The 55161-nt window shown below is 39.2% G+C and carries 63 protein-coding genes (2 of these 63 running past the window's edge); 31 read left to right on the top strand and 32 right to left on the bottom strand.

Features of this window, described 5'->3' with window-relative positions; genetic code table 11:
• The 6 genes in view from proB to rsfS are tightly spaced (at most 42 nt apart) and all read left to right on the top strand, a layout consistent with a single transcriptional unit that may run on beyond the window.
• Positions 1 to 486, top strand: partial view of a glutamate 5-kinase gene (proB, locus tag CH362_RS10985; RefSeq protein WP_208859582.1) — the 3' portion only. 381 nt of this gene lie to the left of the window's left edge; the window shows 486 of its 867 coding nt (coding positions 382-867); its start codon lies beyond the left edge, outside the window; the stop codon is at positions 484 to 486.
• Positions 483 to 1745 (top strand): glutamate-5-semialdehyde dehydrogenase, encoded by a 1263-nt coding sequence (locus tag CH362_RS10980; protein ID WP_100710398.1) that lies wholly within the window; start codon positions 483 to 485, stop codon positions 1743 to 1745. Before proB ends, CH362_RS10980 begins: the two co-directional genes overlap by 4 nt.
• Positions 1746 to 1762: 17 nt before the next feature.
• Entirely contained in the window at positions 1763 to 2371 is a 609-nt protein-coding gene (locus tag CH362_RS10975) for a nicotinate-nicotinamide nucleotide adenylyltransferase (RefSeq protein WP_100710397.1), read from the top strand.
• Between the two features lie 20 nt (positions 2372 to 2391).
• Positions 2392 to 2985: a bis(5'-nucleosyl)-tetraphosphatase (symmetrical) YqeK gene (yqeK, locus tag CH362_RS10970; RefSeq protein WP_100710396.1), complete on the top strand. Its 594-nt coding sequence runs from the start codon at positions 2392 to 2394 to the stop codon at positions 2983 to 2985.
• A gap of 42 nt (positions 2986 to 3027) precedes the next feature.
• Entirely contained in the window at positions 3028 to 4176 is a 1149-nt protein-coding gene (locus CH362_RS10965; RefSeq protein WP_100710395.1) for an LCP family protein, read from the top strand.
• A gap of 2 nt (positions 4177 to 4178) precedes the next feature.
• Positions 4179 to 4556, top strand: coding sequence for a ribosome silencing factor (gene rsfS, locus CH362_RS10960; RefSeq protein WP_100710394.1), 378 nt, complete (start codon positions 4179 to 4181; stop codon positions 4554 to 4556).
• On the opposite strand, the gene CH362_RS10955 is transcribed toward rsfS, so the two are convergent.
• Positions 4553 to 6640: a thioredoxin domain-containing protein gene (locus CH362_RS10955; RefSeq protein ID WP_100710393.1), complete on the bottom strand. Its 2088-nt coding sequence runs from the start codon at positions 6638 to 6640 to the stop codon at positions 4553 to 4555. The two genes, rsfS and CH362_RS10955, sit on opposite strands and share 4 nt — an antisense overlap.
• Before the next feature lie 95 nt (positions 6641 to 6735).
• Here CH362_RS10955 and CH362_RS10950 point away from each other — a divergent pair, with 95 nt between their 5' ends.
• Positions 6736 to 8379, top strand: a complete 1644-nt coding sequence (locus tag CH362_RS10950) for a TolC family protein (RefSeq protein ID WP_100710392.1) — start codon at positions 6736 to 6738, stop codon at positions 8377 to 8379.
• Positions 8380 to 8388: 9 nt separating this feature from the next.
• On the opposite strand, the gene CH362_RS10945 is transcribed toward CH362_RS10950, so the two are convergent.
• Positions 8389 to 9327 carry a cytochrome-c peroxidase gene (locus CH362_RS10945; protein WP_100710391.1) on the bottom strand — a complete coding sequence of 313 codons (939 nt, stop codon included), beginning with the start codon at positions 9325 to 9327 and terminating at the stop codon, positions 8389 to 8391.
• 153 nt (positions 9328 to 9480) lie between these two features.
• Between CH362_RS10945 and CH362_RS10940 the strand changes: the two genes are divergently transcribed.
• The 4 genes from CH362_RS10940 (at position 9481) to CH362_RS10925 (ending at position 13369) form a co-directional block, all read left to right on the top strand.
• A complete protein-coding gene (locus CH362_RS10940; RefSeq protein WP_100710390.1) occupies positions 9481 to 10668 on the top strand; it encodes an NAD(P)/FAD-dependent oxidoreductase in 1188 nt (395 codons plus the stop codon).
• Positions 10665 to 11660, top strand: coding sequence for an RNA polymerase sigma factor SigJ (gene sigJ, locus CH362_RS10935; protein WP_100710389.1), 996 nt, complete (start codon positions 10665 to 10667; stop codon positions 11658 to 11660). The genes CH362_RS10940 and sigJ overlap by 4 nt, the downstream gene beginning before the upstream one ends.
• A 199-nt stretch (positions 11661 to 11859) precedes the next feature.
• Complete coding sequence (locus CH362_RS10930; RefSeq protein WP_100710388.1) at positions 11860 to 12696, top strand: alpha/beta fold hydrolase; 837 nt, start codon at positions 11860 to 11862, stop codon at positions 12694 to 12696.
• 82 nt (positions 12697 to 12778) lie between these two features.
• Complete coding sequence (locus tag CH362_RS10925) at positions 12779 to 13369, top strand: Crp/Fnr family transcriptional regulator (RefSeq protein ID WP_100710387.1); 591 nt, start codon at positions 12779 to 12781, stop codon at positions 13367 to 13369.
• A 53-nt stretch (positions 13370 to 13422) separates the two neighbouring features.
• Here CH362_RS10925 and CH362_RS10920 read toward each other — a convergent pair whose 3' ends face one another.
• The 3 genes from CH362_RS10920 to CH362_RS10910 form a co-directional block, all read right to left on the bottom strand.
• Positions 13423 to 14586 carry an acyl-CoA dehydrogenase family protein gene (locus CH362_RS10920; protein ID WP_100710386.1) on the bottom strand — a complete coding sequence of 388 codons (1164 nt, stop codon included), beginning with the start codon at positions 14584 to 14586 and terminating at the stop codon, positions 13423 to 13425.
• A 202-nt stretch (positions 14587 to 14788) separates the two neighbouring features.
• Positions 14789 to 16315: an FAD-dependent monooxygenase gene (locus tag CH362_RS10915; protein WP_100710385.1), complete on the bottom strand. Its 1527-nt coding sequence runs from the start codon at positions 16313 to 16315 to the stop codon at positions 14789 to 14791.
• On the bottom strand, positions 16312 to 16866 hold the full coding sequence (locus tag CH362_RS10910) for a TetR/AcrR family transcriptional regulator (RefSeq protein WP_100710384.1): 555 nt from the start codon (positions 16864 to 16866) through the stop codon (positions 16312 to 16314). The genes CH362_RS10915 and CH362_RS10910 overlap by 4 nt, the downstream gene beginning before the upstream one ends.
• A 317-nt stretch (positions 16867 to 17183) precedes the next feature.
• Here CH362_RS10910 and CH362_RS10905 point away from each other — a divergent pair, with 317 nt between their 5' ends.
• Together CH362_RS10905 and CH362_RS10900 are read left to right on the top strand one after the other, a co-directional pair.
• On the top strand, positions 17184 to 17579 hold the full coding sequence (locus CH362_RS10905; protein WP_100710383.1) for a DUF1761 family protein: 396 nt from the start codon (positions 17184 to 17186) through the stop codon (positions 17577 to 17579).
• The gene (locus CH362_RS10900; RefSeq protein WP_100710382.1) at positions 17576 to 17983 is read left to right on the top strand and encodes a hypothetical protein; all 408 of its coding nucleotides are present in this window, start codon (positions 17576 to 17578) and stop codon (positions 17981 to 17983) included. The genes CH362_RS10905 and CH362_RS10900 overlap by 4 nt, the downstream gene beginning before the upstream one ends.
• 4 nt (positions 17984 to 17987) lie before the next feature.
• On the opposite strand, the gene CH362_RS10895 is transcribed toward CH362_RS10900, so the two are convergent.
• From CH362_RS10895 to CH362_RS10880, 4 genes are all read right to left on the bottom strand, one after another.
• On the bottom strand, positions 17988 to 18929 hold the full coding sequence (locus tag CH362_RS10895; protein WP_100710381.1) for an MBL fold metallo-hydrolase: 942 nt from the start codon (positions 18927 to 18929) through the stop codon (positions 17988 to 17990).
• A gap of 63 nt (positions 18930 to 18992) precedes the next feature.
• Positions 18993 to 20165 (bottom strand): CaiB/BaiF CoA transferase family protein, encoded by a 1173-nt coding sequence (locus CH362_RS10890; RefSeq protein WP_100710380.1) that lies wholly within the window; start codon positions 20163 to 20165, stop codon positions 18993 to 18995.
• A gap of 87 nt (positions 20166 to 20252) precedes the next feature.
• A complete protein-coding gene (locus CH362_RS10885; protein ID WP_100710379.1) occupies positions 20253 to 21116 on the bottom strand; it encodes a polysaccharide deacetylase family protein in 864 nt (287 codons plus the stop codon).
• 198 nt (positions 21117 to 21314) lie between these two features.
• A complete protein-coding gene (locus CH362_RS10880; protein WP_100710378.1) occupies positions 21315 to 21692 on the bottom strand; it encodes an SMR family transporter in 378 nt (125 codons plus the stop codon).
• Positions 21693 to 21836: 144 nt separating this feature from the next.
• Between CH362_RS10880 and CH362_RS10875 the strand changes: the two genes are divergently transcribed.
• Positions 21837 to 22664 carry an alpha/beta fold hydrolase gene (locus CH362_RS10875; RefSeq protein ID WP_100710377.1) on the top strand — a complete coding sequence of 276 codons (828 nt, stop codon included), beginning with the start codon at positions 21837 to 21839 and terminating at the stop codon, positions 22662 to 22664.
• Between the two features lie 15 nt (positions 22665 to 22679).
• Positions 22680 to 23462 carry a helix-turn-helix domain-containing protein gene (locus CH362_RS10870; protein WP_100710376.1) on the top strand — a complete coding sequence of 261 codons (783 nt, stop codon included), beginning with the start codon at positions 22680 to 22682 and terminating at the stop codon, positions 23460 to 23462.
• Positions 23463 to 23534: 72 nt separating this feature from the next.
• Here CH362_RS10870 and CH362_RS10865 read toward each other — a convergent pair whose 3' ends face one another.
• The gene (locus CH362_RS10865; protein WP_100710375.1) at positions 23535 to 24071 is read right to left on the bottom strand and encodes an Mpo1 family 2-hydroxy fatty acid dioxygenase; all 537 of its coding nucleotides are present in this window, start codon (positions 24069 to 24071) and stop codon (positions 23535 to 23537) included.
• 153 nt (positions 24072 to 24224) lie between these two features.
• On the opposite strand from CH362_RS10865, the gene CH362_RS10860 reads away from it, so the two are divergent.
• Genes CH362_RS10860 through CH362_RS10835 form a run of 6 tightly spaced genes read left to right on the top strand, consistent with a single transcriptional unit; the run spans position 24225 to position 28802 of the window.
• Positions 24225 to 24404: a tautomerase family protein gene (locus tag CH362_RS10860; protein ID WP_100710374.1), complete on the top strand. Its 180-nt coding sequence runs from the start codon at positions 24225 to 24227 to the stop codon at positions 24402 to 24404.
• A gap of 2 nt (positions 24405 to 24406) precedes the next feature.
• The gene (locus tag CH362_RS10855) at positions 24407 to 25231 is read left to right on the top strand and encodes a YdcF family protein (RefSeq protein ID WP_100710373.1); all 825 of its coding nucleotides are present in this window, start codon (positions 24407 to 24409) and stop codon (positions 25229 to 25231) included.
• 7 nt (positions 25232 to 25238) lie between these two features.
• On the top strand, positions 25239 to 25637 hold the full coding sequence (locus tag CH362_RS10850; RefSeq protein ID WP_086446084.1) for a cytochrome c maturation protein CcmE domain-containing protein: 399 nt from the start codon (positions 25239 to 25241) through the stop codon (positions 25635 to 25637).
• Positions 25634 to 27817, top strand: a complete 2184-nt coding sequence (locus CH362_RS10845) for a heme lyase CcmF/NrfE family subunit (RefSeq protein ID WP_100710372.1) — start codon at positions 25634 to 25636, stop codon at positions 27815 to 27817. The genes CH362_RS10850 and CH362_RS10845 overlap by 4 nt, the downstream gene beginning before the upstream one ends.
• Positions 27814 to 28398: a cytochrome c-type biogenesis protein CcmH gene (locus CH362_RS10840; protein ID WP_100710371.1), complete on the top strand. Its 585-nt coding sequence runs from the start codon at positions 27814 to 27816 to the stop codon at positions 28396 to 28398. Before CH362_RS10845 ends, CH362_RS10840 begins: the two co-directional genes overlap by 4 nt.
• On the top strand, positions 28398 to 28802 hold the full coding sequence (locus CH362_RS10835; protein WP_100710370.1) for a zinc ribbon domain-containing protein: 405 nt from the start codon (positions 28398 to 28400) through the stop codon (positions 28800 to 28802). The genes CH362_RS10840 and CH362_RS10835 overlap by 1 nt, the downstream gene beginning before the upstream one ends.
• 8 nt (positions 28803 to 28810) lie before the next feature.
• On the opposite strand, the gene hisE is transcribed toward CH362_RS10835, so the two are convergent.
• Complete coding sequence (hisE, locus tag CH362_RS10830) at positions 28811 to 29089, bottom strand: phosphoribosyl-ATP diphosphatase (RefSeq protein ID WP_008593771.1); 279 nt, start codon at positions 29087 to 29089, stop codon at positions 28811 to 28813.
• Between the two features lie 120 nt (positions 29090 to 29209).
• Here hisE and CH362_RS10825 point away from each other — a divergent pair, with 120 nt between their 5' ends.
• Positions 29210 to 30031, top strand: coding sequence for a tetratricopeptide repeat protein (locus CH362_RS10825; RefSeq protein WP_100710369.1), 822 nt, complete (start codon positions 29210 to 29212; stop codon positions 30029 to 30031).
• Here the strand turns inward: CH362_RS10825 and CH362_RS10820 are convergent, their stop codons facing one another.
• Genes CH362_RS10820 through CH362_RS10800 form a run of 5 tightly spaced genes read right to left on the bottom strand, consistent with a single transcriptional unit; the run spans position 30032 to position 34291 of the window.
• On the bottom strand, positions 30032 to 31342 hold the full coding sequence (locus CH362_RS10820) for a UDP-glucose dehydrogenase family protein (protein WP_100710368.1): 1311 nt from the start codon (positions 31340 to 31342) through the stop codon (positions 30032 to 30034). It abuts the gene before it with no gap.
• 42 nt (positions 31343 to 31384) lie between these two features.
• Positions 31385 to 32587: an ABC transporter ATP-binding protein gene (locus tag CH362_RS10815; RefSeq protein ID WP_100710367.1), complete on the bottom strand. Its 1203-nt coding sequence runs from the start codon at positions 32585 to 32587 to the stop codon at positions 31385 to 31387.
• Complete coding sequence (locus CH362_RS10810; protein ID WP_100710366.1) at positions 32584 to 33354, bottom strand: ABC transporter permease; 771 nt, start codon at positions 33352 to 33354, stop codon at positions 32584 to 32586. The genes CH362_RS10815 and CH362_RS10810 overlap by 4 nt, the downstream gene beginning before the upstream one ends.
• A gap of 38 nt (positions 33355 to 33392) precedes the next feature.
• Complete coding sequence (locus CH362_RS10805) at positions 33393 to 34064, bottom strand: JAB domain-containing protein (protein WP_100710365.1); 672 nt, start codon at positions 34062 to 34064, stop codon at positions 33393 to 33395.
• Between the two features lie 2 nt (positions 34065 to 34066).
• Positions 34067 to 34291, bottom strand: a complete 225-nt coding sequence (locus CH362_RS10800; protein WP_086446075.1) for an LIC12298 family protein — start codon at positions 34289 to 34291, stop codon at positions 34067 to 34069.
• A gap of 287 nt (positions 34292 to 34578) precedes the next feature.
• Between CH362_RS10800 and CH362_RS10795 the strand changes: the two genes are divergently transcribed.
• Both CH362_RS10795 and CH362_RS10790 read left to right on the top strand, forming a co-directional pair.
• Entirely contained in the window at positions 34579 to 35445 is an 867-nt protein-coding gene (locus CH362_RS10795; protein WP_100710364.1) for a hypothetical protein, read from the top strand.
• Positions 35446 to 36744 carry a hypothetical protein gene (locus CH362_RS10790; RefSeq protein WP_100710363.1) on the top strand — a complete coding sequence of 433 codons (1299 nt, stop codon included), beginning with the start codon at positions 35446 to 35448 and terminating at the stop codon, positions 36742 to 36744.
• A gap of 47 nt (positions 36745 to 36791) precedes the next feature.
• Here the strand turns inward: CH362_RS10790 and CH362_RS10785 are convergent, their stop codons facing one another.
• The 11 genes from CH362_RS10785 to CH362_RS10735 form a co-directional block, all read right to left on the bottom strand.
• Positions 36792 to 37148, bottom strand: coding sequence for a DUF5615 family PIN-like protein (locus tag CH362_RS10785; protein WP_100710362.1), 357 nt, complete (start codon positions 37146 to 37148; stop codon positions 36792 to 36794).
• Positions 37145 to 37402 (bottom strand): DUF433 domain-containing protein, encoded by a 258-nt coding sequence (locus CH362_RS10780; protein WP_100710361.1) that lies wholly within the window; start codon positions 37400 to 37402, stop codon positions 37145 to 37147. The genes CH362_RS10785 and CH362_RS10780 overlap by 4 nt, the downstream gene beginning before the upstream one ends.
• Before the next feature lie 118 nt (positions 37403 to 37520).
• Positions 37521 to 38279: a CDP-diacylglycerol--serine O-phosphatidyltransferase gene (pssA, locus tag CH362_RS10775; protein ID WP_100710360.1), complete on the bottom strand. Its 759-nt coding sequence runs from the start codon at positions 38277 to 38279 to the stop codon at positions 37521 to 37523.
• A complete protein-coding gene (tsaD, locus tag CH362_RS10770; RefSeq protein ID WP_100710359.1) occupies positions 38276 to 39292 on the bottom strand; it encodes a tRNA (adenosine(37)-N6)-threonylcarbamoyltransferase complex transferase subunit TsaD in 1017 nt (338 codons plus the stop codon). Before tsaD ends, pssA begins: the two co-directional genes overlap by 4 nt.
• Positions 39293 to 39294: 2 nt before the next feature.
• Complete coding sequence (locus tag CH362_RS10765) at positions 39295 to 40662, bottom strand: S41 family peptidase (RefSeq protein ID WP_100710358.1); 1368 nt, start codon at positions 40660 to 40662, stop codon at positions 39295 to 39297.
• A complete protein-coding gene (locus tag CH362_RS10760; protein ID WP_100710357.1) occupies positions 40652 to 40954 on the bottom strand; it encodes an LA_1448 family UV-C exposure upregulated protein in 303 nt (100 codons plus the stop codon). The genes CH362_RS10765 and CH362_RS10760 overlap by 11 nt, the downstream gene beginning before the upstream one ends.
• Before the next feature lie 59 nt (positions 40955 to 41013).
• Complete coding sequence (gene lexA / locus CH362_RS10755; protein WP_100710608.1) at positions 41014 to 41622, bottom strand: transcriptional repressor LexA; 609 nt, start codon at positions 41620 to 41622, stop codon at positions 41014 to 41016.
• 64 nt (positions 41623 to 41686) lie between these two features.
• Positions 41687 to 42868, bottom strand: coding sequence for an efflux RND transporter periplasmic adaptor subunit (locus tag CH362_RS10750; protein ID WP_100710356.1), 1182 nt, complete (start codon positions 42866 to 42868; stop codon positions 41687 to 41689).
• Positions 42865 to 44334 carry a TolC family protein gene (locus CH362_RS10745; RefSeq protein ID WP_100710355.1) on the bottom strand — a complete coding sequence of 490 codons (1470 nt, stop codon included), beginning with the start codon at positions 44332 to 44334 and terminating at the stop codon, positions 42865 to 42867. Before CH362_RS10745 ends, CH362_RS10750 begins: the two co-directional genes overlap by 4 nt.
• Before the next feature lie 74 nt (positions 44335 to 44408).
• Positions 44409 to 45005, bottom strand: coding sequence for a hypothetical protein (locus tag CH362_RS10740; protein ID WP_100710354.1), 597 nt, complete (start codon positions 45003 to 45005; stop codon positions 44409 to 44411).
• 33 nt (positions 45006 to 45038) lie between these two features.
• A complete protein-coding gene (locus CH362_RS10735) occupies positions 45039 to 46601 on the bottom strand; it encodes a tetratricopeptide repeat protein (RefSeq protein ID WP_100710353.1) in 1563 nt (520 codons plus the stop codon).
• Between the two features lie 310 nt (positions 46602 to 46911).
• Between CH362_RS10735 and CH362_RS19400 the strand changes: the two genes are divergently transcribed.
• Genes CH362_RS19400 through CH362_RS10710 form a run of 5 tightly spaced genes read left to right on the top strand, consistent with a single transcriptional unit; the run spans position 46912 to position 50071 of the window.
• A complete protein-coding gene (locus CH362_RS19400) occupies positions 46912 to 47196 on the top strand; it encodes a hypothetical protein (RefSeq protein WP_244280555.1) in 285 nt (94 codons plus the stop codon).
• On the top strand, positions 47193 to 47858 hold the full coding sequence (locus CH362_RS10725) for an ABC transporter ATP-binding protein (protein WP_100710352.1): 666 nt from the start codon (positions 47193 to 47195) through the stop codon (positions 47856 to 47858). Before CH362_RS19400 ends, CH362_RS10725 begins: the two co-directional genes overlap by 4 nt.
• A complete protein-coding gene (locus CH362_RS10720) occupies positions 47855 to 48760 on the top strand; it encodes an ROK family protein (RefSeq protein ID WP_100710351.1) in 906 nt (301 codons plus the stop codon). Before CH362_RS10725 ends, CH362_RS10720 begins: the two co-directional genes overlap by 4 nt.
• Complete coding sequence (locus CH362_RS10715; protein ID WP_100710350.1) at positions 48757 to 49104, top strand: histidine triad nucleotide-binding protein; 348 nt, start codon at positions 48757 to 48759, stop codon at positions 49102 to 49104. The genes CH362_RS10720 and CH362_RS10715 overlap by 4 nt, the downstream gene beginning before the upstream one ends.
• Before the next feature lie 19 nt (positions 49105 to 49123).
• Entirely contained in the window at positions 49124 to 50071 is a 948-nt protein-coding gene (locus CH362_RS10710) for a lysylphosphatidylglycerol synthase transmembrane domain-containing protein (RefSeq protein WP_100710349.1), read from the top strand.
• A gap of 7 nt (positions 50072 to 50078) precedes the next feature.
• Here the strand turns inward: CH362_RS10710 and CH362_RS10705 are convergent, their stop codons facing one another.
• Both CH362_RS10705 and CH362_RS10700 read right to left on the bottom strand, forming a co-directional pair.
• Positions 50079 to 50597 carry an OsmC family protein gene (locus CH362_RS10705; RefSeq protein WP_100710348.1) on the bottom strand — a complete coding sequence of 173 codons (519 nt, stop codon included), beginning with the start codon at positions 50595 to 50597 and terminating at the stop codon, positions 50079 to 50081.
• Positions 50598 to 50670: 73 nt separating this feature from the next.
• The gene (locus CH362_RS10700) at positions 50671 to 51051 is read right to left on the bottom strand and encodes an LA_2478/LA_2722/LA_4182 family protein (protein WP_244280554.1); all 381 of its coding nucleotides are present in this window, start codon (positions 51049 to 51051) and stop codon (positions 50671 to 50673) included.
• 263 nt (positions 51052 to 51314) lie between these two features.
• Between CH362_RS10700 and CH362_RS10695 the strand changes: the two genes are divergently transcribed.
• On the top strand, positions 51315 to 52601 hold the full coding sequence (locus CH362_RS10695) for a beta-ketoacyl-[acyl-carrier-protein] synthase family protein (protein ID WP_100710346.1): 1287 nt from the start codon (positions 51315 to 51317) through the stop codon (positions 52599 to 52601).
• Positions 52602 to 52608: 7 nt separating this feature from the next.
• Positions 52609 to 53148, top strand: coding sequence for a SiaB family protein kinase (locus CH362_RS10690; protein WP_100710345.1), 540 nt, complete (start codon positions 52609 to 52611; stop codon positions 53146 to 53148).
• 8 nt (positions 53149 to 53156) lie between these two features.
• On the opposite strand, the gene CH362_RS10685 is transcribed toward CH362_RS10690, so the two are convergent.
• The 3 genes from CH362_RS10685 to CH362_RS10675 form a co-directional block, all read right to left on the bottom strand.
• On the bottom strand, positions 53157 to 53921 hold the full coding sequence (locus CH362_RS10685) for a PP2C family protein-serine/threonine phosphatase (protein WP_100710344.1): 765 nt from the start codon (positions 53919 to 53921) through the stop codon (positions 53157 to 53159).
• Positions 53922 to 54017: 96 nt separating this feature from the next.
• The gene (locus CH362_RS10680; protein WP_100710343.1) at positions 54018 to 54779 is read right to left on the bottom strand and encodes an SDR family NAD(P)-dependent oxidoreductase; all 762 of its coding nucleotides are present in this window, start codon (positions 54777 to 54779) and stop codon (positions 54018 to 54020) included.
• Positions 54776 to 55161, bottom strand: the end of a protein-coding gene (locus CH362_RS10675) for a four helix bundle protein (RefSeq protein ID WP_100710342.1). Its footprint extends 493 nt past the window's final position; only the last 386 of its 879 coding nucleotides appear in the window; its start codon lies off the right edge, out of view; its stop codon occupies positions 54776 to 54778. The genes CH362_RS10680 and CH362_RS10675 overlap by 4 nt, the downstream gene beginning before the upstream one ends.

Here is a 55161-nt window from a genome sequence, read left to right as displayed (position 1 = left end):
TTTAAAAATCTGAAAAATACTTTCCGACAACTTTTAGATTGGGGCATTCTACCAATCGTAAACGAAAACGATTCAGTCGCCACGGAAGAAGTAAAATTCGGAGATAACGACGTTCTTTCTGCTATCGTAAGTCTAATCGTAGAAGCAGATCTTCTGATCATACTCACAGGTGTAGAAGGTTTTCTAAAAGATGGAAAACTTCTCCCTTTCTTGGAAGAAGTAGGAAAATCCGAACTTTCCCAAGCAGGAGGCCCAAGTGGCCCGGGCACCGGAGGAATGTATACAAAACTCAAGGCAGCTTCTATCTCAAGTGAGGCGGGAATTCCTTGCGGGATCATAGACGGGAATCTTAAAAATTGCGTGCGTGAGTTTATAGAAACGAATACACTCGGGACATTGGTTGTCTCTAACGGTAAGAAGAAAAACTTTACGGAGGAGGAAATTAAATCCATTCTCCGAGCCAAACGTAACGGAGGTCAGGAATGATCCAAAGATCCGCAGAATCTATCTATGTAGACGAACTTTGTAAATCTGCAAAAGATGCTTACAGACAAATTCGATCCATCCCTACTTCCCAAAAGAATAAGGTTTTGGAAAAGCTCGCTGCTGCACTAGTTTCCAGAAAATCCGAAATTTTAAAAGAGAACGCAAAAGATCTAGAAGCGGGAAAATCAAAAGGATTATCTTCCGCACTTTTGGACAGATTGACTCTGGATGAAAAAAGGATCCAAAGTTTATCTAACGCAGTTTTAGAAATTAAGGCTCTTCCTGATCCAGTAGGAGAAACCGTAAGAGGAACTACTCTTCCAAACGGAGTTCGCTTAAATACAAAAAGAGTTCCATTAGGTGTGGTCATGGTGATCTACGAATCCAGACCAAATGTTACTATTGATGTGGGAGCTTTATCTTTCAAATCAGGGAACGCATGTATCTTGAGAGGCGGTTCGGAAGCGATCCATTCCAATACAATACTTGCTAAAATTTTCCAAGATTGTTTAAAAGAAGAAGGTCTGCCTCCAAATGCAGTTACCTTCGTAGATAGAACGGAAAGAGAGTATATGATCCCTTTCCTAAAACAAACTTCTTATATTGATATAGTAGTTCCAAGAGGCGGAGAAGGTTTGATCCGCTTTGTTTCTGAAAATTCTCTTATCCCTGTGGTAAAACATGATAAGGGAGTGGTGAATCTTTATATAGATAAATCAGCAGATCCTAAAAAAGTTTTACCTATCGCGATAAATTCCAAGGTTCAAAGACCTGGAGTTTGTAATGCTGCAGAAAACTTAATTATACATTCCGAATATCCTTATATTAAAGAATTATTAGAAGGACTTGCATCTAAAGGTGTACAACTTCTTTTAGATCCAAGATCTCTTGCAATTTTTCCTCAAGGCCAACCTGTTAAAGAAGAAGATTACTTAGAAGAATTTTTAGATCTAAGATTTTCCGTCAAAACTGTGGATAAAATAGAAGAAGCGATCGAATTCATAGAGGCGACTAGCTCTGGTCATACGGAAGCAATTGTAACTGAGGATGTAAGTGCTGCGAACTTTTTTAGTCGTTCCTTGGATTCCGCAGCAATCTTTGTGAATATCTCTACTCGTTTTCATGATGGAGGAGAATTCGGACTCGGAGCAGAAGTTGGAATTTCAACAGGTAAATTGCATGTAAGAGGTCCGATGGGTCTTGTACATCTTACAACTACAACAACATACGCGGAAGGAGAAGGACAGGTCCGAGGATAAGGGACCTTCTACCTTTAATGAACTCTTCCGGTTTGGTCGGAGTTTTTGGCGGGAGTTTTGATCCTCCTCATCTAGGCCATGTAGAAGTGGTCAAAAGTTTTTGGGAGAATTTTCAAAATGCCCAAGAACTTCTGATTATTCCGAATCATATATCTCCCTGGAAACAGAATAAAAAAACTTCTCCTGAACTAATCTTAGATCTTGTTCAGGCTCAATTCCAAAATTTTCCAAATACAAAGGTTTGGGACTGGGAAATCAAAAGGGAAACTCCCAGTTATACTGAAGCAACTATTTTAGAACTTCTGAATATAAAGCCGGATGCAGTGCTTACACTTCTAATCGGAGAAGATAATTATTCAGAATTCCATAAATGGAAAAACTGGGAAAATATTTTAGATAAGTTACATTCTCTTTTGGTGTTCAGAAGATTTTCAGAATCTATTCCCCCGAATGAAAACCTGCAAAAATTCCAAAATAAGATCGTATTTTTACAAAATCGGATCATAGAAGCTGCTTCTGTTGATTTAAGAGAAGAACTTCCTAAATGTATTTTGGATAATAGGAAACCGATTGCATTATCGAATGAAGTGTGGGATATCATACTTAAGAATAGATCTTACACTTAAACGACCAATCATACTTACAGATGCTTCCGACCACTACCCCTGAACAGATAAAATATTTTAAAGATATTGTTCCAAATGAGATCACTAAGACCCGTTGGGAGCATAGCCTTAGGGTGGCCGAGATCGCAGAAGAACTCGCAAACATCCATTCTCCGAATGAAACCAAGGAAGCTTATTTAGCCGGTGTGGTCCATGATATCACCAAACAAAAGACCAAAGAATTTCATTTGGAACTTTTTGCAAAATTAGGAGACTCTGAATCTTCTAAACTTCCAGAAGCTGCTTGGCATTCCAGATCTGCTGCTTATTATCTGGAGTCAGAATATGGTTTAAAAACAAGATCTGTTTTAGATGCAGTTAAACACCATACATTAGGTGGAGACGATCTGAATCTTTTGGATTATATATTGTATGCTGCCGACTTTTTAGGTTCTGAGTTTGCAGAAAGACAAAAGGAATATTCAGAATGGAGAAATAAGGCCAGGGAGAATCTATACTCTGCCGTTTTGAATAAGGCAGTCCATACCATGCAGGACCTTTTGGATCATAAAAGAGAAATCCATAAAAGGACCATCTCCATGTATCATTTCGCCTTGGGAAAATTATCCAATTGACAGGGTTATTTTTTCTTTCTGAATGGAATCCGAGGCTTTGACTTGAGTCCTAACAAACCGATTCGACCTTTTAATCTTATTCCATTATGGATCGCTGCAGGCTTTCTATTTTTGGCGTTATTATTTTTCCTATTTCGTAATTTTAGAAGAACAGGCCTGGACGAAAAGATCAGTTCAGGTAAACCGATCCATATACTTTTCCATGCTGTAGGAAACGACGATGTATATGAATTCGGATTTTTAGCCACCATCTTCCCTTCTCAAGAAAGAGTCGGCTTATTCTTCTTTCATCCGATCACTACATTCGAAGATCCGGAAGATAGTTTAGAACAAATAAAATCCAAGGCCACTTCTGCGGTAAAAGATGCAGTCCAGGATATCTTAGGTTCCAAGCCGAATTATACGGTAAAGATCAATGCTTCTTCTTTTATTAAGATAGTAGATATCTTGGGTGGCGTGAATTTATACACGGATAATCGTACTAACAGGATCTCTCCTTCTTACGTGAGAGAACCTGGTTTGTATTCTTATTCAGGAGAAGACGCGTATGATTACGTTTCTTATATGGATAAAAAAGAAACCTTAGATTATCTGGATCGTATCAGTAGACAAGAAAGTGCAGTTTTGTCTGTTTACGAAACTTTGTATGAAAACAAAGAATTATTGAATTCATTTTGGTCAGAGATGGTTTTCAGTTTAGTAGATTCTGATTTTTCCAAAGAAGATTTTTACACCCTTTTAAAATTTGCTACTTCTCATAGACTTGCATTCGGGATTACTGAACTTCCCGGAGAGCCTGCATTAGATCCTAAAACTAGACGTTTATTCTTAACTGCGGATCCCGCCAGAGCATCAGTAGCCATTCGAAAATTTCATAAAGATGTATCTGCTGAAATTTTCACAGATGGAGAATATGCGAGAACAGAAGTACTGAACGGAACTGATGTTGCTGGTCTTGCAAAAGATGTAAGAACTACTTTGGCAGACAAAAGGATCAAAGTCCTTTCCGTTGATAACGCCTGGACCAAAGATATCAAAAAAACGATCATATTAGATCGTTCCGGGAATACTGCAGTGGCGGATAAAATTTCCTCCATATTAGAAAAAACAAAAGTATATCATGTATTAAGAAAGGATCTAGGGCTCGATTCTACAGTTCTCCTTGGATCCGATATAGAGCCTAAAAAATAAATATGAGTCCTTCTCCTAAAAACACCCCGGAAAACACAATGGAAATCCTGAAAACTATCCACAAGATCATGCAGGATAAAAAATGCGAAGAGATTGCGGTTTTAAACCTGGAATCAGTGCATTCATACTTAAGTTTCTTTTTGATCTGTACTGTGAACTCTGCTGTACAAGCGAATGCAGTAGCAAGAGAGATCAAAAAAGCATTAAAAGGTTTTAAACTACCTCATAAAGAGACTGATAAAACAGGAACATCCTCTTCTTCAGGTTGGACCTTATTGGACTACGGCGAATTTATAGTCCATATCATGACTCCTGAAAAAAGAGAATATTATAATCTAGACAGGCTTTGGAGAGATGCAGAGAGAATAGAACTCTCTTAATCTTCTATTAATTTTTCCCTTAAGCTAGACCAGTCTGATACTGGAAGTTCGCAGTGAAATCCTACGCAGACGTAAGCTTTCACTCCTCCTCCAGAATTTCTGTTCTTTAGAAGTAAGAATTTTTCTCCATTCTCTTCTGCTTCCTTATCATTAGCCCATACAAGCACTGTTTCGGGTAAAAATAAAGAGCCAACTCCCTTCCAGATAGGTAATAATTCTTCCTGGGAAGAATATACTACTGCAAGTTCTCTTCCTGGAGATTTTCTGAGCCATAATGCAGATAGCATGTATGGATAATTCATTGGGTATGTTTCCATTTCCGGTTTGAAATAGGAGAAGATTGAATCCGCATATTGCAGATATTTTTCCGAATCCACTACACCTAATTTTGAAAGTAAAACAAATGCTGTAGCAAAGGAACTATTTGCAGAAGGCTCCACTCCATCATACCCATCTACTGTTCTTCTGAGTAATGTCTCTCCATCAATTCCTGAATCAAAAAATACACCGGAAGGACTTCTGAAAAGTCGGATTGCTTCTCCAGTGTATCGGATCGCATTCTCTAAATATCTGAATCCTTTTCCAGCTTGGAATAAATACAAGGAAGCCAAAACAAACTCAGCATAATCAGTGCTATATGCTAAAAATCTAGCTTCTCCTTCTCTAAATCTTCTGAGTAATCGGCCATCTTCTCGGATCAGATTATTTTCTAAAAACTTATATGTTTCTTCGGCTTCTCGTAGCAGATCCCCATCTCCAAATGCCATTGCAGCTTTTGTTAGAGCCTTGATGTACAAACAGTTCCAAGAGAATAAGATTTTATCATCCCTAAGAGGCCTGATCCTACTCGAACGTTTTTCTAAAAGTTTCTTTCTGTTCCTGGAAACAATCTCTTCTAATTCGGAAGGTTCCAAACCATGTAGCCTGGAGAAATTCATTCTAAAAGATTCGTGTAGAATATTTCTTTCTTCGAAATTTCCTTTTTCGGTTATATTCCAAAATTCATCTAAGAGAGAAGAGTCTTGTCCACAAACTTCTCTTATTTCTTCTTTTGTCCAAAGATAGAATAAGCCCTCTTCTCCTTCCGAATCTGCGTCTTCTGCACTTGCGATCCCGCCACCTTGTAATCTCATGTCTCTATGAAGATATTCAATTACATCGTAGGCATAGGCTTTGTATTTTTCTTCCCCAACTGCCTGGTAACATTCTACTAATGCTTCCAAGAAGAGTGAGTTATCGTACAACATCTTCTCGAAATGTGGGACCAACCAATGATGGTCAGTGGAATATCTACAAAGTCCCCCACCGATCTGGTCATAGATCCCACCCTTTTTCATTGCAGTAAGAGTCTCTTCTACCATTTCGAGAGCTTTTGGTTCTCCTGTAGATTTATGATAACGTAATAAAAAGCTGAGTCCCATGCTGGGAGGAAATTTATTTACGGAATTGGATTTGAAACCTGCATAGTCTGGATCGTACAATCGATCGTATAATAAAAAACCATTCTCGAATACTTCCGGTCCAGGAGATGGGAGCCCAGATGTATCAGCAAGCGCTCTCGTTTCCTCAGATTCTTTTAAATGTTTGGTTAGATCTTCGGAAGCCTCGAGTAATTCTTCTTTTTTATCCTTCCATAAACCGGTTAAAATTCCCAAAACGTCTGTGAAACTTTTTCGGCCATATTTAGGAGCTGGAGGAAAATAAGTCCCACCTGTAATCGGTTTACCTTCAGGTGTTAAAAACATATTCAAAGGCCAGCCTCCCTGCTGTCCCATGGCATGTAACGCATCCATATAGATCCGATCCACGTCTGGTCTTTCTTCCCGGTCCACCTTAATGGAAACGTAATCTCTATTTAAAACCTCTGCAGTGGTTTCATTCTCAAACGATTCCTTCTCCATTACATGGCACCAATGACAAGTAGCGTAACCGATGGATAAGAAGATTATTTTATTCTCGGATTTTGCCTTTGCAAACGCCTCTTCGGACCAAGGAAACCAGTCTACAGGATTAGTAGAATGTTGGAGTAGATAAGGACTTTTTTCAGACGCGAGTCGGTTCAATTTTTTATCTGGAGTTTTCATCGATTTTAAGCTGTCTAGACTTTTACTTTAGATTTTTCGATTTGGCAAATTCTTCCGAACCAAAAACCATGCTCCGTAGGAAGACCAACGACATTATGCTTAGGCCTGCAAATATTCCTTCGTTAAGGAAATTTTATCTGCGACTCTTGCTTGTCGGAGCTTTTGGTTTTTCAACCTCCCACTTCGCCCAAGAGTTAGACCCTTCCCTTCAAAATAGGCCTAGAGTTCTTAAACTTACTTTGAAAGAAGCGGTCAATTATGTCCTAGCGAATAATATCACAGTTAGAAACGCTGGGATGGAATTCGTGAAAGCGGATACTGCCGAGTTAAAAAATCTATCTCAATATGCATGGACGCTGGTCGGCGGTTTTTCGAAAACAAAAACTAATCTTCCTCTGAATAATAATAACGTTCTCTCCGGAACAAAGATCTCAAACGATCGGGTAAACGTAGGGATCCAAAAAAACTTCCAGACTCTGACCTATTTTAGCTTAGAACTTAGCCATACTCGATTTGACGCGGACGCATTCGAGACTCAGGCAGCTGCTGCAAGGCTAGGTGCGGTGGGTTCTTATTTAGCTGCTCCTCCTCAATACACAGATGCATTGACTGTAACTCTTGGTCAGGAACTTTTAAAGTATTCCTTCGGCCAGACGGAGAAGGAAAAACAAAAAGTATTACAACAAAACGCAGTCATTCGTAGAGATGAGCTAGTTAATATTCTCGCTCAACTTGTAGTGAAAACTCTGGTAGATTATTGGAGTTTAAGCGTTTATGATTCTCAGGTAGAAACTTTCGATAGATTAGAAAAGAATACTAAGAATATCAGGGATTTGACTGTTAGGAAACGTAATCTTGGTCTCTCCGAGGGATTTGAGGTCAACCAATGGAATAGTGCTCTCACTCAAACTGAAAATAGTTTAGAAAGAGCAAAACTTTCAAGATCAGAAGCAGAAAGAAATTTGATCCGGGTTTTAAATGTGGATCCAAGTTCTAAAATTTCTGGGATCACTGATCTTCAAGAAAAAGTTCCAAACGATATTAACCCTACTAAAGATTATCAATATGCATTAGATCATAGGATCGATCTGAAAAATTTGATCCGCCAAAGACAGATCGCAGAATTAGAACTGAAGATCAAAAATGCAGAAGACATGCCTTCTTTAAAAATTACAGGAAGTTATTCTACAAGAGGACAAACATTCTTAAATCCTCAAACGAACTATGTAAATCCTGATACTGGGATGATGTCTTTTAAGTATCCTGAAAAAACTTTAAACTTCGCTTTATCTTACCCTCTATTCGATACTGGGATCCAAACCGATATCAGAGATGCAAAACTTAAACTGGATATCTTGTCGAAACAAGAAACAGAATTAAGAACTCTGATCAAAGAAGAATTGGATAATAGATATTATGCAATCGTTGCAGGACAGGATCTTTTAGAAACCGCTAATACTCGTAAGGAAGAAGCGGAGAAGTTTTACAAAGGTGTCCAAGCACGTTTCAATCAGGGAAGATTTACTGCAGTATTAGTTAAGTCTGCTCTGGATGGTTTAATCCAAGCTGAGTTACAAGTGGCTCAAGCAAGGATCAATTTTAACGTGGATATCATTCGCTACGAACTAGCAAGAAATTCCGTTTTCGAAAAGTTCGGAGTGAATGTGGATGAGATCGTAGACACGATCATCAAAAATGAAGTAGCTCGAGCGCAACAAGCTACTCCTTCTAATAATTAATACAATCTATTAAGCTTTTGGAATAGAAGGGATTTCCAATTGGATTGGCTCCCCTTCTAATGCTTTTAAGAACTCAATTAAATCCTTTTTATCCTGATCTGAAAGTTCAGCAGGTCTTAACATTGGATCATGGACTGCCTTGGAATGACCACCTTCTGCGAAATGGTTCACAGTATCTTCAATCGATCCAAAAATCCCATTATGCATGAATGTTTTCTTTTTGGTAACATCTCTTAATGTAGGAGTTCTCACCTTATCTTTGATACCTGCGAGACCAGTTGTATGTAATTCAGAATCGGAGAAGTTAGGGCCTTGGTGACATTGGATACATTTTGCCTTGTTCTGGAAAACATCCCAACCACGGATCTGTGCCGGAGTGAGTGCAGTCTCTTCTCCCATCACAAATTTATCGAAGCTTGAATTTTTACTTACGATAGTTCTTTGGAAGGTAGAAAGTGCTAAAACTATTCTTTCTCCTGAAATCTCAGGATCTCCGTAAGCCCTTTCAAAAAGTTCCTTATACCCTTGGATAGAAGAAATCCTTTGGATAAGCTTTGTTTCGTTTTGGAATAATAATTTTGAATGAACTTTATCTTTTACAAGATCTTCTAACTCTTTTGCTTCCGGATCCTTAAATACATCCTTATACAATGCGACATTGGTAAGAGAAGGAGCAGGATTATGGATTTTAGTACGAGGAAAACCTTCGGAAGGAGAAGCTGTATTATGGCAGCTTGCGCAACTTACATCTTGGTTAAAAGAAAGTCTGGAATCGAAATAAAGAGTCTTACCCAGCTCTACTTTTTCTTGATTGAATGGGTTATTACTAGGATGAATTACACTTTTAACAACGAATCTTTCCAATTCAGGGATTGGCTTTTTTTCCTTACATACAATCAATCCTAAGATCGAAATCAAGAATAAGATCAGGAAAAAAATACGCTTCATAGTTCCTTATCCAGGATGCTCAAAAGAATGCCTCTGTCAATCTCCTAATCAAAACCATTCCAAAGTCACCTGAGACCTCTTCTCAAAGAAAATTACAAACAATGTCACAAGCAATCCTCCAGATGCGTCTTGCTTATAGAACCGGAGGCAACTATGTCAAAGAAGAAGGTATTAATCGTTGGTGGAGGTTACGCAGGAATCGCAGCGGCAAACAGATTAGCACGCAAAAATTCCGAGGTAGAAATTACCTTAATCACTGCAGAACCGATCTTTAGAGAAAAGATCAGAAACCACCAAGTAATTGCAGGAACCAAAGGAAAAGATTTCCAGATCCGAAATTTATTAAATTCGAAGGTAAATCTGATCATCCAAAGAGTCGAAAAAATTTTTCCAAAAGAGAACAAAATACTCTTAAATGATGGGAGCATCTTTGAATACGATTACCTAGGTTACACTGCGGGAATGAGAGCGGGAGATCCAAGCACCAAAGGGTTAAATTATTTCTCGGTGGCAAGTTTCCAAGATTCGGAACGATTGAGAAAAGAATTAATCAATCATTCTGATGCAAAAATTACTGTATTAGGTGGTGGACTTTCAGGGATAGAAGTAGCAACTGAACTCGCAGAAAATTATCCTTTTGCAAAAATAACACTTTTGGATTCGGATAAGATCGGGAAAAATTTCTCTTCAAATGCAGTTCTCTACATGAAAGAAGTCCTGAAAAACCTAAAAGTAAATCTGATAGAAGGGGAAAGAGGAGAATATCTATTAGAAGATAAGATCAAAACTTCTAGTGGAACCCAAGTCCTTCACGATTATTGCGTAATCTCTGCAGGACTCGTCGCCTCTGATCTGGGAAAAAATTCAGGACTGGAATCAAATAAGATAGGTCAGGTGTATTTGAATGAGTACATGCAGGTTCCTGAATATTCCAATATAATCGGAGCAGGAGACGCAGTAAAAATCCCTGGTGAAGAATATTCTTACTTAAGAATGGCCTGCGCTACAGCTCTTCCGATGGGAATTTATATGGGGGAAAGGATCTCTAACCTAATTGGAAGTAAATCTGCAATAGGACAAAAACCTTTCGAACTGGCATATGTGGGACGTTGTGTAAGTTTAGGAAGAAAAGAAGGACTATTCCAATTCTTAAACTATGATGATAGTCCCAAGGAAAAATTTTGGACTGGAAGAGTGGGAGCCTTCGTGAAAGAACTTATCTGTAAATTCACAGTCTTCTCATTTAAGGCTGAAAAATATTTCGATTTTTATGCGATCCCTCAACCTAAAGAAAAAACTTCAGTCAAACAAAATGACAGATTAGCGACGGCAGAAAAATGAATCCCCAAGAAAGACTAGATCAATTTATAGAAAACAAAGGTTTGGTCTTTGGGATCGCCTATAAGATGACAGGGAGTGTGGTAGAAGCCGAGGATATAGTGCAGGAGACTTTTCTGAGATGGGAAAAATCCAAAGAAGAAAAGATCAGATCTCCAAAAGCATTCTTATCCGCGGTTGCAGCCAGACTCTCCCTGGACTCTTTAAGAAAAGCAAAAAGAAAAAGAGAAACTTATATAGGTCCTTGGTTACCGGAGCCATTGGCTCCGGAACCTATGGAAGAACAACCTGATCCAGAAACATTAGATTTGGCATTTTTACATCTATTAGAAAAACTGAATCCAATTGAAAGAGCAGTATTCTTACTCAGAGAAAGTTTTGAAATGAGCTATGACTCTATTTCCCAGGTTGTAGGAAAAAATCAGGAGAATTGTAGGCAGATCCTAAAACGAGCCAAAGAATCACTCAAATCAGATCGTAAAAAGTATGATGCTCCTTCCGAAAAAAGGAAAAAGATCTTCCGTGATTTTTTACTCGCTTCTTCCAAAGGAAAACCGGAATTGCTCGTTCCTTTCTTAAAAGAGGAGATAGTTCTTTGGTCTGATGGTGGAGGAAAAGTAAATGCCGCCAGGATCCCGATCATTGGTCAAGAAAGGGCTTCTCATTTCTTCATCCGAACAGGAAGTAATAAACTCAAACACACCTTGGATTTTTATTTTGGAATGGTAAATGGTGCAGAAACATTGATCGGCTATTATAATGATCAACCTGCTTATCTGCAAAGTTTCCTTATAGATGAAGATGGAATTTCTAAAATTTACTCAGTCCTCAATCCGGATAAATTGAAATCGATGGAGAACAAACATAAACTGATTGAAGAAGGACTGATCTTTCCTTTGGAGAACTTTTTATTATTCCCTCATACCTATCGTAAGAAGGTCGCAAAATGGTTAAACCCAGTGGCGAAATTAGTAAAATGGGCAATCGTAAGATAGTCACTTTGCTCCTGAAGCCGCCTCGCTTTCGCGGCGACTATGAAAAACAATTAACATAGGATAATCTACTTATCCGCAGTTCTTCTTCTCCTTTCTTGACTTCGCCTCGTCTTTAAGAGAAGATCCAAGCATGAAACGAATACTAACAACAAGCCTATTATTTGGTTTGTTACTCATTCATTGCAGCGGAGGAGAGAAGATGGAAACAGTTTTAGAAAACAGAACTATATCGCCAAAATTACCAAGCGGATATTATACTTCTAAGTTAGGAAAGATAGCTTATTGGATAGAAGGAAAAGGAAAGCCGATTTTCCTACTCCATTCTGCCGGCCATGATCATAATGATTTTGAATCCATTCTTCCAAGTTTATCAGAAAAATATAAAGTCATTTCTCTGGATTGGCCAGGCCATGGATTATCTGAAAATCCGCAACCTGCGACCTCAGCTTCTGCAGTTGAATATGCAGAAATATTACCGGATCTTGTTGCGCAACTTGCTCCAGAAGGCGGGATCTTTATCGGAAACTCACTTGGGGGATTCGCTTCCATGAATCTCGCCCTGAAAAAGCCGAATCTTGTAAAAGGTCTCGTGATCGTAGACTCAGGCGGCTTAAATAATCCGGACTGGATCACTAAAAGTTTTGCAGGATTAAAATCTAAGGTTTGGTTTACTGGACTCGTTTGGAATTTTTTCCCGAATCATTATATAAAGATCAGAAACAAATACACAGAATCCATTCTGACAAGGATCAAAGAAAGAGAAGATGTAGAAGGCGCAAAGGAAGTGAACGCTTCTATTTGGAAAAGTTTCTTGGATGAAAGACATGATCTAAGAGAAAAAGTCTCTCAGATCCAGGCGCCCACATTGATCGTATGGGGAGAATATGATCCTGTTATAGATCCAAAACTCGCGCTTAGACTTCACGAAAAAGTCAAAGGCTCTAAACTGGCATATCTGAAGACAGGGCATGTACCTTTCGCAGAAAATCCTCGTGAGTTTCTAAAGGTTACCCTTCCCTTTTTGGATTCTATCTAAATGTTTTTGGATTTCTCCAATAATTAGATTTGTAAAATTTCCGTTTGCGGACTTTCTTTAGAAATCCGTTAACGGGAATTGTATGGATCAAAAAGATCATCCTTGGGATAAAATTTACCAAACCGTGAACCAGGTCTCCCCCATCCCAAAAGAAGTCTGGAAAAAATCAGAACAACTATATACGATCCGCAAATTAGAATACGGAGATTTTCTAATTAAACAAGGAGCCAAGCCCACAGAATTTGCATTCGTATTCTCAGGAGTTTTGAGAGAATATTATCTCACTGACCAAGGAAATGAGTACATCAAAAGTTTCAATTTTCCGGGAGACTTTACAGGATCTTATTTCGATCTACTTACAGAACAACCTTCTACCTGTAATATCAGAGCTATCACTGATTGTGAACTTGCGGTCGCAAAGTTTTCAGAATTCAGAAAACTATTCTCACAAGACATCGCATGGGAAAGATTGGGCAGGATTTTTGCCGAAAACTTATTCTTAAAAAAAGCAAGAAGAGAATATGAACTCTTGGCTTTAAGCGCAGAAGAAAGATACGATCTGCTTTTAAAATCCAGACCCGATATAGAAGAACTTATTCCTCAATATCATATCGCTTCTTATCTGGGCATCACACCAGTATCTTTAAGCAGGATCAGAGCTAAGAGAAAATAAAAAAGGCGCCGGAAACCGACGCCTTCTTAAAGCTTTGCAATATTAGAAAATTCTTATTTTGCGGAAGCTGCTTCACGGATCACATAAGCTGCGATCTCGTTTTTCTGAATTTGAGTAGTTCCTTCGAAGATACAAAGGATTTTCGCGTCTCTCATCAGTTTTTCAACAGGATACTCTTTAGTGTAACCGTATCCGCCGAAAATTTGAACCGCGTCAGTAGCTGCTTTCATTGCAGTTTCTGAACAATAAGCTTTCGCGATTGCGGAATATTTCGGAAGACGAGGATCCTCAGCATCAGACATACGAGCAGAAAGATAACAAATCTGACGTGCAGTTTCTACTCCGATAGACATATCCGCAAGCATGTGCTGAACAGCTTGGAAGCTGGAAATTTTAGAACCGAACTGCTCTCTTTGACGAGCGTATTTAGATGCGTGATCTAAAGCAGCTTGAGCAACACCCACTCCCATAGCAGCAACGTATGGACGAGATGCGTTCAGAGTTTGAAGAGCATAGATGAATCCAAGGTTTTCTTTTCCGATCATTGTAGCTTCTTCAACTGCACAATCTTCGAAAATGATCTGACGAGTGTCAGATGCACGAATACCAAGTTTATCTTCTTTTTTACCAACGATCAAACCTGGGGTATCACGTTTTACGTAGAAGCAAGAAACTCCACGAGTTCCACGGCCTTTATCAGTATAAGCAAAAACTGTATAAGCTCCTGCGCTACCACCACCGGTGATCCACTGTTTAGTTCCGTTGATGACCCATTTGTCACCTTTTTTAACTGCAGTAGTGCTCATACCAGGAACGTCTGAACCTGCACCAGGCTCGGAAAGACAGAAAGAAACTCCGTATTCTCCGTCAATAACTGGTTGGAGCCATTTTTTCTTTTGTTCGTGGCTTGCACCTTTCATGATCGGAAGGATACCAAGACCGGTATATCCGAAACAAAGGCTGATACCGAGACATCCTCTGGAAAGTTCTTCGGTAACTAAGCACTGCTCTACGGAACCAAGACCCCATCCACCGTATTCTTCGGGGATAGTGAGTCCGTTGACTCCTAGCTCAGTTCTCATTCTATTGATAAGTTCTTCTGGATGTTTGTTTTCTTCGTCCCAGTGGATAGCAACTTCATGCGTGATTTCTTTCTTAACGAAAGCACGAATCGTGTCTCTAATCTCGATCTGTTGCTCAGTCAGTTCCTGATACATTCTTTTCCCTTCTTACGAGAGTTTCTAGTCCTAATTTTTCGCCGGGGTCGATTCAATCAAGAAAAACATGGCTGATTAAACGTTCATTTTAGCCCTAATGGGACAGAATTCTTGGAAATCTCGTTATTTTCCTAGATTTTGGCGATAGGAATGCATATAAAAAACAGAACGTTCGTTCTGTTAATGTTTTCTACTTCTAATTTCAAGAAATAAATTGAGTAAACCATTTAGAAGCAGATTGTCTAAAAGATTGTTCGTCAGGTTCGTTATCGGAAGCCCAGGCGATAATTCCATCTGGACGGATCAGCGCTGCACTCAAGGCCAACTGCTCTTTCGCCCGACCGGAAACATATTTTATCCTATCTCCATACTCATTTGCCAAGGTTTTAAGAGAAGTTTTTGATTCAAAATCGAGAAGTATTCCTTGGCCATCCAGCATATATTCACCGATCCTTCTACCATCCTCAAGCTCAAAGTTCGGAACACTATAACCCACTAGAGGATGAGAATCACCCAAATCATAATGTGTGAAAATTCCCCAAACTCTTGCAGCCATATAAGTAGCAGCGTCACGAGTTTCCATAAGATCTCGCATAATTGAGTTCAAAGCCTGAGCCTGTGGATTTGGCTTCATGATCATAACCTGAGCTCGTGACCAATCTAAAACCTGCGCACCAATCGGATGTCTTTCCCTAAAATAAGTGTCCAATAAATCTTCTGGCGCCTTATTATGAATGGTTGCAGCAAGTTTCCACCCAAGATTCATAGCATCCCCCAAACCAAGGTTAAGTCCTTGCCCTCCTAAAGGAGAATGAATATGAGCTGCATCTCCCGCTAAAAGTACCCTTCCATTTCGATAGCTTGTGGCCTGTCTTGCTCTGTCAGTCCAAGTAGTTGCGAAATGAAGTGCGCTGATAGTCACATCCGTGTTTGAGATACGGCGTAGGACATCCTGCACATGTTCCAAGGTAATTGGTTTTTCCGAACTATGAAATTCTCCAGAATCAAAATCCTGAAGCACGATAAAGCCTGGCTGTGATTGTAAATACATCCCTCTTTCAGTTATATTTCTTCCTGTACTCAGCTTCTCCGGATCGACTATATCAACTTTGGTAGAATAGCCAGTAAACTCAGGATCAGTACCTGCAAATTCAAAACCTCCGGATTTACGAACAACACTTCGAGCTCCATCGCAACCTACAAGCCATTGGCCTTGGAAAGATTGATTGCCAGATTGAACAGTCACTCCTTCATTCGTTTGATGAAAAGAAGTCAATGGAAGACCTCTCTTTATCTCTACACCAAGCGCTTCTGCACGGCGAGTCAGTATAGTTTCCATCTCTTGCATTTCAGAGATCAAATTTGTTTCAGTAGAACTTTCTAACCGATGTTTCCATTTTGAAGTATCAATATTACCTTCATGAAATGGAATACCTGCAAAATGCCCTACCTGACGACGCGGCCCTTGTTGAATAGTATTTGCATGAGGATTTTTAAGACGTTTATGTATTTCAAGTTCTTCTAATAATCCTCTCCGATAAAGAGCCTCAATACTAGGAGTAGAAAGTCCGCGTACTCCAAAAGGGAGTTGTTTGAATGGAGACTGAGGACTCTCTGCTTTTTCCAATATAAGAACTTTGCATTTTGCTAATGCAAGTTCACAGGCCAAAAAAAGTCCGACAGGACCCGCTCCGGAAATAATAACATCGTGTGGTTGGTCTTGTTTCATTTATTCCACCCATTCTTCAAAACTTTAAACGTGAGATTTAATACATCCTTTGGCGAAGGTGAATTACACGCAAAACTCACACCTTCTAAGATCAACTTAGCAATACATTCAGCTTCCATCTTATTCACACCGGAATCATTTTGGATTTCTTTAGCCAAAGAATTTTCATAACGAGCCCATAACCCACGAAGATAAGAAGTAAGTTCAGGAGAAGATCTGATAAGTTTCCCAAATCCGGAGAAGGTCTTTTTATCTGGTGGATTGAATAACTTGCTCGAGAAAAAATACTGATAAAGAGCATCCAGAATGGATTGGCCCTTCTTTCGTTCTTTAATCGCCTTTAAAATATCCGCATCTATCTCATCCTCAAGATCGAAAATGAGAGACTCTTTGGTCGGAAAATAATTGAAAAGTGTAGTAACAGCAACTTCTGCTTTTTCGGCGATTTCAATAATAGTCACCGTATCGTAGCCTTTTTCTATAAATAGATCACGAGCAATATCTGAAATAAGCTTCCGAGTTTTAGCCTTCTTTGCCTCACGTAATCCCATTCGAATTTGCTCCTCTGACCGAGATCTATATTGATTGTGGCCAGGGAGAAAACAATATCAAGTATAAAATTGTAGTTACTACAATTTTATACTAACTACATAATTCAAAAACAGCAAAGAAGGCGCCCTTTAAGGGATATTGGGCAAACGTTCGGACCGAGCGCTCATTGCTGTCGCAGTGGGATTTTGTTGTAAAAGGGTGCCCCACCCTACTTTGGGTGGGGGCCGGTATGGAATTTGGATTCCAAAATTTGTTTACATTAGAAAGCAAAGTTGGATAAATATTTGCCTCAATTGTTTTAATCAGGAGAAACCTCATGATACAAAGTGTAGTAGCACCAATCGTTTCAGGAATAGCTGGATTTATTTGTGCATTTCTTTTTAGCGGCCCACTTTACTTCGGCCTTTCAAAATTTCTGAATCTTCCTACACAAGAGGAGAAGAAAAATCTTGGGGTCCGAATATTTTTGAACTTCTGCGTTTTTCTGGCCACAGCATTTTCTATCTCATTGATTTTACAATATATGAGCTTACAAAACAAAGCTCATGGCCAATCCATTGCTTTCATTCTATGGTTCGGATTTATATTTACATCCAGTTCTATAGATGTAATTTGGAAAGGTAAACATCTGAAGTTATGGATTTTCGAATCTATATCTTCACTAATTACGATACAAGTTTTAATGTTTGTACTATTACTATTTTATAAATGAAACAAGCTCGATTTTTTCTTACACTCGATTCTTCCGGCGCGTTAATCGTAGGAATATTCGTCCTACTTTTCTATTCCCTTCTTTCAAACCTAACTGGCTGGAGCGAAAGTTTCACTCGAATAGAAGGTTTTGCGAATTTGATATACGGTTCCTATTCCGGAATTCTTCTATTACAGTTTAGAAAAGGAATTCTGAATCGTGTGTTTGTTCTCATATTGATTATAGCAAATTCACTTTGGGGTTTGCAATGTTTTACCCAAGCATGGAGACTACAGGAAGAAGCCACCTATATCGGAACCGCAGCTCTATTGCTTGAAGGTATTTACCTACTAGCATTAGCTTATTTAGAAGCGCGTTTCGTTTTGCCTCAGTGCACTCCAACTCATCTCGAGTATCGCAAGTAAGAATCTATTTAGCAGGTGTAGGAATACTTTGGTGACCTGGATGGATAATAATTTTTGGAAACTTAGTCGCTACACTCTGCAACAAATCGAGACTCATTTTATTCCTTTCCAAATCCTTGGTATAAACTCCTGGAGTAACGTTATTAAGCCAACCCCAGCTAGTATGACAAGTATCCCCTGTAACTAGTTGGACTCCATTAGTAGATTTTATCAAAAATGCAATGCTACCTTCTGTGTGCCCCGGAACGGAAACTATATAAAAAGATTGATCGCCAAAGAAATCTAAAAATTTAATTGGAGCACTGTCTTTTCCCAAGAAGTTTAATTCGGAAAGGATAGTATCATGCCCGAGTAACGAATCCGTACTTCCTTGTACAAAAAGATGCAGAAAACGAGAATCTCCCGGTTCGTTCTGTCCAGTATACACCGTGGTTCCTACTGGAAAATCTCGAGTGCCCAAAATATGATCTAAATGCAAATGAGTAATGAAGATACCTTCTACTTTTTTTGACTCTTTTTGCAGCCATTCCTTACTCGTAGTATGGATCTTCATCTCGCCTAGATTCATCTGAGAAGCGACTATGCTTGAAACGGGCCATTCTTTTTTATCTTTGCGAAATATATCTCCAAGTCCGGTATCTATTACATATCTGCCGAACTTAGGATGATCTATTACATAAAAATAAATTTGGATCGATTCCTTACCAGATTGTAATCCCGCAGCAACGGCCTTTTGATCCTTTAAATTGATCAAACCCTCACGGTCTGCCAACCAATCCGCAGCGATAATTTTTTTAAGAACGATCGGCCCTTTGTCAGAAGAATTTATATCTCGGATATCTACCGGAGTTCCTTTATTTACCAGAACGGAGCGATTGGAAGTAACTGCGCAAGCGGATAGTATCCCGAAAGAGATAAATAAAAAAATGATTCTTTTGATTTTCACGAGAGATAGACCTTATATAATTAAGATAGTTCGAAAAGAATTTTAAAGTCCACTGTCTTTTGATTAAATTACTTTATCTTTTTTCAATTCTTCGATCTCAGATTCAGAATAACCTAAGGATTTTAAGATCTCCTGATTATGCTCTCCATGATCAGGTGGATCTGTTCTATAGGTCACCTTGCTTTCTGAAAAAGGAAAAGGAGAACCGAATTGTATATAATCCCCGTATTGTTTATGGGTACGATCCAGGATCATCCCCTTCTCCTTTAATACTGGATCTTTAGAAACCTCATCCAGAGTTTTAACAGGGGTAAGACATGAATCAGGATTTTGGAATATAGGCTCAAGGTCAGCAAGGGTTTTAGAGGAGAAGTATTCAGTCAGGATCTTTTTCCATTCTCCAAAATGTGTCTCTGCAATCGGAACTTTTTCCAAATGTGAGTCTAGCCCGGATTGTCTTAAGAATGTTTTGAAAAACATTTCTTCCAAGGCTCCTAATGCAACCCAACGTCCTTCTTTGGTTTTGTAAGTAGAATAATTAGGAAGCTTTCCAGATAATAATTCATTTCCACCTTCCGGATTTTTTCCTGTAGCGGAGTATATCCCTCCGTATAAGGAGATAAATTGAAGAGAAGCCTCCATCATGGAGATAGCAATCTTTTGTCCGCGGCCAGTCTTTTCTCTATAATACAATGCGGCCAAGATAGAAGAGAGTGCGGTTAACGTTCCTCCTCCTATATCTGCCAATTGGAATCCTGGAGCCTGAGGGTTTTTTCCCGTTTGGTCTAATACTCCAGAGAGAGAAAGATAATTTAAATCGTGCCCTGCAAAATCCTTATAAGCCCCGGAATCTCCATAACCATAAATACCACAATAGATCAGCCTTGGAAATTTTTCTTTTAAGTCATCATAACCCAGACCCATCTTGGAAAGCCCGTCAGGGCGAAATCCTTCTAATAATATATCAGCATCTTCTAATAATTTGAATAAGATCTCTTTTGATTTTTCTCTTTTGAGATTGAGTGTGATCGCTTTTTTATTTCTGTTCAACATCAGATATAAAGAAGGAGCACCATTTGCTTTTTTGAACATCACTCTGGTTGCATCCATTGCTCTCGGATTTTCTACCTTGATGATCTCAGCTCCCATATCTCCCAAATACATGGAGCATAAAGGACCAGGTAATAATAAGCTTAAATCTACTACCTTAACTCCTGAAAGTGGACCTTTGTTCATTTTTATAATTTCCTGAATATAAACTTCGGACCTGTTTAGATCCAGAATGTGGGAAGAAAAGTGTTTTTTGTTTTTAAAAAACGGCGTTCAATCTGAAACTTCTTCGCTCAACTCTTCGCTGGTTTTTCCCCAACGCCATCTTGTATAATCTTCTGCTGTAGCAAAAGTATATCCTTCTGCTTTCAATTTTTCTATGATATATGGTAAGACTTCTTTAGTAGTAGGATGTGTATCGTGGAATAAGATCACAACTCCTTGTCCCTCTGTTTTATATACTAATGAGTTGTAGATCCGATCCATTTTCTTTCTGAACTTTTCATTGTCCGGATTGATCCTTGGTCCTTTTTCATACCATTCTCCTTTTACCCATTCTTTAGAATCTGTGGAATCGAATTCTTTGGTCCACATGAATACCAAACCTTTTCCAAGAAGTGCGGAACTTACTCTTTTCCGCACTGTTTCGTTCTTAGTTCTGATATAAGGAGAGCCGAAAGGAGGTCGGATCCATATTAATTTTCCAGAATATTCTCCCAGTTCGTTTTGGTATAATTTTTGGTTCTCTTCCAATTGGCTTTCGATTCTTTTCGGAGACATGTATGCGAAGTTTTGATGGCCCAGTGTATGATTCCCGATCGTATGACCTTCTTCTTTCATTCGGATCAAAACTGTTTTGTATTTTCTAAAACTGTTTCCTCCTGTACTAACCTTAGGTAACCAAGCGCCGCATACAAAAAATGTAGCTCTTACTTTTTCCTTTTTGAGCACATCCAATACGTCGCCAGTCCAATCGGAAGGTCCGTCATCGAATGTTAAGAAAGCAGTTTTGGGGGGAAGTGGATCTCCTTCATAATATCCGATAGGACTTTTATGGTCTGTTTGGATATTTGTAGAAGTTTCGAAACTGGAACAATAGGTTAGAAATAGTAAAGATACTAGAAAGGTGGTCTTCATAAAACTCATACCATCCTATAAAGTTGAAAAACTTTAAGCTTGGACCGGTTTGAATTTTTAGCTTATAGTCCGGCTACCCGGGCTTCAGGAGCGTAGCGACTATCCTCTTGTAATTAGACTCCAGAAGTAACGATCTCAGCCACAGATTAAATTCGAGATCACTACTCTATTCGGTTTATTATTTATTAACTTTATGAATTAGACGAACATTTCTGCAGAGGTCAACCATACTCCAGCAAGTATCAAACCTATGCCCGTCCATTGTGTCCAATTTAGTTCTTCTTTAAAAAATATAGCAGAAGCTACTAATACTATGATAAATCCTGCAGATGTGAAGAGTGGATAAGCTAAAGATAATTTTAATCCATTACCTAATACCCATCTATAACCTAATAACGCGATCCCGAAAGAAGCAAGTCCTGCAAAGAACACTGGATGTAAAAATGCTTTGATCAATCCTTCTATTCCAGTAGCCGTATTTGTTTTATCTCCTAAAGAACTTGCCTTGATCAAAATATTTGCTAAGGCATTGAAGAATAATGCGACTACGAAAATGATTATCACCGTTAATTTCATCTATCTCTCTCAAGAATTCGATTATTGTTTTCTTGTAATCTCCCCTTAGGAAGAGTGTATTATCCCTCTTTTGGGACTCGGCCGAAACTCCGAATTCCTGTCCATCGAAAGCAAAGGGAAAGAAATAGCAAGGGCAAATCTTGAATGGATAGAAAAACATTTAACTTCCGTGGGATCAAACTTTCTTATATAGATGCAGGTAATAAATCTTCTGATCCAATCTTGATCGCTCATGCTAATGGGTTTTCTGCGGGTTGTTATTCGTTCTTTATCAAAAAACTTTCTGAGACTCATAGAGTCATTGCCTTAGATTTTTGTGGTCATGGTCAATCGGAACCAAACTTAGAATGGAAGGATTGGTTTTTCTTTAGAGATCAAATTTTAGCTCTGATTGAAACAGAAGATTTGAAAAATGTTGTGGGTATTGGACATTCTTTAGGAGGAGCAAGCATTCTACTTTCCTCATACCAAAGACCCGATTTGTTCCGTAAAATTTTCGCAATGGATCCTGTGATCCTAAACTTTGCCTACCTTCTTCTTGCCTTAGCCTTTGATACTCCTTTAGCAAAAGGTGCTATCAAAAGAAGAAGAGAATTTAAAGACCTAACACTTGTCAAAAAAGCATTCAGAAAGACCCCTACATTTGCGAATTGGTCTGACGAGGTTTTCGAAGATTATTTGAATTCTTGTTTTAAGAAAGAAGGAGATAAATGGGCCTTATGTTGTCCTCCTGAATTAGAAGCAAAAATTTTCAACTCAGTAAGTTTCGTAAGTTTATTACAATATAGAAGGATCAAGACAGAAACTCATATCACGATCCCGAGGAAATATGAGGTGTGTTCTCCTTCTGCTGCCAGAAGGATTATCAAGGGAAATTCCAACTCGAGCTTAGAGTTATGGGATGATATTTCGCATTTTTTTCCGTTTGAACGCCCTGAAAAAACCCTGGAAAGAATCATTCAAAAATTATAATCCTGTATTCTGGAAATGGAAGAGTCTCAAGTAGGAACATTATTCTATTTTGGAGCCAGGGTATTCTTGGCCCAGAAAGGACTGACAACAGATCCCCACTCTCACTATGCAGTTTCCATTTTAATCTCTTTAACTTCTAAGTTCAAAGTAATCGAGGAGTCGGGTAATGTGCTGGAGTTCCAAGCAGTGGTTTTGGCTCCAAATACCTATCATACTCTTTCTGCAGAAAATTCAGATTTGATCGTTTTACAAATAGATCCTTATGGTATCGACTACGCTTCCGTTGCTGCCAGGTTCGGAAGAAAGGGAATTTCAGAGATACCTTTTGAAAATTTAGAACCAGTCCTTTCCAGATGCAAAAATCTATTTCATGAAAATATAAACTGCCAGACTGCTAAGGAATTATTCGAAGATATTCTTGCCTGCGTTGGAACAGAAAAACCTTCCAGAGTTTCTTTAGATCCTAGAGTTTTATCAGCAACTCTCAGAATGAAATCCGCGCTTCCTGGTTCTATCTCTGTCCCAGAATTAGCAAAAGAAGCGGGATTTTCAGAAACAAGATTTATGCATGTTTTCAAATTGCAGATGGGTTTACCTGTAAGACAATACCAACTTTGGTTAAGGCTTCATGAAGCAGCGAAACTTTTGAAAGAAGGTGGAAATCTAACTGAGGCTTCTCATGCCGCAGGTTTTGCAGACCAAGCACATTTAAGCCGGACTTTTAAAAGAATGTTCGGAGTACAACCTTCTAAGTTTTTAGGTGCAAACACGAATGTTGCAGTCCATTTTTGCGTTTAATAGAAATTTAATATTATAAAAAGAAAATCGCCCGCTTGAACCGCGGGCGTTTGCCTGAAGCAAGAGAGAATGTTAATGAGCAGTGCTGAAGTTTTTGAGTTTGCCTTGTGCTGCTAATTCTTGACGAACTGCTTCTTGCACATCTTTTCTAAGCCCCAATTCGAAGAACACATCTGCAATTACGAAAATAGGAGCAGATACGACCGCTTGGAATAAGTTGTCGAATAACGCAGGACGGCTTTTTTCAAAGATAAAATGTCCGTAGAATTGAGCTCCCCAACCTACCAACTGAGCAACCGCAAAGATACTCCATGCAGTAGTAGCAGTCAAAGACAAAGTGATGTATTGAGCCAGAAACATTAAAGATCCAAACACCAAGGTAGTCGCAGCTGCGAAAATAAAATCCAAGGTGAAGTAGTAAGCAAGTACTACGATCCCAAATACGGTAGCAGCGGTTATGGTATAACCAAAAACATTAACTAATTCTAATCTATTAAGCACCAAAAATAAGGTGAAGGTGATGGTAGGAACTCCTAACACGTGGATCCACACGTTTCTTTTTTCTTGGTGGTACGCAGAATAGAAGGCCATTTCCTTAGCGAATTTCATGGGTAAAACTCCTCACAATTTCAGATCCAGTATAACCCGGACCTCAGGTTTCGGCTTGAACGAACCTGCCATTTTTAGAAAAAAATCCGTTGCGTAATACCCGTTCGAAATAAACCATTGAGTCGTTCCAATTACACTTTAAAGCCGGAAAATATGCCTTATATCAATTTAAAAGTCGCAGGACCTCTTACCAAAGAGCAAAAACAACAGATATCTAAAGAATTCTCAGAAACTCTTGCAAAAGTTGCCGCAAGACCTCCTGAATCTACATATATCGTGATCGACGAAGTTTCCAGAGAGAACTGGGCTGTAGGCGGAAAACTCCTAGAGTAAAAATGGATACGATCTTTTTTGCAGCCTCCAAACTTGCGGGGGCATTCTTATTTCCCTTACCTGCTTCCTTACTTCTGTTGGTATTTTTTGCCTTCAGACTTCCTAAATTCAAACATAAGGTTTGGGTTTTAGTTCCTACGCTCATTATCTGGGTAGCTTCTACTGATAGTTTTTCCCAATGGTTAGTTCGAAGTTTAGAAGAAAAACATCCTCCTATTCGTGAGGAAACTTTGGAAAACTCGGATGCAATTTTAGTTTTGGGCGGGGCCGTAGACAACCTTGCATTATATGAACAACAGGTTCAGTTGACTTCTGCTGCAGAAAGAATGACTGATGCTGTACGATTATTTCAAAAAAGAAAAGCGCCTCGTATTGTTTTCACTGGAGGTTCTGGGAATTTATTCTTTCAAACCAGAAAAGAATCAGACTTTGCTCTCCAATTTTTTCAATCTTTAGGAGTTCCTACTAAGGCCGTTTTTCTGGAGACTGAAAGCAGGAATACAAAAGAGAATGCGGAAAAAACGGCAGAACTTTTCCGCAAAAACAAATGGAAGTCTGCAATACTCATCACTTCTGCATTTCATATGGAAAGATCTTTGTTGGTATTTGCAAATGCTGGGATCAAGATCCATCCTTGGCCAACAGACTATAGGTCCAGGGTCAAAATTCTAACCATAGACGATTTTATACCTTCTTCCCAAAGTCTAGAGAATACAAGCATCGCCTGGAAAGAGAGAATTGGCCTATTCGTTTACGGGTTTAGAGAGAGTATTTCCACTTTTCTTCCCCTCCGTATCCGATATCCTTGGTCTAAGGACTGGAATTAAAACACACATGAACGTGAAATTTACCGTGCTTGCGAGTATCATCGCACTTTCCTTAGGAACAATTGCATTCTTCTCTTCTAAAGAAACTTCTTACACATTATTGGATGCTTCTGATTTAGCTGCGAATACCACAAAATACGAAGCAGATGATCTATTAAGAGTAAGAGGATTCGTAAAATTAGGTTCTCTTATCCGAGAAGGAAAAACTGCCAAGTTTGTCCTCCAACTAAACGAAAAAGAAGTTCCTGTATTTTTTACAGGAGCCACACTACTGCCTGACGCATTTAAAGAAGGTGCAAGAGCAAGGGTGGATGGAGTTTGGAAAAATGGAGTCCTAGTTGCCGATAAGGTAGAAGCGAAATGTGCGTCCAAATACGAAGCAGGTTATAAAGAAGAAGAACAATGAATGATTTAGGCGCAGTTTGTCTCATATCCTCCTTCTCCATCCTATTATTTTCCATTATTCAAACTAGTTACGGAATTTTTAAAAACGATTCCAGAGCTTTAGAATTAGGCCGTTATACTTTAATGTCCAATTTTGCGGTCGTTCTACTGGCATTCATAGTGTTGGTTGTCCAACTTATGAGAACGGATCTATCCAACTATTATGTTGCGATGCATTCCAGTGAACATCTTCCATTATTCTACAAGATGACTTCTGTTTGGTCCGGATCTTCCGGTTCACTTCTATTCTGGAATTTACTTCTCTCCGGATTTACATTCATAGTCCTTTGGCAAACAAAAGATCTATTGAATGAAAGAATTCCGGTAATGCATCTTTCTTTGGCAGTGATCACCTGCTTCTTCTCCTTTTTAGCAATCTTCTTTCCAGATGCACAACCTTTCCGTGAATTTCAACCGGCAGCAGTCGCAGGTAGAGGATTAAATCCACTCTTACAACACTGGGCGATGATCATTCACCCTCCGATCTTATATATAGGTTATGTAAGTTTTGCGATCCCATTCGCAATTGCTTCTTCTGCATTGATCACAGGACAACTATCAGAGAACTGGTTTAGATTTGTAAGAAGATGGAGCATCTTCTCTTGGTTTTTCTTAGGAACAGGAATACTTTTAGGTTCCAAATGGGCTTACGAAGAATTAGGATGGGGCGGTTATTGGGCATGGGATCCGGTTGAAAACGCAAGCTTGATGCCTTGGCTTTTATCAACAGCATTCTTACATTCAATGATCATTCAAGAAAGAAGAGGAATGTTAAAGTTTTGGAATATGCTTTTGATCATATTAGCATTCCATTTCTGCTTACTCGGAACTTGGATCACTCGAAGCGGAGTTTTAGAAGGACCACACTCTTTCTCCAAATCAAGTATTGGAACTCCATTTATAGTTTTTATAGGAGCAAGTTTCTTCTTCTATCTTGGAATTCTAATATATAGAAAAGACAAACTCAAACCGGAGAGAAACTTAGAAGCAATCACTTCCAAGGAAGGAAGTTTTTTACTTAACAATTTCCTTTTAGTGATAGCGACTCTTTCCATTCTATTAGGAGTATTCTCTCCTTTATTATCGGGTGTAGAATATAAGGCTCCTTGGTTCAATTCCTGGGGGGTTCCTGCTGGAATTCTTCTCATTTTACTCATGGGAGCCGCTCCATTGCTCGCGTGGAGAAAAGGCGCCGATCAAATCTTCTTCACCACATTATTAAAACCTCTGATCGCTGGATTTATTGGAGCAGGGATCTATATCCTATATTACACTCGCAATTTTTCGATCAGTGATTATAGCTTAGGCGATGTGCTCGGAGAAGTTTATAGTGTTCTTACAGTAGGACTTGGGATCTTCACTATTGCCGGGATTGTACAAGAATATCATAACGGCATTAAGGCGAGAAGGTCCGCTATTCATGGCGAAAACTATTTCCAGGCCGGATTCAGAATGCTTCTTAAAAACAAAAGAAGATACGGCGGATATTTAGTTCACCTCTCCATGGTAATTTTGTTTATCGGTCTTGCAGGAAACGCATTTAAACAAAACACTTCCGTAAAGTTTTTCTATTTTTTAAGATTTTCCCCTACGAATGAGCTTATCTATACAAGTGATGACACTGCGATTTTGGGTGATTATACAATAGGCGCTACTACTCTAAAGATCAAACCGATCGTAAATGGAGATCCTGAAGCAGGACTCAATCATAGAAACGTAATCGTTTCTCATGAAGCGACATTCGAAGTCAAAAAACAGCTAAAAGATTTTGATACGATGGTGACAGAGAGAAGATACTATCCTCAGATCTCTCATTTAAGCGGAGACTTCGAAACTCATATTCCTACTAGCGAACCTTCTATCTCTTCTACCCCTAAAGAAGATCTTTATATCCAATTGGGAGCGATAGAACATGCGGATCTTTCGGATGAAAATCCGGATCTTCCTGGCATGTTTTTGGACTTCTTCTTTACAAGAGATCCTGCGATCAAGGCTGCAAAATATCTGAAATTCCCGAACCAGATCGTAGCGAATTTAGAAGTCTGGGTCAATCCAATGGTGAAATTTATTTGGGCAGGATCTTTGATGTTCTTCTTATCCGGACTTTTGATCCTATTGCCTATAGGAGAAGATAAAAAATGAAAGTTTTAGTCTCTTCTAAACTATATAAGAAAATACTAATTTCTCTTTTTGGATTTTTCATATGGGCAAGTGCGATAAATGCTGATTCTACTTTTACAAATCTGACCGACCAAGAACAAATCCGCACATTCCATAATGTGACCGAAAGGATCCGATGTATTTGTATCCCTTCTATAGCGATCAAAAGTTGTTCTTTCAATAATTGTACAGTTTCTGCGAAACTCAAACTTTTCATAGAGAACAGAATTAGAGCAGGAGAATCTGCAGATTTGATCGTGGACAAAATGGTTCATGGTTTTGGCCAAGATATTGTTTCAGATCCTATCATCGCAAAGTTTATTGAAACTGGAAACCAAGGAATGGCTCAAGGAGTCATCATGGGTTTTGGTCCGGATATTCTGGCAAAACCCGATTCTTCTTGGATCGATTTTAGTATCGCGGCGGCTGCTGCATTCGGGATGCTTCTCATCTATTTATATTTAAAAAGAAGGACTGCTCCTAAAGCAGCAATCGCTACCGAATCCGAAAATCATTCTTCTTTTGATAAATACATCTCTGAAATAGAGGAAAAACAGAAATAATGGATTTTCTATTAATTTTCTTTTATATAGTTTTAGTCGCAATCGTTGCGGCGCCGTTCGTTTACGTGAGTATGTTTGCAAAACATATACCGTACGAAACTGATCCTAAAAGTTCTGAGCTGTTTGATAGAAGGGATGTTCTTCTGGATAACCTGAAAGATCTGAAAATTGAATTCGATACAGGAAAATTGACCGAAACAGAATTCAAATCTATCTCCTCAGGTTTAGTAAAAGAATTAGAAGAGCAAGATAAGAAGATTAGTCAAGGCGTTACAACTCTATCCAAAACGGAAACTTCCGCCAAACCTCAGTTGGGTGGAAAGTTCTGTCATAACTGTGGATTTAAAATAGAAATTTTCGGAGCAAAGTTTTGCCCTGAATGCGGGACAAAACTCCAAGTCTGAACTGATTATTAAGAGTGTCTTTTTTTAAGTTCTTCTACTATGTCGGAAAGAGAAAGTCCTCTTTCCACAAGAAGAACCTGTAAATGAAATAGTAAGTCCGCGGATTCGTGAGTGAGTTCTTTTTTATCCGCATTTTTTGCCGCGATAATCACTTCTCCAGCTTCTTCCCCTACTTTTTTAAGGATACGATCCACGCCACCTCGGAAGAGGTCCGCAGTATAGGATTTTTCGGGAAGTTCTTCTTTTCTTTTTTTAAGGATTTGCTCTAACTGAAGCAGGAAGTCCATCGTTACCACCGGAGATACTTCGAATATCCGGACCGGTTCTTGACGGTAAACAAAAAATTCCGTATTTCTGCGTTTCCTTAAAAACGAAACAGAGAAAAAAAGGTCGAAGAGATGAGACCAATGCGCCCTTTTTCAAAAATCCAATCCATCCTTCTATTGATTTGCCTTTTGCTCTCATCCGAGATGAGTGCAGAGGTTTGGGAGACTTCCGTTGAGACCGCTTTTAATAAGGCGAAGAAGGAAGGAAAACCCATCTTTATAGATGTATACGCAGATTGGTGCGGATACTGCAAGACCCTCAAAAAGGAAATTTATCCTAAAAAAGAAGTGAAACAAGAACTATCCAAGTTCGTACTTCTTTCTTTGGACGGGGACAGATTTCCTAACTTAAAGAAAAAGTATGATGTAACTGGTTACCCAACTCTTCTATTTTTAGATAAGAACGGAAGTCTGACAGAGAAGATCGCTGGGATGCCAGATCATAAAATGGTCATCAAAACATTAAGATCGGCATATTCAAAAAGAGACAAAGAAGTTAGCCTACTTGCAGACTTGGAAAAAGATCCCGATAATAATCTTCTTCTTTTAAAAGTGGGAGAATATTACTTCGAAGCAAAAGAATACAAAAAAGCAGCAGACTACTTTTACAAATCATTCGCTTCCGAAGATCTCAGGATGCCTGAAAACAAACATAAGGCTTTATTCAATCTGGGACTTAGTTTTACAGAACTAAAAAACTGGGAGAAAGCTATTAAAACGTTTTCTTTATATTTGGATAAGTTCCCAACGGGACATTCCAAAGCTGCTTTGTATTATAGAGGGGGGGCTTATTCTTCTCTCGGCCAAAAAACGGAAGCGAAAGAAGATCTAAAAAAAGCCCTGGAGCTCAGCTCTGATCCGGAGGAAAAGAAAGAGATCCAGGACTTATTAAATCGGCTCTGATTAAACCGATTGTTTACCAATAGAGAAGTATTTGAATCCTTCTTTTTTCATATGGTCCGGTCGATATTGGTTTCTACCGTCAAAGATCACATGACCTTTCATTAACTTTTTAATTCTGGAAAAATCAGGTTCTCTGAATTCTCTCCATTCGGTAAGAAGAAGGAGTGCATCTGCACCTTCTAACGCGTCATACGCATCTTTAGCATATTCTATCTTATCTTTAAAATAGTATTCAGAAGTTTCTTTAGATACAGGATCAAATGCCTTTATCTTAGCGCCTTCTTCATGCAATTTTAGTAATAGAGGAATAGAAGGAGCTTCTCTCATATCGTCTGTGCCCGGCTTGAATGCGAGTCCCCAAACTGCTAGAGTTTTTCCTTTGATCTGACCTTTTCCGAAAAAGTCCTCTATCTTAGTATATAAACGGACTTTTTGGTCTTCGTTCACTCTTTCTACTTCTCTAATAATACGAAGAGAAGAAGAAAAATTTTCAGAAGTACGGATCAATGCACGAACGTCCTTAGGAAAACAAGATCCACCGTAACCGATACCAGCATATAAGAATTGGCGGCCGATCCTGGAATCAGTTCCCATTCCTTTTCTTACATCTTCATAATCCGCGCCTACGGTTTCGCATAAGTTAGCGATCTCGTTTGCAAAAGAGATCTTAGTAGCTAAGAATGCGTTACATGCGTATTTCGTTAGCTCCGCAGAAACAGTTCCCATTTTAATGATTGGGTTTCCGTTCAATACGAATGGGGCATAAAGCTGAGCAACAAGCGATCCAGCTCTTTCACTGTCCGCACCAATCACAACTCTTTCAGGTTTCATGAAGTCGTCGATAGCAGCGCCTTCTTTCAAGAACTCTGGATTGGATACCACGTCGAATTCGTGTTTGGTGTTTTTGGAAACAATTTCTTTTACTTTAGCAGCAGTTCCTACGGGAACAGTGGACTTATCCACGATCACTTTGTAACCGTTGATTGATTTTCCTATCTGTTCAGCGACTGCAAATACTGCGCTTAGATCCGCAGATCCGTCTTCGGATGTTGGAGTTCCAACAGCGATAAAAATGATTTCTGAGCCTTCTACTCCTTCTTGGATGGAAGTGCTGAAACCAAGTCGATTTTCCTTATGGTTATTCAAAACCAATTCGGATAGACCAGGTTCATAAATAGGTATGATTCCTTTTTTCAAGTCCTCTATTTTTTTAGAGTCCTTATCCACGCAGATCACATGATTTCCATATTCAGCGAAGCAAGCTCCAGCAACAAGGCCCACATAGCCGCTTCCAATTACGCAAACTTTCATACGAAAACCAGAATCCTTTCAAAGAGGAGGCTGGGAAGGAATTTATCCGGAAAAATTCCCTTTTTTCGCCTCGACTTTGACCGGGATCCAAGCGGCGCCTTCAAATTTTGGGACATCCAATCTTTCCAGCTCGAATTGAATCACCCCATCCTTCCAAAGATAGGAACCTTCTGCATGGCTTTCACCAGAATGTAATGCGATCCCCAAGGAATATTTCCCGGGAGAAAGATTCATCGGAAAACGAAAATCTATTCGAACGGGCTCCTTTGGTTTTAGATCTTTTTGGCGACCACCAATATGGAATGTATTCGTTCCGAAAACTCGTATCCCTCGATGATCATCTATATGAAAACCAACGGTTAGATCTTCTAAAGAAGAACGAAAAGATGCGCTTACTCTTAATAAAACTTCGGCGCCAACAGGGAGGATAGAAGGATTAGATTTGCCCGCGTATTGGATCTCTACATCCAAAGATTCTACCAAAGAATCCTTATCTTGTATCTTAGTGTTTCCATCCAAAGAAGAAGATGCGATAATCTGCATATATTGTCTAAAGCCGTCTATCGGATCCCCATCGAATACCAGCTTTCCTTTTTCTAAAACAATAAGTCTAGTGCAGACAGATTTTAAAAGTTCCAAGTCATGACTTACAATTAAAGTAAGAGTTCCTTCTTCCGAAAACTTGCGGAACCTGTTTAAACTTTTCTGCTGGAAGCTTGCGTCACCTACAGCCAAAGCCTCGTCCACAATCAAGATATCAGGACGTTTTGCAGTCGCGAGTGCAAATCCCAATCTCATCGTCATTCCGGAAGAATAATTTTTTAAAGGGCTTTTACGAAATTCAGACAGCCCGGAAAAATGAAAAATTTCCTCAGAAGATTTGATCAATTCTTCCGGATCTAATCCCCAAACCAAACCGTTATAGTATAAGTTTTCTTCTCCAGAAAGTTCCGGATTGAAACCAACACCCAATTCTAAGATAGAACGGACAGTTCCCTTCTTCTCTAATTTACCGGAATCCACTTTGGAAACTCCGGTAAGCAACTTAAGTAGAGTGGATTTTCCGGCACCGTTGCGGCCGATGATGCCGATGACTTCTCCCTTCTCCGCGGAAAAAGAAATTCCATCTAGCGCCTTGTATTTTACATCCAGGCCAAAATAACCGAATGTGATGGCGCTTAAAAGTCTATTCCAGGGTTTACTATAACCTTGGTAGGTCTTTGAAATATTCTCTATCTTAATCAAAGGTGATCCAACACTATCTGATTTAATTTAGTACGACTTAAAAGAAAGATCCCTATGAAAATCCCAAAAAATGGAAGAAATTCCCAAACCCCTGCTTGCGGAGTATATCCAACTAATAAAGCAGATCTAAAAATTTCTAAAGGAAAGAAGAATGGATTGAACACATTCAGTTTTCCTAAAATACCTTTGGATTCGTAAAGAATAGGAAGTCCCCAAAATAAAAACTGGGTCAATAATCTCACCAAAGGAGAAATATCTCGGAGAATAATATTCACACGAGCCAAATAACTTTGGAGACAGGCCAGAAATAATCCGGTGCAGAACATGGATAAAAAAGAAAGAGGTAAACTCCAAAACCCAAGTTTGCCAGCCCAAGCCAAAAAGATAAAGATTGGAATAGAAGTTACGAGCCAATGTAACAAAAACTGAACAAATGGGATCCAAAGAAAAATTTCAGGACCAAGAGGGGATCTTTTGATCAACTGCCTATTGTCAGTAAGAATCCCTGTACCTCTGATCAAATATTCTTGCAGAGGTATCCAGAACAAAAGTCCGCTAAGTACATTAGAAAAATATTCTATGGAATTTTCCCCCTGGGATCTGATACCGATAAAATAAAATACGATCGTATAGATCAGGATAAGACTTACGTTTTGTAGGAACATCCAGGTTAAACCCAATGCGGAGCCTGCGTACTGCAATGCATAATCCCTTCTGACAAGAACTGATAAAATTCTGAGATTACGCAAAAAAACGAAAGAGGTCACTCTATAACCTAGGATTGGAATTTAAGAGGAGAAATAGATCAGTTCTCTTCTAGTCGAGTAGATTGTTTGCAGGAAAAGATCCCGTCAATTCCAAAAATCCAATGGTCCAAAAGCTCTATATCCAAATTACCGAGTATATCCTTTAAGTTGGTATAGACTTCCCAATCTTCTTGGCTTGGAAAACAGATCATACCAGGATGATTATGGGCAAGTATTGCTCGGGAGGCCTCGTCATTCAGTATGATCCGGACCAAATCTCTGGGAAGCACTCCCACTTCTTCTAAACTACCCTTGGAAACTATCTCTACTCTTAAAAGATCTCCTGCAGGAGAGATAGTAGCTAAAACAAAACATTCTCTTTTTAAAGGGGAGAATAAACCCTGCAGATAAGAAGCAAGTGTAGTCGGGTTATAACCCGTCATTCGGATCGATTTGTATTTGAGTCGTTTGGCTAGTTCTAAGGCGGCCAATAAGGTACTGACCTTTGCCTTACCCAAACCGTTGATATGAAAATTTCTAGGAATATTGGATGAGAGAAGTCCTCCCAATCCTTGGGACTTTTTTAGAATATCTCGGCTGAGATCTTCGACAGGAAGGCCCCTGCTACCTTTGCCCAAAAGAACGGCAATCAGCTCCCAGTCCTCCAGATTGTCTGCATCATGAAAGATACGGGATCTAGGATCCAGGCCTGAGTCCCAGCGCTCAGCCAAGTTTAAATTTTTCTCAGGTTCTTCTTACTCAGCTCAGAAAGTGTTTCAGAGAACCAATTTCCATCCTGGACCAAGTCCCCTTGGAAAGATTCTTCCAAATAATCCGCGAAGGTCTTAGAGTTCGGTTCAGAAGAACGAACTTTTTCCCTCCAATCGAATCCCGCTCCAGCGAGACCTTTACGGCTTCTCTCGTAAGCACCTGAATCTTGTAGAGATCGAATCATCATAACTTTCTTTCCCTCGTCTATTTAGACGACATAAATTGAATTTATTACACTAATAATCTACTAAACGGTTATTTATATACTATACGTATTTATAGCTACCGTCAAGCGTTTACCGTATTTTTTTAGAGAAATTTCCGAATATCTACCCAGCAACTTCTCACTCACAAGATCCATTCTACCCTCAGCCCGGACAAATCCTGAGCTCAACCTCGTTTCCATTTGGAAAAAAGTACTTCGGTTTAGTAAAAATTTCACGCATCTCTCACTGAATTTGACCCGTCTCGGGAATGAGGTTCCTACATTTAGTCATCCTTCTTCTTCCCAGCGCTTTTGTATTTGGATTCGACGGGAACATACCTGCGGAGGTTTGGTTTCGCCCTTGGTGGAAAGGAGGAGAATTATCCCTTTTTGGAATATTCGAAAAAGAAGAAGCTCCGCTGTCAGGAATTTCTCTCCAGCTCCCATTTTCATTCGGCTCCAAAGAAGAATATAGACTCTCCTATGTTCGAAGCGGTCGGAACAAGGAGGGAAAATTTTTCGAAACAGTTTCCTTAGGTTATCAAATTGCTCTAAATCAGAATTTTGGCGTTCGATTTAGATTGGGAGCAGGAGGTTTGGAACCTTCTTCCTATTTTACTTCAATTGGGATCTATGGTTCCAAATTGAGTTGGGATCTTTTTGGAAGAAAGAACCAGGAAGAAAATTCATTAGGAGTATTACTCAACGCTTCTCATGATTCAGAATTTCGGATCGGTTTAGGTTTTGAAAGGATCCGAAGTAGTTCCGCAGATTTTGAAGATAGAATTTCCATCGGAATTTATTGGAACTGGGAAGGATTTTTAGGACAATTAGAAGGTTTCGAATCTGAAAAAAATCCAATCGGATACTTGGGACTCGGATATTCTCCATTTTATAAAAAAGAAGAAGGCCCTAAACGAATCTCTCCGCCGCAAGCAGTTACCGAACGAACAAATATATATCCTTCTCTGGAAGCAGAAGAACTTTTAAGACTTGGATTTTCCTTACAAGAATCCATTTCCATTTCTTCTTATTCCAAAGGACCTGCCGAAAAATTTGAAACTTATCTGGACTCAATTCCGGAACATAAAAGAAAAAAAATCAAAAAACTGATCCGGACCAAAAGGGGATTTTGAATGAAAAGATCCCTTTTTGTATTATTCTTTTTTTCGAATATTCTATCTGCAGAAAATTATCCTTCTGCATTTTCCACAGGAGTTTCCTTTTCCGGCTATAATTCCAGATATTATACCAAAAGACAAGAGACCGTTTGGTTCAGAGGAGAAGTTTGTCTAAAAGATTTTGTTTTACTTCTTCCTGATCCAGAGTGTTCCAAACACAAAGTATTTTTAGAAAAAAGAGGAGAGACTTATTTAGGCTCTTATCAATTCGAGAATAAAAATATTTATCTTTCTTATGGGAATCGATTCAGGCCTTTAAACCATTTTTTCTTTTTAAGAGAGAAATTCGATTTTTCTTCCTTTTGGTTTTTAGAACAACCAACTGTTAGAACAGGATTTTTAGGATTAAAATTCGGAGAAGGTATATTAGGAACTTATTATGCGGAAAATTCTGCGGATAAACAACCAGGCTTTTTCTTCAAACCGTATAAAAATTATCTGGAACTGGCTTATTCTCCCCAAACAAAAGAAGGATTTATACTTTTAGAATTCCCTTCTTCAGATGAGAGAAAATTAGAAAGGAAACCATACTGGTTCAGAACTGAAATTTTCGGGACAAAGGACGATCCACAAGGAATTATATCCACTTCTTGGACAGATAGAGAGAAGGACAAAAGAATATTCGTCTCAGGATTCAGAGGAAGATCGGGACAATTATTCCAACTTTCAGAAAGAACAGACCCGGAAGAAAAAGCAGAATTATTCAGATTTGTCTGGGAACCAGGCCCTTATAGAAGATTACAATTCGCAGAATCCAGTCGATATTCTTCCGATGGAAAGGAATTGTACTCGGCCCAATCAGTTTTAGGCAGGATGGAAATTTTAGAATTCCCTTGGTTTGCAATTTTAGCTCAGGCTCGGGCCTATTCTTTTTCGGATCATTCTTCTTGGGTTTTTGGAAAAGGTTTATACATAGCATATCAGAAAAAATTTTGGAGATGGGAATTAGGGCAGGAGTGGAGAAAAAACGGAGATAGACTTACAGAAGCAGGCTTGCAACTCTCCATCGGTAAAAATTGGAAAATTTATTCGAGCCTCATTTATGCAGAAGAGAAAAATTTATATCCAGCATTCGCAGAAGAATCAATCACTCCGGAAGAAACAGGTTTGGTAGTAACAGACAAATCATTTTATTCTTTCTTACGTATCTTTCATCCTTATTTTTCAATTCATATTCGCCATACAAGAGAGAAAGAAAGTAAAGGTGATGGCTTAAGTATGAGATTTCAGGTTTATATTCCCGTTTTCGATTAAGATATCTAAATAGATATCAGAGCGAAATAAATTGTCGGAAGTAATTTTTACGAAAGATCTGGTAATCGTAATCTTAGTTTATCTGCTGATGCAGTAATAATGGCGCCGGAAAATAATTCTTTTTCATGTAAACCTAATATATATTTGCTGATTCTCACTTGCTCGCTTGTCGAAAGATTCACTAAACGAACAATTCCATGATGTGGGATTTTTCGGACAACAGCCAATTCTCCGAAGTCTTTATCTAAGGTTATTAGAATCCTTTTCTGCTCGAATGCCAAGGTAAGGATTTCTTCATCACCCGGATCAGATTGAAAATCTCCGACCCAGATCACATCGATTCCAGATAAGAGTAATTCCTTTAATACTCCTCCCCAGACGCATGTGTCTAATAAGACTTTCACGCAACTTGGCTTGAGTCAGTAGGAATATTCTCTATTCTTTCGTGGGAGATTATTCGATGTGCATAAACAAGACAAGCTTGTATGTCATCCAATTCTAACCAAGGATAACCTTGCAAGATCTGCTCAGACGTATCACCTGCTGCAAGCATTCCAAGAATATGCTCAACAGCCAATCTACGACCCCGAACGATTGGTTTTCCGCCCAAGATTTTAGGATCGAAGGTGATCCTTTTAATTAGCTTTTCCTGATCCATATCTCATTTAGTCTCTTGGATTTTTTTAGCACCGTCCAATCTTTTTTAAAAGAGAAGCTAGTATCAGTAATGAAAAGTTATTCCATTTACACTAAGCCAAAAAATAAAAATACTCTTATTAGTCTAGTTTTACTCTCAGTTCTTGCAGAATATGGATGAGGAAAGTCAAAATCCCAGAGAAGATATAAAGACAGATCAATCCATAAACAAGCCAAGGCCAACGAGCAAATCCCACAAAGAAGAGTGCAATCAATGCGGCTCCAAGCATTAAACCAGCACGTAAAGGACTTAGCTTAGAACGAATTGCTACTTGAGGTTTTCCATAACGAATATTAGAAACCATTAAAAAAGCGATTAGGATAAATAGAGGAATTCCTAACCAATGAGGAAGAGTATGATCCTTTCCTAAGAAAATTGGTAAAAACCCGATAGTAATTCCTGCAATAGGAGATGGTAATCCAGTAAAAGAAGAAGGATCATGTGCCACGTTAAATCTGGCTAATCTGTATGCAGCACAAGCAGGAAATATAGCAGCGATCAACATTCCGATCGGGAAAAGATCTTCTTTTCCGAATACATCAATCTTGTATTCTCCCAGAACCATATTATAAAAAAGGAATCCAGGTGCGATACCGAACGCAGTAAGATCTGCAAGACTGTCCAAGTCAGCGCCTAGTTCGCTAGTTGCATCCAAGGCTCTTGCAGTCATTCCATCCAATCCGTCGCAGATTGCTGCGAGCAGGATGAAAAATCCGGAGAGTATATAGGATTGAGGTCCGTTACCTGTTGCCTCGGAAGCGATCAGTATGGAAACAAATCCCATACTTAAGTTCCCGAGAGTGATCATATTTGGAATCCAATGTAGCCTGCGATTCATATGTAGGTCTCCTGCCTTACTGGACTTACCGTAAAGTCCAAACTCTTAGAATATCCCTGTTTAAATAGATAATAACCGAGGGCAGCAACCATCGCGCCGTTATCCGTGCAGTAGATCTTTTTTTGGGGAGATAAAAATTCCAGGGAATTTTTATCCGCGAATTGGGATAATCTGTTACGAAGTGTAGAATTCGCCAAGACCCCTCCCCCTGCTAGGATCCTTTTAATCCCAGTAATGGAAACTGCACGTTTCAAATTTCTTTCCACAAGCTCAAACGCTGTCTTTTGGAAATGATAACATACTGCCTGAGTGGACAGTTCTGGTTGTTTTGCTTTCAAATGAGAAACAGCAGTTTTTAAACCTGAAAAAGAAAAGGCGACACGATCCTGCTCCAGATTCCTAAGCAAAGGAGGTAATAGATCTTTTTCTTTCGGTCCAGGAACATACTTGGATGCTTCCTTTTCAATAGGAGGTCCACCAGGATAAGGCAAAGACAATAAGCCTGCAACCTTATCGAACGCTTCTCCTAAGGCGTCGTCCATAGTATCTCCCACCACTTCCATTTTTCCGAAATGGGGAATTCTATAAATTGCGGAATTCCCACCGGAAAGAAGCAATCCCAATACAGGAAAGACAGGTTCCACTTCTTCTAAATGTAATACAGCAAAATGAGCCTGTAAATGACAAAGTGGAACGATTGGTGTTCCATACACTGCATGAATGGATCTTGCAAGTTGTGCTCCGATCATGAGCGAACCAGTTAAACCTGGAGATCTTGTCACAGCCACATAGTCCAGATCAGAAAGACCGATCTTAGATTCTTCTAACACTTCTGAAAGAAGAGGATTGATCTTTTCTAAATGAGCACGGGAGGCAATCTCTGGAACAATCCCTCTAAAAGGTTTGTGCAAATCTATCTGACTAAAAATTTTGAGGGAAAGTAATTCTTTCCCATCTTTTACAATTGCTAGGCTGGTTTCGTCGCAGCTAGTCTCTATTCCTAGACCGATCATGGTCAAGATTTGGAAGAAAGTAGATCCACTGCTTTTTTCAACTGAGGATCCAATTCCAAATCGGTCATAGTTCTGTCTTTTTCTGCTTGGGTCTTATTTTTATAAACTGCTCTGGCAACATCTGAACTAAGTTTGATCCCCTGTTCTTTAAGCGCCTTTTCAAAATTCAAAAAGTTCTGCTCATTATATTCAGGATATTTAGAAGCAAGTTGATCTAGTAGTTTTTTCTCACTCATCTTTCTGAGATAAAAACGATCATCCTCGTTAGGCTCTATTCCTTTTACAGTCACGTCTGGTTGGATCCCTTTTCCATGAAGAGATTTACCGGATGGAGTATAATATTTTTGAACTGTAAGTTTTACAGCCATTCCGAAAGAAAGAGGATAAACAATTTGAACGGAGCCCTTTCCGAAAGAAGTAACTCCTACAATTTTTCCTCGTTTATGATCCTGGATAGCTCCTGCAAAAATTTCAGAAGCAGAAGCAGAACCTTCATTGATAAGAACGACTAAAGGTATAGAAGTATACTTGTCTCCCTTGCCTGTTGACTTGGAAACGTCTGCAAGTTCTCCACCTCTTCCTCTCACGGAAACTATATCTAATCCTTCTGGAAGAAAAATATCAGATAATGCGACGGATAAAGGTAATAAACCACCTGGATTCATTCTTAAATCTACGATCAGACCTTCTGACTTTTTATCAGCGAGTATCTTGAGATGTTTTTTAAATTCTTCTAATGTGTTTTCTCCCATGAACTGGTTCAAACGGAGATAGCCCACTTTTTCCTTTTCGAAGAAGTTAGAACGAACATATCGTATTTTTATATTTTCGCGAACTAAAGTGAACTGCAAAGGTTCTTTGATATTTTTTCTTTCTACTTTGATACTTACAGAACTTCCTGGTTTTCCACGCATCAGTTTGATACCTTCTGCGTAGCCCAAGTTTGCGGTACTTTTTCCGTCTATCTCTATGATCCTATCTTGTGGTAAGATACCCGCTTTCATCGCAGGAGTATCTTCGATAGGAGAAACTACTACTATGGCTCCATCAGTATAAGCCACTTCCATTCCGACTCCGCCGAAAGATCCACGAGTCTCTTCCCGCATCTGTCTGTATTCTTCTTCTTCCAAGAAAGAAGAATGAGGATCTCCCAAAGATCCGAGCATTCCTTTGATCGCACCTAAGAATACTTTTTCTTCGTCTACGGTTTCTACATAACCGTTTTGCATGAGTCCGAAAACTTCATGGAATAATTGCAGATATTTTTCAGCAGTTTCTGAAACCGCTTTTGCATGTACTGGACGAAATACAACTGTAGTAAATAAAATTAGAACCAAACTGGCCCAGGCAAATCTTTCCTTATTCTTCATTTTTGCCGACCAATGCGAAGTAAGTCTTCGGATATTTGATACGAATTTGTTCCATTACGGAATCCTTATCTAGTTGGTATCTTTCGCAGGCTGCTTCCAAAATTTCGGAATCCTTTCGAATCGTTTGTTCGGAAGCGTAATTCAATCTTTCCGCAAGGCGGGCCTCAGTCAGATATTCAAGGACTAGTTTTAAGTCCCTGTCTCCGATCTCTTTTTTTCGGGAGGCACAATCGAATAATAGAAGTAAAAGGAAGAAGGCCGCGAATACGCGGAAAAAGGAAAGATTATTCACTCTTTCAAAATCTTTCCTCTCTCAAGGGTTAATGTCAACTCCGAAATCCAGAGTGTATATCAATAGGTACGATAAAGACCGATCAACTTTCCGACGATGACTACTTTTTTACTACGGATCGGTTTGTATTTTGGATTTCTAGCTTCCAAACGAATATGATCCGCTTCTTTAAAATACACTTTTAAAGTTGCCTCGTCTTCGATGAGAGCTACTACGATCTCTCCATTTCGAGCTATATCCTTTTTCTGGATAATCGCCACATCTCCATCATTGATCCCAGCTTCTATCATGGAATCTCCTTGCACTTTTAGAGCAAAGGTAATCCCTTTAGAGGCCATCTCTTCCGGAACTGGGATATAAGCTTCAATGTTTTCTTCGGCCAGGATAGGTAGACCGGCGGCCACTCTACCTAGGAGTGGAATACTTGGAGTGGGAACTGGTAAACTTTCGAATGGACTTTGGCGGGTAAGTTCTATTGCTCTGGATTGGTTTTTGGAAGTCTTAAGGTATCCTTTTTTCTCGATGGCTTTTAGGTGATCGTAGGCACCCTTTGCCGTGATCCCGAACTCATCACCAATCTCTCTGATCGTTGGCGGAAAGCCTCTTTCTTTGATTATACTGGTAATAAACTGTAAAACAGCGAGTTGCTTTTCCGTCAGATCTTTCATGCTTAACAAGTTATTAGTGAATAAATGTTGTGCAAGTACTTTTTAGGTGATGTGATTTTAAATATTAAAACTTAAGGAACTCGCTCTTTAGGACAAAGGAACCCTTGGAGACAACTTCTGCACCGTCAGGAAGCCCGCCTAATATGATTATATCGTCTTCTATCGTATCCCCTACTACTACGTTTACAGCTTCGAAACTACCTTCTCCATGCGAAACGAATACGAAAGATTTTCCTTCTATCTCATGAACTGCTTCTAGAGGGATCATCTTACGTTTTCCTCCTCCAGTGCTGACTACAAGGCCTGCAACTTTTGCAGTAACAGTTTGGCCCGGCTTTAGTTTGTTTCCTTTATTGGAAACCATGATCCTGAGTTTTGCGGTACGTTTTACGTTATCTAAAACTGTTCCTACATAACCTACTTTCCCTTGGATCTGAACACTACTATGTTCATCTCCTAATGGAAAGATAGTCGCCTGAGCTCCTTCTCTCACTCCGCCCAAATCTTTTTCGTATACGTCGAGTAATACCCAAAGATGATTTAAGTTAGCGATTGTGAATAATTCTTCTGCGCGAGTCACCTGTTGTCCCAGGATCGCTTTTCTTTCAGTGACTTCTCCGTTGATAGGGCTTCTGAGGATCAGGTTAGAAGAAACATAAATGCCTCTTTCGATCCCTTCAATTTCAGAAGGAGTCAGACCATAATTGTCCAATTTGATACGAGTGGTTTCCACTTCTGTTCTTGCAGTTTTGTACTGCATCGTTGCGAATTCGTATTCTTTTGCAGAAGTAACTTTCATTTCGAAAAGTTCCTTAGCACGATCCGCTTGCATCTTTAGTGCATCCAAAGATGCTCTTGCTTTTACATAAGCCGCTTCTACTTCTCCCAATTGAATGGAAGAGAGGATTGCTAACGGAGATCCTTGGCTAACCTTATCTCCCTCTTTTACCAAAACTTTTTTGATCCTGGCTTCGACTTGAGAACCAACCTTTGCCATACTTTCCGGATCGTAGGTGATCCTACCAGGCAGAGCAAGTTCTTCGAATTGAGAGACTTCTTTTAAGCCAACATAAGTGAGAGGATGTCTTCTGATTACGTCTTCCGGAACTGTGAATACGTTTTTGTTTTCTTCGGTGATCTTTTTTTCTGGCTTCTTTTTGGATAAGTATTTGAACCCAAAAAATGCGATTGTGATCCCCAAGGCTAAAACGATCAGAATTTTATATTTTTGGAATAATAGTTTCATTGTCCTTCTACCTTCGCCTTGTTTGCAGAAGAAATTTCCGCGATTTTTCCGGTTGCGGCCTTGTAATTTTCTACCGCGTTAAAATATAAATACAGTAAATCGTAATATTCTCTGAGGATGGTGAGGTAGTTTTTTTCTGCTTGGAGGAAGGTTACTTGATCGGAGGCGCCGCGGACATATGCAATTCTGGATTTCTCTTCCAACTGTTTGTTTTTTTGGAGAAGATTAATTCTTTCGTATTTAGTTAAGAGTTCTTCTCTCGCCAAGAGTTCTTTTTTAGCGGCCTCTATCTCAGCGTTTACTTCTCTTTTTTTTGCATCCAAGGCTAATTCGAATTTTCTATATTCTTCTTTTGCAGAATATATTTTTCCTTGGCCTCTATCATTCAAAGGAATTGGAATGGAAGCGAATACTCCTCCATAATTTTCCCCACCTTTGACCCTCCACTCTCCACCTAACTGCAACCAGCCTAAGGCTTCCTTTCTTTGCAGTTCAATGTTCATCTTCTTCTCTTGTAACCTTTGCTCAAGCGCAGTAAGGTCAGGACGTTCTATAGAAGGAAAATTTTCTTTTAAGTGTAGTCCCATTTCTTCCAAAGTTCTGAACTTCATGGAATCTACTTTGAAAGCGAATACACCTTCTTCCTCAGATAAACCAGAAAGAATGCGTAGATCTTTTTCGATAGCTTGCCTGCGAACAATTGCATCACGGTAGAATTTTTCTACCTGTATCCTTTCTAACTCTAAACGTTCGAATTCTAAAGGAGAGATGTCCCCTTTCTGCACTCTGAACTTTGTGAGTTCTAAAAGATCGCTATAGTTTTCGTAGAATTCCTTGTTTGTATCTACAAGAAGTGTAAGAAATACGAATGCCCAATAATTTTGGCGAAGCCTCATCCGGAAGATACGATCGAAATTCCAGAAATCTTGGATAGAAGCTTCGAATCCTTTTTTGGCTACTCTTGTTCTAAGAGGAACAACTCCGTACACGTCCAACTCTTGGTACATTCCGGGTGCTGTTTCCGGACTTCCACCTTGTGAGTTTGGAGTTCCACCAATGAACTGTTGTTGGAATTGAAGGACTGGATTTCGATATAAGGAAGCGGTGATCACCCGTCCTCTTTCGATCCCCATATTCTGTCTTTCAGATAAATACAGCGGGTTGTTTGAGATCGCATATTCAGTTAAACGATCTACATCCCAGTCTATAACCTTGCCGGTAGTCGGAGCAACGTTTGTAGAAGTGCTAGTTACCGGAGTGGTGTTTTGGTTAGGCTTATTAACCTGACTTCCCTTTTTATCTTCGCTAGTCGTTTCAAAAGGAATTGTTTCCGGAAAGACAAGTGTCCCGAAAGGAAATAAGAATGAAGAAGCAGCAAAAATAGAAAGAAGGATCCAACTTCTGTGCTTATTATAGGAAGTTTTATCGAGTAGATCTTGTTCGTGTCCCGATTGGAAGTCTCGCATCCTCTTTCCTTATGGCTATTTCAATATCAAGGCCTGGTACCGCAAGTCCGTTTGCCTTTTTAGAAGATTTCATTTTAGAAAAGCCGGAATAAGTACCATTTTCCGTCCTGCTTAATGAAATACGGATTGATCAGTTCCCTTTCTAGTTTCTGGTTCTCTTTAAATTTGAGTTTTAACTCGCAAGCGCTCTTGCTCTCGTAATAAAAGTCGACTTCTATCCCTCCAGAAGAGAGAAACAAGTCCCGAACTGTTCTTACTTCTTTTGAGTTTTTCTGTTTTTCTAATAATTCTCGATCGAAGAAGTATATGCGAAAATAATTATCTGGAGTAGAAAGCTCTTGTATAAGTTGTTCTCTGGTCCAATTCCCTTTTACGTCCAGATAGATCCCGTCTTTCGGGGAAACGACCTCGGGTAAAAAATTCAGATCTTTTGAAATCGTTCCTGAAACGAGGCGTTGTAATAATTTCAGGATCTCTTCTGTATCCTTGGAATGTTCTCCAGTATGTCCCGCTAAAAAAACTTTTCCTTGAGTAATAGTTGGAGGAATTTCGGGACTTCGCTTAGCAAAAAGAGGAGATTCTCCTCTTGTAGAAATGCAAGAAACTTGTAATAATATTAGAAGTAATAATCCTCTGAACAAAACGGATCCGTAAAAAGATAGATAGAACATGTTTAGGACCCCTAATAAAACTGAAGGTTCCCTTTAGCCTTGGGATTTCAGTGCCTTTTTTAAAAGTTCTTCTAAATCTCTTCCGTAGAGTACGGAGAGTCTGGACGGATTATCCGCCAGAAATCTGCGGGCACCTTCTGTGAAGTCCGCATCTCCTATGATAAACGCCTTGTCCAATGCCATATCTTTTACTTGGCCCAAGGTATCTCTTAAGAATATGTCTGAAATTTTAGCATCCTTCCATTTTCTAAATTTGAAAAGAGCACGAGTTTCTTTATCTGTTTTATTTAGGCCTTGGAAATTGACCCCATCCCCTTCCTTGTTAGGGATCTCTCTACTTACTGTATAATTTAGAGCTATGACAACCTTAACGCATAAGTTTTTGAAATCCACACCTTTTAAGGATCTATAATGATCCATGGCGCTGATCCCGATCTTATTCACGTCGATTACGATCTTGTTACCTTCTTCATCTATGATCCCTTTTATATGGAAAGACTTGGAAGATTTTAAACCAGAGATCTCATAATAACGTTCTACTGGAAATAGTTCTGTGAATAATTTTCCGAGTTCTTGCTCTGGAAGAAATCCACTCTTGGCGACTTTTCCAAGTTCTAATCTTTTGGTTTCAACTTGGTATTTATAATTTGCAAGTTCTATGATCCGATCATCATCCACTCTTTCGGATTCTGCCTCGATCAGATATTCGCTGGCGTCTTCTAGTCTTCCCATATGAACCGCAATCAGGGAGAAGTGGAAATCGGAGTCTATCATCTCCTGCTTCCATCCATTATTCCTTGCGATCTCCATACATAGCCTTGCATGTTTTAGAGCTTCGTTCCAATTTGCTTTCAGGATAAATTCCAACATGATAAATTGGAATAATGTGTAACGAACATACTCATCTGTGACAACATCTACCACAGAGTTTGCTACACGAATTGCCTCATCATGTTCGTTAGCTCTAGACAAAGAGACTGCGTATAAAAATCCGCTAACGGAAGAAGTTGGATCTTCCTCGAATGCTTTTTGAAAATAAGTTTTGGGATCTCCTTTTCTTAAGATCCCTGCGACCACACCTTTTCCTATCAGTAAGGCCGGCATTTTGATTTTCTCATCTGGAATTCTAGAAAGAAACTTATCTGCGATCCCAAATTCTTTTTGGCCGATTGCCATAAAACCGATACGGATACATGCTTCTATATTATCAGGATCTACAGAAAGGGTATCCGAATAATGAAATACTGCCTCTTCATATAGATCTTGTTGGTAATAGATATCTGCGAGACGATTGGAAACTGCTATTTCTGAAATTTCCTTATCGAAGGTTCCGATCTTTTTGATCTTATCTAAATGTTTTGCTTCGTTATTATAATCGCCCTCCATGGCGTAAATTTTTGCCATGATAAAATGAGCTCTTGTGTTAGATGGATTGGAATCTAGAATATCTCTGATGAGGATCCGAGAGTCTACGTAATTTCCCATAGCCGCCAAAGCAAGTGCCTTCTCAAATGAATCCTTTTTGGATTGAATGAGAAAGGAACCTGCCGCGACGATCAGGATGATTCCAGCTGCTACGAGAATTACAAAGATCATTTTTCGGAATTTCTGCTATTAACTAAATAAATGTTGGATAAAATCAAACGTTTTCAATATCCTGCTCCCGATGGGAAGAATCACTTACCTGAGGTTTGCATTTTCCCTTTTTCTTCGGGACTGGATCACCAGTTTATTGCACGTCGTATTCTCGACGTTTTTCGCCTACGGATTTTTATTCGGATTTTTCTCCCTTCGTACGGAAAAAAGACCCACGGACATTTCTAGTATCGATCTATTCCTGAATTCTCCGTACTTGCTTTTATCTCTTTGTGGCCTCGCTTTAATTTTTATGAGCATAGTCCGGGTAATGACTCGATCCGGGGATAACGGAATTATGATGGCTGTGGGCGGAAATAGACAGGGAGTCGTACTTCTGCAAACCGTGGAACTTTGGATTATTCACGGAATCGGCTTCTTATTCTCCTTAATTTTAAGCATTTTTATACCTATCGGAAAGTCGGAATTGGTCTCTCCTCTCGATTATCTTGCAAGTTTGGGCTTAGAGGCCATTTTGATTGGGGGAGTCAGCTCACTCCTCGCCTATTTATACACCTTGGTTGATCCTTATAGATCTATCAGGAGGGGAAAATGATCCTAAGGATTAATAATCTCTCCAGGCATTATGGTTCCACCAAAGCAGTTAACGGAATTTCGTTCGATATCAACCAATCCGACTATGTCGCGATTGTAGGACCTTCCGGTTCAGGAAAGACCACACTTCTTTCCATGATCACTGGTATGTTGTCCAGCAGTGCAGGAGAGATTTACTTCGACACTTTAAAACTTTCCTCCATGACCAAAGGGGAATTAGCTCGATTCAGAGCGAAAAATATAGGACTGATCTTCCAATTCTCAGAATTAGTTTCTCATCTAAATGTAGAAGAGAATATTCTTCTGCCTGCTCTACTTGTAGGCAAATTCGAAGAACAAGAATACAGAGAAAAATGTGAGTATCTCATTTCGAGTCTGAATCTTCATACAATAAGAAACCAACTCCCAAGTAGTCTTTCTGGCGGACAGATACAGATGACTGCGATCGCTAGAGCTCTCATCAATGAACCAGAAATGCTTCTTGCTGATGAACCTTCCGGTGATTTGGATCCAGAAAATAGTGAATTAGTACGTAAACTTCTCTCCGATTTTAATTCCAGAGGCCTCACGATCCTACTCGTGACCCATGATATGAATCTTGCATTTGATGCTAAGACGATCTACGAAATGAGAGAAGGAAGTTTTACCAGAGTCGTTAAATGAGTTCTATTATAGGCGTGGATATCGGCGCCCAAAGTATTAAAGCCTGCCTTACTAATTCTTCTGGCCAGATGATCTCTCAATCAGATCGAAAGACTGGGCCAGAGATGGATTCAAAACTTTTTTTATCTTCTCTTGAAGAACAGATCTCTGAACTCGTTTCAGATTGTAAAGATCAGGTAAAAGGTATCGGACTTGGAAGCCCAGGACCAATAGATAAAGAAAATGGAATATTGATCTCTTCTGCAAATCTTCCTTTATTAAAGAATGTTCCCTTAGTTGATTTTTTAAAGAAGAAGTTTGGCATTCCAGTATATTACGATAATGACGCAAACTGTGCCGCGCTCGGAGAGTATTGGTTCGGAGAAGGTAAAACTTCCTCCAATCTAATCGTTCTTACATTAGGAACTGGACTAGGTGGAGGATGGGTTTTCCAAGGAAAACTATTTGATGGTTATCTTGGAAATTCTATGGAAGTAGGACATACCACAATCTATCCAGGTGGAGCACTTTGTGGATGCGGACAAAGAGGATGTACAGAAGCTTATTTCAGTGCCAGTGGATTCTCTTCTAGATTTTTAGAAAAAACTGGCTCCAAACTTTCTGATGTAGAAACTCTATTTGATCTGGCTTCTAAAGATCATAAGGAAGCAAACGAGATCCTGGAAGAAGGGATAGAAAGTTTAGCACAACTCATTCGTAATCTAATCCATTTACTCAATCCGGAACATATTGTATTGTCTGGGGGGATCGCTAAGTCCTATTCCTTTTTCGGAAAACGACTTGAAAACAGGGTAAGAGAAATCATATTTCCCATATTCAAAGAATACGTAAAGATCCTTCCTGGAAAATCAGTCACTGGGGCCCTGGGAGCGGCAAGTTTATGTTTGGATAATAAAACATGACAGACTCCTGTATATTCTGCAAACTTATCAATAAAGAGATCCCGGCTAAGATCATTTTCGAAGATGAGAATCTATTAGCTTTTCATGATATTTCTCCCCAGGCGCCGACTCATTTCCTGGTCATTCCTAAAAAACATATCGTAGACATAGGCAAAACGAATGCAGAAGACAAAACTCTTCTTGGAGAAATTTTATACAGAGCTACTGAAATCGCAAGATCTCTCGGACTGAATAAAGATGGTTTCCGTATTGTAAATAATATGGGCGAATTAGGCGGCCAAACAGTATTCCATCTTCATTTCCATGTTCTTGGCGGAAGACAAATGAAATGGCCTCCGGGCTGATCTGTAACGAGGGTCTATTTTGAAAAAATTATTACTCGGCATCGGAATCAGCGTTTTATCTTTAGGGTTTCTATTTTGGAACCTGGATCTTTCCGGTTTTACTTCTATATTAGAAAGATGGAAACCTATCTTCTTAGTTCCATTCTTCGTAGCTATTCTTTGGGGATTATTTCTATTCTCTTGGAGATGGTATTTACTCCTAGGCAAAAAAGTTCCGTTTAGAACTGCGATTCTCTCAGCTTATATAGGAGTGGGAGCGAACCAATTCTTACCTGCAAGAGGTGGGGATATTTTCCGTCTCTATCTTTGCAAAAAGGGAGAGAGTATTGGTTACGGAAGTTTAGTCAGTGGGATATTTTTAGAAAAGGTTTTAGACTTCTCCTTTATATTCTGTGCGGGATTAGGAGCTCTTTTTCTCTTAGGAGTGAACGGATCTGAAACCAAAATATTGTTTCCGCTCTTAGGAATTTTTGGGATATTCTCTGCGCTTATAATCGTTCGTTTATTTCACAAACGGCTTATCTCTTTGGGAGAATTCCTATTTTCTAAAATAGGGAAGAAGGAATTTTTCTCTGAAAAATTAGCCCCACAGGTTACAGAACTGGGAAGTTTTTTAACTTTTCGTAATGTTTCCAGTTACGGAGTTTTGACGGCCGGCACATGGCTTTTAGGATATGCAATACATTATACTCTGCTACAATACTTAGTAGGGATCCATTTAAGCCCCTTAGAAACTGTATTTATCATGTTCTGCGGAGCTGTAGGTGTGATGGTACCTTCTGCACCATCCGGAGCCGGAGTTTACCATGCATCTATCACATCTGGATTTGTTCTGTTGGGTAGAGAAAGTTCAGAAGGTTTAGTATATGCAACCACAGTCCATCTAGGACAGATGGTTGCACTCGGGATCTTAACAGCTATACTTTATGTGTATTGGTCTTTTACCGAAAAAGAGAAAGCAAAATAGTCTCCTCTCAAACAAGAACTGAACCGTTTACAATCTTTGTATCGATCTTAGTTCCAGAGACAATCGTCTGATAAACTACACAATATCTTTCCGTAAGTTTTAGTAAGGCTTGGATTTTTTCCTCATCTGCATCCGAATTCAAATCAAAAAATAATCTAATATCTTTAAACCCAACAGGGATCTCTTTAGAAACTCCTAAAGTTCCTCTAAAATCCAAATCACCTTCTGCTCTTACGAAACCTTCTTTAATATTTATTCCGATAGAAGTTGCAACTGCGCCTAACGTAACACCCGCACATGCAACTAACGCTTCTAAAAGTAAATCTCCTGAACAAGCAAGCATTCCGTTTCCACCTGTTGCAGGATGAAGACCCGCATCCGCCAAAACTTTGCCTGTCTCTACTTTACAAGAGATCCCCTCGCCTAATTTACCCTTTGCTTTTAATGTATAAACCGCCGAGTCTGGAGCTTCGCGGTATTTGTCTTTTAGAGGAGTTTGGATTTTTTTTAATTCTTCGGAATTCATGTATCTGACCTGTTCAGGACTTCTGTCCCGATACAGATCCAACAATCAACCGAAGAATAAAAATCAGAAAATTTTACGGAGAATCTGGTTTAGAGATCTTTTCCAAATTTTCGCAACCAGGTACTCCAAGTCTCGGGCCTCTTTGTCCTTTAAAAGGTTCACAAGTGGCACTCTCTAATCCAGAGATACATGCTTCGAAAGAAGCAACTGTTTCCTCAGTCAATTCCCTCTTCTGAGACTTTCTTTGCTCTCTTGCTTTATCGAAATTTTCCTTAAAGTAAGAAACACATCCTTCTTCAGACTGCATAAAAGCTGGAAGAGTTGCTCTATATTGGGGAGGTATCTTTGCAATATCGTCCTTGCTACATTCGATCATTTTGGAACAAAGCGCTTTCTGGAACCGAGGAGCTAATGCCAAAATTTTGTCTTCGGGAGATTTCGAACAAGAAATCATAAGAACAATTCCGGAAAGAAATAGTATCGAAACTCTAATCTGTATCATTGGATGCCTCAAAATAAATTTCCAACAAATTAGAAAACAGACTCCATTCGAAAATCCTTTTTCTATAATTCTAAGAATTAATGAAAATCTAAAATTTGCCCGCCTATTTCGGGTTTTATGAGATTTTTCTCCCTTTTTTGCGTCTTATATGTTTCGGAATGATTTTTTTATTTCCAAATTAAATCTACTTAGGTAATTTCTAAACCCGCTATTCTATGGATAAATCTAAAAACGGAAAAAACTCCCGGGTAGTCATCACCGGTATTGGAGTCATTCTTCCAAACACTTTTTCAGTACAAGACTTTTGGACAAATCTTTCAGAGGGAAGATCCCAATTGGATTTTATCACTCGTTTTCCTACAGAAAACTTTCCGATCAAGGTGGCCGGAGAGATGAATACTTTCGATTGGAAAAAACATCTACCTGACCTTAGCGATAAATACTCTAAAAATTATAATACAGAAACTTTGGCATTGATGTCAGCAATGGAAGAAGCCAATAAGGATGCAGGTATCACCAAAGGTGATTTACATCCTAGCAGAGTTGGTTTTATAGATTCTTCCTCTAGAGCTTCTATGGCTTGGTGGGATTTCGCTTGGAGAAAATATTTAGAAGAAAAGGATCATAACGTGTTCGATCGTTATTCTGTTCTTACTTCTATGGCTTCTAACCCTACAAACCTGACTGCGATTAATGCAAATATCCAAGGTTTTGTAACAACTGTATCCGCTGCTTGTGTGGGTGGTCATCATGCGATCAGTTTATGCTACCAGGCGATCCGTAAAGGTAGAGCAGAAGTTATGTATGCCGGCGGTCATGAATTTCCTCTTCTACAACCTTTGATGATGATGTATTCAGATCCAATGAGTAGAGTAATGTCATTGGAAAAAGATAATCCTAAAAAAGGGATCCGTCCTTATGATAAAAGCAGAGATGGGTTTTTATTGGGAGAAGGTGCAGTCGTTCTTGTAATGGAAAGATTGGACAGAGCATTACAAAGAGGCGCCAAAATTTATTCAGAAGTTTTAGGAACTTATAGTTATAATGAAGCAGACCATGCAATGAGAATGGATCTAACCGGTAAAAAAGCAACCACTGGTTTAAGACATTTAATGAAGATCAGCGGACTTCGTTTGGGAGATGTAGATTATTTCTGCGGACATGGAACTGCAACGCATAATAATGATTTGGCGGAGAGTCGCGCGATCGGTCATTTGTATGAGGGTCGTCCTAAATTTCATTGGGCGCCTGTTGGTTCTATCAAACCGATCTTCGGCCATACATTCGGAGCGGCAGGAATTATCAATGTGGCCGCAACTTCTCTTATGTTAAAAAACCAGACTCTATGTCCTACAATCAATCTGGAAAATCCAGATCCTGAATGCGATCATGACCATGTCGCAGAAGGAGCCAGAAAGGCGAAAATCAGATATGCAATTTCCATGGCGTTTGCGATCGGAAGCCAATCTTCATTCGTAAGTTTGGCTGCTCCGGAGTTTTGAGGGGTATATGCAATTATCAAAACAATATAATGTTCTTAAAAGGACCGGAGTGGCTCTTCTTTATAAAGGGCCTTTTTCAGAGACTACCATTTCTTCTTTAAATGATCTTCTAAAAGAAAAGTTAGAAGAAGAAAAGAAGAAGAATCGTATCCTCACTGTATTCGTGGAAATGGCGCAGAACGTTGCACATTATTCTATCGAAAGAGACGAAAAAAGTGGGATTGGTATTTTAGTTTTAAGAAGAAAGGCTCATAACTGGGAACTCAATTGTGGAAATGCAATCACTCAAGAGCAAGCTATATACTTAAAAGGTAAAATAGAAGAAGTTAAAAAACTTTCCCAAGAAGAACTCAAACAAAGATACAATGAACAAATCCGTTCCGACAGACCTGAAAAAAGCAAAGGCGCAGGTTTAGGATTTTTCGAAATAGCAAGAAAATCGGATATGCCTTTGGTGTACCAATTAGAGGAGGCGGACAATGGGGATTTATTCTTCCGATTGACTGCCCGATTTCTGTTAGAAGGCGCCTACTCTTCCGGACTTTAAAATACAACTTAAACTGAATCTATTTTGATGATCACAATAGTGTGATTGTCCCTAGTCAGTCTGAGATTTGCTTCTTCTGAAAGGATCCTACATGTTTCTCTCAGGTCCTCATGTTCTCTCATGATCTTTTCGATTTGATCAATATTCAGAACTTCAGTAAGGCCATCAGTGCAGATCAGTATAAAATCTCCCGGAGATAATTTTCCGGAATAATCGAATGTATCCACCTCGATACTTTTTGTTCCGCCACCAATACAACTGGTCAAAAGATTTCGACCATAACTGGAACCCAATTCTTCGCCAATATTATGATCTACTGTTACTTTGCTAAGTCCATCTTTAGTAAAATGATAAAGACGGCTATCTCCTACATTAAAGATCCAGGATTTTCTTTTTCCCAAAAGACAACCAACTAAAGTGGTTCCCATTTTAGGTTTTCCTATAGATTCTCCGTAGGCATTTACTTCATTATTAATTTTGCGGATTAGGTTTTTCCAACCAGAGGAAGGTAATTCTTCGATAGGACGAATCGCTTTTTCCATCCAAGCAAGTTTTTCTAATGCAACTCTACTTGCGATCTCGCCAGCTTCATGTCCGCCTAAACCATCTGCCAAGGCGAATAACCCAGAAAATTCTTCGGTATCTAATTCGCGGACTGTTTCGGATTCTCCATGAGTTTGGCCGCATACCAAACTATCTACGGATAAAAAAGAATCCTCGTTATGAGAGCGAAAGTTTCCTTTGTCCGTGATTGCATAATACCGGAGTTTCATATTTTTTTTGACCGGAAAAACCGTTTAGAATTTTCGAAACAGAATTACGCATATTTGACTCATCCGAACTTTCCTACAAGAAAAAATATTACGTTTTTATTTAGCAGTATAGCCGCCATCTACAGGAAGCGCCACACCGGTAATAAAAGAAGATTCTTCGGAACATAACCAAACTGCTGCTTTTGCCACTTCACTCGGTTCAGAAAGTCGATTGACCGGATGTAATCTGGTAATTTTTTTCTCAGCTTCTTTTGGATCAGACGAAGAATGGAACAATCCTTCTAACATTTCTGTTCGAATAAAGCCCGGGCAAACTGCGTTTACTCTAATCTTTTTTTCTGCGTATTCTAAAGCGGCGGATTTTGTGAGTCCAACTACTCCATGTTTTGCTGCAGAATATGGAGCCACTTTCCAATCTGCTCCTACGAGTCCCGCGATAGAAGATACGTTTACGATAGAACCCCCTCCTCCTTTCAAAAGAAGTTCTATTTCATGTTTCATACAAAGCCAGGTGCCTTTTAGATCTACTGAGATCACTTTATCCCAAACTTTTTCAGGGTATTGATGTAGATCAGTTGCGAGTCCACCAACCGCAGCATTATTCACTGCATAGTCCAGGCCTCCGAATTCTGACTCTGCTTTTTGTACTAATTCTTTTACTTGAGAATCATCAGACACATCACATCGAAAGAACTTCACATTTCCGCCCAGTTTGGAAATTTCCTCTTCTACTTTTTTTCCTTCTTCTTCTCTTCTTCCGCAGAATATTACCTTTGCACCTCTGGAAACAAATTCCAGCACGATTGCTTTTCCAATTCCTGCGTTCCCGCCTGTGACTAATGCGACCTTATCTTTCATCGGATCTTTCTAGTTTCTCCGGTCCTGACTTTGTTCAGATATTTTTTGAGATGAGAATTGATTGTCTGAAGGTCATCCAACTCTTGAGAAGGATCTGCTTTTCCAAGATCAGCTACTAAGATAAGAAGATATCTTAACTCTTCTAAATGTACTTTTGCTCTTAGTATATTTTTTACTTTTTCTGCACGAATCCTAGTTCCCCAAGCTCCCGCAATTCGTACAGGCAATAAGGAAGAAATGGATCTGATATGTTCTAAAAGACTTGGCTCTACTTTTCCTTTCCAACTCTCACAAAGTTCGTATAAATGAAGAAGGAACACATGTGATAAATTCCATACTTCCAATTTACGAAATCCGAATACAAATCCATCAGGGCCAACTG

The sequence above is a fragment of the Leptospira saintgironsiae genome (assembly GCF_002811765.1).
Classification (GTDB): Bacteria; Spirochaetota; Leptospiria; order Leptospirales; family Leptospiraceae; genus Leptospira_B; species Leptospira_B saintgironsiae.
This window is presented reverse-complemented; position numbering and strand designations above follow the sequence as displayed.

What these genes read in the sequence shown, in the direction of transcription:
- CH362_RS10950 (WP_100710392.1), top strand. Translation starts at nt 6,736, where the DNA reads ATGCTTAGGCCTGCAAATATTCCTTCGTTAAGGAAATTTTATCTGCGA.
- CH362_RS10850 (WP_086446084.1), top strand. Translation starts at nt 25,239, where the DNA reads ATGAACGTGAAATTTACCGTGCTTGCGAGTATCATCGCACTTTCCTTA.
- CH362_RS10765 (WP_100710358.1), bottom strand. Translation starts at nt 40,662, where the DNA reads ATGAAGAATAAGGAAAGATTTGCCTGGGCCAGTTTGGTTCTAATTTTA.
- CH362_RS10940 (WP_100710390.1), top strand. Translation starts at nt 9,481, where the DNA reads ATGTCAAAGAAGAAGGTATTAATCGTTGGTGGAGGTTACGCAGGAATC.
- CH362_RS10790 (WP_100710363.1), top strand. Translation starts at nt 35,446, where the DNA reads ATGAAAAGATCCCTTTTTGTATTATTCTTTTTTTCGAATATTCTATCT.
- CH362_RS10880 (WP_100710378.1), bottom strand. Translation starts at nt 21,692, where the DNA reads ATGAAATTAACGGTGATAATCATTTTCGTAGTCGCATTATTCTTCAAT.
- CH362_RS10980 (WP_100710398.1), top strand. Translation starts at nt 483, where the DNA reads ATGATCCAAAGATCCGCAGAATCTATCTATGTAGACGAACTTTGTAAA.
- CH362_RS10745 (WP_100710355.1), bottom strand. Translation starts at nt 44,334, where the DNA reads ATGCGAGACTTCCAATCGGGACACGAACAAGATCTACTCGATAAAACT.
- pssA (WP_100710360.1), bottom strand. Translation starts at nt 38,279, where the DNA reads ATGAATCGCAGGCTACATTGGATTCCAAATATGATCACTCTCGGGAAC.
- CH362_RS10700 (WP_244280554.1), bottom strand. Translation starts at nt 51,051, where the DNA reads ATGATTTCTTGTTCGAAATCTCCCGAAGACAAAATTTTGGCATTAGCT.
- CH362_RS10910 (WP_100710384.1), bottom strand. Translation starts at nt 16,866, where the DNA reads ATGGGATTACGTGAGGCAAAGAAGGCTAAAACTCGGAAGCTTATTTCA.
- CH362_RS10860 (WP_100710374.1), top strand. Translation starts at nt 24,225, where the DNA reads ATGCCTTATATCAATTTAAAAGTCGCAGGACCTCTTACCAAAGAGCAA.
- CH362_RS10915 (WP_100710385.1), bottom strand. Translation starts at nt 16,315, where the DNA reads ATGAAACAAGACCAACCACACGATGTTATTATTTCCGGAGCGGGTCCT.
- CH362_RS10740 (WP_100710354.1), bottom strand. Translation starts at nt 45,005, where the DNA reads ATGTTCTATCTATCTTTTTACGGATCCGTTTTGTTCAGAGGATTATTA.
- CH362_RS10845 (WP_100710372.1), top strand. Translation starts at nt 25,634, where the DNA reads ATGAATGATTTAGGCGCAGTTTGTCTCATATCCTCCTTCTCCATCCTA.
- yqeK (WP_100710396.1), top strand. Translation starts at nt 2,392, where the DNA reads ATGCTTCCGACCACTACCCCTGAACAGATAAAATATTTTAAAGATATT.
- CH362_RS10900 (WP_100710382.1), top strand. Translation starts at nt 17,576, where the DNA reads ATGAAACAAGCTCGATTTTTTCTTACACTCGATTCTTCCGGCGCGTTA.
- CH362_RS10685 (WP_100710344.1), bottom strand. Translation starts at nt 53,921, where the DNA reads ATGAAACTCCGGTATTATGCAATCACGGACAAAGGAAACTTTCGCTCT.
- CH362_RS10695 (WP_100710346.1), top strand. Translation starts at nt 51,315, where the DNA reads ATGGATAAATCTAAAAACGGAAAAAACTCCCGGGTAGTCATCACCGGT.
- CH362_RS10825 (WP_100710369.1), top strand. Translation starts at nt 29,210, where the DNA reads ATGCGCCCTTTTTCAAAAATCCAATCCATCCTTCTATTGATTTGCCTT.
- CH362_RS10865 (WP_100710375.1), bottom strand. Translation starts at nt 24,071, where the DNA reads ATGAAATTCGCTAAGGAAATGGCCTTCTATTCTGCGTACCACCAAGAA.
- CH362_RS10780 (WP_100710361.1), bottom strand. Translation starts at nt 37,402, where the DNA reads ATGGATCAGGAAAAGCTAATTAAAAGGATCACCTTCGATCCTAAAATC.
- CH362_RS10890 (WP_100710380.1), bottom strand. Translation starts at nt 20,165, where the DNA reads ATGAACAAAGGTCCACTTTCAGGAGTTAAGGTAGTAGATTTAAGCTTA.
- CH362_RS10885 (WP_100710379.1), bottom strand. Translation starts at nt 21,116, where the DNA reads ATGAAGACCACCTTTCTAGTATCTTTACTATTTCTAACCTATTGTTCC.
- CH362_RS10875 (WP_100710377.1), top strand. Translation starts at nt 21,837, where the DNA reads ATGGATAGAAAAACATTTAACTTCCGTGGGATCAAACTTTCTTATATA.
- CH362_RS10795 (WP_100710364.1), top strand. Translation starts at nt 34,579, where the DNA reads ATGAGGTTCCTACATTTAGTCATCCTTCTTCTTCCCAGCGCTTTTGTA.
- rsfS (WP_100710394.1), top strand. Translation starts at nt 4,179, where the DNA reads ATGAGTCCTTCTCCTAAAAACACCCCGGAAAACACAATGGAAATCCTG.
- CH362_RS10855 (WP_100710373.1), top strand. Translation starts at nt 24,407, where the DNA reads ATGGATACGATCTTTTTTGCAGCCTCCAAACTTGCGGGGGCATTCTTA.
- CH362_RS10925 (WP_100710387.1), top strand. Translation starts at nt 12,779, where the DNA reads ATGGATCAAAAAGATCATCCTTGGGATAAAATTTACCAAACCGTGAAC.
- CH362_RS10800 (WP_086446075.1), bottom strand. Translation starts at nt 34,291, where the DNA reads ATGATGATTCGATCTCTACAAGATTCAGGTGCTTACGAGAGAAGCCGT.
- CH362_RS10725 (WP_100710352.1), top strand. Translation starts at nt 47,193, where the DNA reads ATGATCCTAAGGATTAATAATCTCTCCAGGCATTATGGTTCCACCAAA.
- CH362_RS10945 (WP_100710391.1), bottom strand. Translation starts at nt 9,327, where the DNA reads ATGAAGCGTATTTTTTTCCTGATCTTATTCTTGATTTCGATCTTAGGA.
- CH362_RS10975 (WP_100710397.1), top strand. Translation starts at nt 1,763, where the DNA reads ATGAACTCTTCCGGTTTGGTCGGAGTTTTTGGCGGGAGTTTTGATCCT.
- CH362_RS10715 (WP_100710350.1), top strand. Translation starts at nt 48,757, where the DNA reads ATGACAGACTCCTGTATATTCTGCAAACTTATCAATAAAGAGATCCCG.
- tsaD (WP_100710359.1), bottom strand. Translation starts at nt 39,292, where the DNA reads ATGATCGGTCTAGGAATAGAGACTAGCTGCGACGAAACCAGCCTAGCA.
- CH362_RS19400 (WP_244280555.1), top strand. Translation starts at nt 46,912, where the DNA reads ATGACTCGATCCGGGGATAACGGAATTATGATGGCTGTGGGCGGAAAT.
- CH362_RS10690 (WP_100710345.1), top strand. Translation starts at nt 52,609, where the DNA reads ATGCAATTATCAAAACAATATAATGTTCTTAAAAGGACCGGAGTGGCT.
- CH362_RS10920 (WP_100710386.1), bottom strand. Translation starts at nt 14,586, where the DNA reads ATGTATCAGGAACTGACTGAGCAACAGATCGAGATTAGAGACACGATT.
- CH362_RS10870 (WP_100710376.1), top strand. Translation starts at nt 22,680, where the DNA reads ATGGAAGAGTCTCAAGTAGGAACATTATTCTATTTTGGAGCCAGGGTA.
- CH362_RS10955 (WP_100710393.1), bottom strand. Translation starts at nt 6,640, where the DNA reads ATGAAAACTCCAGATAAAAAATTGAACCGACTCGCGTCTGAAAAAAGT.
- CH362_RS10720 (WP_100710351.1), top strand. Translation starts at nt 47,855, where the DNA reads ATGAGTTCTATTATAGGCGTGGATATCGGCGCCCAAAGTATTAAAGCC.
- CH362_RS10750 (WP_100710356.1), bottom strand. Translation starts at nt 42,868, where the DNA reads ATGAAACTATTATTCCAAAAATATAAAATTCTGATCGTTTTAGCCTTG.
- CH362_RS10705 (WP_100710348.1), bottom strand. Translation starts at nt 50,597, where the DNA reads ATGAATTCCGAAGAATTAAAAAAAATCCAAACTCCTCTAAAAGACAAA.
- sigJ (WP_100710389.1), top strand. Translation starts at nt 10,665, where the DNA reads ATGAATCCCCAAGAAAGACTAGATCAATTTATAGAAAACAAAGGTTTG.
- hisE (WP_008593771.1), bottom strand. Translation starts at nt 29,089, where the DNA reads ATGGACTTCCTGCTTCAGTTAGAGCAAATCCTTAAAAAAAGAAAAGAA.
- CH362_RS10905 (WP_100710383.1), top strand. Translation starts at nt 17,184, where the DNA reads ATGATACAAAGTGTAGTAGCACCAATCGTTTCAGGAATAGCTGGATTT.
- CH362_RS10840 (WP_100710371.1), top strand. Translation starts at nt 27,814, where the DNA reads ATGAAAGTTTTAGTCTCTTCTAAACTATATAAGAAAATACTAATTTCT.
- lexA (WP_100710608.1), bottom strand. Translation starts at nt 41,622, where the DNA reads ATGAAAGATCTGACGGAAAAGCAACTCGCTGTTTTACAGTTTATTACC.
- CH362_RS10930 (WP_100710388.1), top strand. Translation starts at nt 11,860, where the DNA reads ATGGAAACAGTTTTAGAAAACAGAACTATATCGCCAAAATTACCAAGC.
- CH362_RS10835 (WP_100710370.1), top strand. Translation starts at nt 28,398, where the DNA reads ATGGATTTTCTATTAATTTTCTTTTATATAGTTTTAGTCGCAATCGTT.
- CH362_RS10735 (WP_100710353.1), bottom strand. Translation starts at nt 46,601, where the DNA reads ATGATCTTTGTAATTCTCGTAGCAGCTGGAATCATCCTGATCGTCGCG.
- CH362_RS10680 (WP_100710343.1), bottom strand. Translation starts at nt 54,779, where the DNA reads ATGAAAGATAAGGTCGCATTAGTCACAGGCGGGAACGCAGGAATTGGA.
- CH362_RS10820 (WP_100710368.1), bottom strand. Translation starts at nt 31,342, where the DNA reads ATGAAAGTTTGCGTAATTGGAAGCGGCTATGTGGGCCTTGTTGCTGGA.